This is a genomic window from Corallococcus silvisoli (genome assembly GCF_009909145.1).
GTDB classification, from domain to species: Bacteria; Myxococcota; Myxococcia; order Myxococcales; family Myxococcaceae; genus Corallococcus; species Corallococcus silvisoli.
In genome coordinates this window covers 169,905-226,797 of the sequence record NZ_JAAAPJ010000014.1, presented here as the reverse complement: position 1 = coordinate 226,797, position 56,893 = coordinate 169,905, and the positions used below count along the sequence as shown (strand labels likewise).

Annotated in this window: 47 protein-coding genes (1 of these 47 running past the window's edge); 24 read left to right on the top strand and 23 right to left on the bottom strand. The window is 70.5% G+C overall.

All coding sequences use genetic code 11. The features are described 5' to 3' along the window. From GTY96_RS27030 to GTY96_RS26990, 9 genes are all read right to left on the bottom strand, one after another. Window positions 1-179 carry the start of a hypothetical protein gene (locus tag GTY96_RS27030; protein ID WP_161666238.1) on the bottom strand. 1,138 nt of this gene lie to the left of the window's left edge, so 179 of the gene's 1,317 nt are visible here — the first part of the coding sequence; the start codon lies at window positions 177-179; its stop codon lies off the left edge, out of view. 35 nt (window positions 180-214) lie between these two features. Next, a complete protein-coding gene (locus GTY96_RS27025; RefSeq protein ID WP_161666237.1) occupies window positions 215-1,516 on the bottom strand; it encodes a hypothetical protein in 1,302 nt (433 codons plus the stop codon). Window positions 1,517-1,595: 79 nt separating this feature from the next. Continuing rightward, a complete protein-coding gene (locus GTY96_RS27020) occupies window positions 1,596-3,320 on the bottom strand; it encodes a caspase family protein (RefSeq protein WP_161666236.1) in 1,725 nt (574 codons plus the stop codon). Next, window positions 3,317-4,117 carry a hypothetical protein gene (locus GTY96_RS27015; protein ID WP_143902792.1) on the bottom strand — a complete coding sequence of 267 codons (801 nt, stop codon included), beginning with the start codon at window positions 4,115-4,117 and terminating at the stop codon, window positions 3,317-3,319. Before GTY96_RS27015 ends, GTY96_RS27020 begins: the two co-directional genes overlap by 4 nt. Continuing rightward, window positions 4,114-4,782 carry an RNA polymerase sigma factor gene (locus GTY96_RS27010; protein WP_235685892.1) on the bottom strand — a complete coding sequence of 223 codons (669 nt, stop codon included), beginning with the start codon at window positions 4,780-4,782 and terminating at the stop codon, window positions 4,114-4,116. The genes GTY96_RS27015 and GTY96_RS27010 overlap by 4 nt, the downstream gene beginning before the upstream one ends. A 207-nt stretch (window positions 4,783-4,989) precedes the next feature. Continuing rightward, complete coding sequence (locus GTY96_RS38610) at window positions 4,990-5,682, bottom strand: DUF3575 domain-containing protein (RefSeq protein ID WP_161666235.1); 693 nt, start codon at window positions 5,680-5,682, stop codon at window positions 4,990-4,992. Between the two features lie 336 nt (window positions 5,683-6,018). Beyond that, the gene (locus tag GTY96_RS27000) at window positions 6,019-7,962 is read right to left on the bottom strand and encodes a serine/threonine protein kinase (protein ID WP_161666234.1); all 1,944 of its coding nucleotides are present in this window, start codon (window positions 7,960-7,962) and stop codon (window positions 6,019-6,021) included. A gap of 33 nt (window positions 7,963-7,995) precedes the next feature. Continuing rightward, window positions 7,996-8,925, bottom strand: a complete 930-nt coding sequence (locus tag GTY96_RS26995) for a DUF2381 family protein (RefSeq protein ID WP_143902783.1) — start codon at window positions 8,923-8,925, stop codon at window positions 7,996-7,998. A 165-nt stretch (window positions 8,926-9,090) separates the two neighbouring features. Next, the gene (locus GTY96_RS26990) at window positions 9,091-9,768 is read right to left on the bottom strand and encodes a hypothetical protein (RefSeq protein ID WP_161666233.1); all 678 of its coding nucleotides are present in this window, start codon (window positions 9,766-9,768) and stop codon (window positions 9,091-9,093) included. Between the two features lie 220 nt (window positions 9,769-9,988). Between GTY96_RS26990 and GTY96_RS26985 the strand changes: the two genes are divergently transcribed. Further along, the gene (locus GTY96_RS26985; protein WP_161666232.1) at window positions 9,989-10,642 is read left to right on the top strand and encodes an outer membrane beta-barrel protein; all 654 of its coding nucleotides are present in this window, start codon (window positions 9,989-9,991) and stop codon (window positions 10,640-10,642) included. A 181-nt stretch (window positions 10,643-10,823) separates the two neighbouring features. On the opposite strand, the gene GTY96_RS26975 is transcribed toward GTY96_RS26985, so the two are convergent. After that, window positions 10,824-13,205: a lamin tail domain-containing protein gene (locus GTY96_RS26975; protein ID WP_235685891.1), complete on the bottom strand. Its 2,382-nt coding sequence runs from the start codon at window positions 13,203-13,205 to the stop codon at window positions 10,824-10,826. A 242-nt stretch (window positions 13,206-13,447) separates the two neighbouring features. On the opposite strand from GTY96_RS26975, the gene GTY96_RS26970 reads away from it, so the two are divergent. The 5 genes from GTY96_RS26970 to GTY96_RS26950 all read left to right on the top strand — a co-directional run bounded on the left by GTY96_RS26970 (window position 13,448) and on the right by GTY96_RS26950 (window position 18,673). Continuing rightward, a complete protein-coding gene (locus tag GTY96_RS26970) occupies window positions 13,448-13,942 on the top strand; it encodes a transcriptional regulator (RefSeq protein ID WP_143902779.1) in 495 nt (164 codons plus the stop codon). Window positions 13,943-14,049: 107 nt separating this feature from the next. Further along, window positions 14,050-14,883, top strand: coding sequence for a nucleotide exchange factor GrpE (gene grpE / locus GTY96_RS26965; RefSeq protein ID WP_255442277.1), 834 nt, complete (start codon window positions 14,050-14,052; stop codon window positions 14,881-14,883). Window positions 14,884-14,885: 2 nt separating this feature from the next. After that, complete coding sequence (dnaK, locus tag GTY96_RS26960) at window positions 14,886-16,715, top strand: molecular chaperone DnaK (protein ID WP_143902777.1); 1,830 nt, start codon at window positions 14,886-14,888, stop codon at window positions 16,713-16,715. 111 nt (window positions 16,716-16,826) lie between these two features. Beyond that, a complete protein-coding gene (locus tag GTY96_RS26955) occupies window positions 16,827-17,129 on the top strand; it encodes a hypothetical protein (RefSeq protein WP_143902775.1) in 303 nt (100 codons plus the stop codon). Between the two features lie 53 nt (window positions 17,130-17,182). Then, window positions 17,183-18,673: a serine/threonine-protein kinase gene (locus GTY96_RS26950; protein WP_143902773.1), complete on the top strand. Its 1,491-nt coding sequence runs from the start codon at window positions 17,183-17,185 to the stop codon at window positions 18,671-18,673. Between the two features lie 80 nt (window positions 18,674-18,753). Here the strand turns inward: GTY96_RS26950 and GTY96_RS26945 are convergent, their stop codons facing one another. Continuing rightward, the gene (locus GTY96_RS26945; protein ID WP_143902771.1) at window positions 18,754-19,602 is read right to left on the bottom strand and encodes a YsnF/AvaK domain-containing protein; all 849 of its coding nucleotides are present in this window, start codon (window positions 19,600-19,602) and stop codon (window positions 18,754-18,756) included. Between the two features lie 496 nt (window positions 19,603-20,098). On the opposite strand from GTY96_RS26945, the gene GTY96_RS26940 reads away from it, so the two are divergent. The 8 genes from GTY96_RS26940 to GTY96_RS26905 all read left to right on the top strand — a co-directional run bounded on the left by GTY96_RS26940 (window position 20,099) and on the right by GTY96_RS26905 (window position 28,886). Further along, the gene (locus GTY96_RS26940; RefSeq protein ID WP_143902769.1) at window positions 20,099-20,368 is read left to right on the top strand and encodes a hypothetical protein; all 270 of its coding nucleotides are present in this window, start codon (window positions 20,099-20,101) and stop codon (window positions 20,366-20,368) included. Window positions 20,369-20,520: 152 nt separating this feature from the next. Continuing rightward, complete coding sequence (locus GTY96_RS26935; RefSeq protein WP_143902767.1) at window positions 20,521-21,729, top strand: ABC transporter substrate-binding protein; 1,209 nt, start codon at window positions 20,521-20,523, stop codon at window positions 21,727-21,729. 18 nt (window positions 21,730-21,747) lie between these two features. After that, the gene (locus GTY96_RS26930) at window positions 21,748-22,668 is read left to right on the top strand and encodes a branched-chain amino acid ABC transporter permease (RefSeq protein WP_143902765.1); all 921 of its coding nucleotides are present in this window, start codon (window positions 21,748-21,750) and stop codon (window positions 22,666-22,668) included. Continuing rightward, on the top strand, window positions 22,668-23,738 hold the full coding sequence (locus GTY96_RS26925; protein ID WP_161666231.1) for a branched-chain amino acid ABC transporter permease: 1,071 nt from the start codon (window positions 22,668-22,670) through the stop codon (window positions 23,736-23,738). Before GTY96_RS26930 ends, GTY96_RS26925 begins: the two co-directional genes overlap by 1 nt. Continuing rightward, window positions 23,735-24,604, top strand: coding sequence for an ABC transporter ATP-binding protein (locus GTY96_RS26920; protein ID WP_143902761.1), 870 nt, complete (start codon window positions 23,735-23,737; stop codon window positions 24,602-24,604). The genes GTY96_RS26925 and GTY96_RS26920 overlap by 4 nt, the downstream gene beginning before the upstream one ends. Then, window positions 24,601-25,353, top strand: coding sequence for an ABC transporter ATP-binding protein (locus tag GTY96_RS26915; RefSeq protein ID WP_143902759.1), 753 nt, complete (start codon window positions 24,601-24,603; stop codon window positions 25,351-25,353). Before GTY96_RS26920 ends, GTY96_RS26915 begins: the two co-directional genes overlap by 4 nt. Window positions 25,354-25,528: 175 nt before the next feature. Beyond that, complete coding sequence (locus GTY96_RS26910) at window positions 25,529-26,296, top strand: hypothetical protein (RefSeq protein WP_201756405.1); 768 nt, start codon at window positions 25,529-25,531, stop codon at window positions 26,294-26,296. Window positions 26,297-26,498: 202 nt separating this feature from the next. Continuing rightward, a complete protein-coding gene (locus tag GTY96_RS26905) occupies window positions 26,499-28,886 on the top strand; it encodes a WD40/YVTN/BNR-like repeat-containing protein (protein WP_161666229.1) in 2,388 nt (795 codons plus the stop codon). A 52-nt stretch (window positions 28,887-28,938) separates the two neighbouring features. Here GTY96_RS26905 and GTY96_RS26900 read toward each other — a convergent pair whose 3' ends face one another. Together GTY96_RS26900 and GTY96_RS26895 are read right to left on the bottom strand one after the other, a co-directional pair. Further along, complete coding sequence (locus tag GTY96_RS26900) at window positions 28,939-31,086, bottom strand: putative metal-binding motif-containing protein (RefSeq protein WP_161666228.1); 2,148 nt, start codon at window positions 31,084-31,086, stop codon at window positions 28,939-28,941. Between the two features lie 88 nt (window positions 31,087-31,174). Then, window positions 31,175-31,828: a YiiX/YebB-like N1pC/P60 family cysteine hydrolase gene (locus tag GTY96_RS26895; RefSeq protein ID WP_161666227.1), complete on the bottom strand. Its 654-nt coding sequence runs from the start codon at window positions 31,826-31,828 to the stop codon at window positions 31,175-31,177. Window positions 31,829-32,091: 263 nt separating this feature from the next. Between GTY96_RS26895 and GTY96_RS26890 the strand changes: the two genes are divergently transcribed. Next, a complete protein-coding gene (locus GTY96_RS26890) occupies window positions 32,092-34,293 on the top strand; it encodes a PhnD/SsuA/transferrin family substrate-binding protein (protein ID WP_143902750.1) in 2,202 nt (733 codons plus the stop codon). A 6-nt stretch (window positions 34,294-34,299) separates the two neighbouring features. Here GTY96_RS26890 and thpR read toward each other — a convergent pair whose 3' ends face one another. Together thpR and GTY96_RS26880 are read right to left on the bottom strand one after the other, a co-directional pair. Beyond that, on the bottom strand, window positions 34,300-34,854 hold the full coding sequence (thpR, locus tag GTY96_RS26885) for an RNA 2',3'-cyclic phosphodiesterase (protein ID WP_143902748.1): 555 nt from the start codon (window positions 34,852-34,854) through the stop codon (window positions 34,300-34,302). Between the two features lie 332 nt (window positions 34,855-35,186). Next, window positions 35,187-35,747 (bottom strand): metal-dependent hydrolase, encoded by a 561-nt coding sequence (locus GTY96_RS26880; protein ID WP_161666226.1) that lies wholly within the window; start codon window positions 35,745-35,747, stop codon window positions 35,187-35,189. A 69-nt stretch (window positions 35,748-35,816) separates the two neighbouring features. Between GTY96_RS26880 and GTY96_RS26875 the strand changes: the two genes are divergently transcribed. Then, window positions 35,817-37,052, top strand: coding sequence for an adenylate/guanylate cyclase domain-containing protein (locus GTY96_RS26875; RefSeq protein ID WP_161666225.1), 1,236 nt, complete (start codon window positions 35,817-35,819; stop codon window positions 37,050-37,052). A gap of 61 nt (window positions 37,053-37,113) precedes the next feature. Here the strand turns inward: GTY96_RS26875 and proS are convergent, their stop codons facing one another. Continuing rightward, entirely contained in the window at window positions 37,114-38,547 is a 1,434-nt protein-coding gene (proS, locus tag GTY96_RS26870) for a proline--tRNA ligase (protein ID WP_143902742.1), read from the bottom strand. A gap of 309 nt (window positions 38,548-38,856) precedes the next feature. Here proS and GTY96_RS26865 point away from each other — a divergent pair, with 309 nt between their 5' ends. Then, window positions 38,857-39,480, top strand: coding sequence for an MXAN_6652 family MXYO-CTERM-anchored protein (locus GTY96_RS26865; protein WP_161666224.1), 624 nt, complete (start codon window positions 38,857-38,859; stop codon window positions 39,478-39,480). 78 nt (window positions 39,481-39,558) lie between these two features. Continuing rightward, entirely contained in the window at window positions 39,559-40,443 is an 885-nt protein-coding gene (locus GTY96_RS26860) for an endonuclease/exonuclease/phosphatase family protein (protein ID WP_161666223.1), read from the top strand. A 10-nt stretch (window positions 40,444-40,453) separates the two neighbouring features. Here the strand turns inward: GTY96_RS26860 and GTY96_RS26855 are convergent, their stop codons facing one another. Beyond that, window positions 40,454-41,011, bottom strand: a complete 558-nt coding sequence (locus GTY96_RS26855; protein ID WP_143902736.1) for a hypothetical protein — start codon at window positions 41,009-41,011, stop codon at window positions 40,454-40,456. A gap of 222 nt (window positions 41,012-41,233) precedes the next feature. On the opposite strand from GTY96_RS26855, the gene GTY96_RS26850 reads away from it, so the two are divergent. Further along, window positions 41,234-41,878 carry a YdcF family protein gene (locus GTY96_RS26850; RefSeq protein WP_161666222.1) on the top strand — a complete coding sequence of 215 codons (645 nt, stop codon included), beginning with the start codon at window positions 41,234-41,236 and terminating at the stop codon, window positions 41,876-41,878. A gap of 16 nt (window positions 41,879-41,894) precedes the next feature. On the opposite strand, the gene GTY96_RS26845 is transcribed toward GTY96_RS26850, so the two are convergent. Continuing rightward, a complete protein-coding gene (locus tag GTY96_RS26845) occupies window positions 41,895-42,323 on the bottom strand; it encodes a MarR family winged helix-turn-helix transcriptional regulator (protein WP_201756434.1) in 429 nt (142 codons plus the stop codon). 151 nt (window positions 42,324-42,474) lie between these two features. Here GTY96_RS26845 and modA point away from each other — a divergent pair, with 151 nt between their 5' ends. The 3 genes from modA (at window position 42,475) to modC (ending at window position 45,219) form a co-directional block, all read left to right on the top strand. Then, complete coding sequence (modA, locus tag GTY96_RS26840; RefSeq protein WP_143902730.1) at window positions 42,475-43,377, top strand: molybdate ABC transporter substrate-binding protein; 903 nt, start codon at window positions 42,475-42,477, stop codon at window positions 43,375-43,377. After that, window positions 43,377-44,054, top strand: coding sequence for a molybdate ABC transporter permease subunit (modB, locus tag GTY96_RS26835; protein ID WP_161666221.1), 678 nt, complete (start codon window positions 43,377-43,379; stop codon window positions 44,052-44,054). Before modA ends, modB begins: the two co-directional genes overlap by 1 nt. Before the next feature lie 106 nt (window positions 44,055-44,160). Beyond that, complete coding sequence (gene modC / locus GTY96_RS26830) at window positions 44,161-45,219, top strand: molybdenum ABC transporter ATP-binding protein (protein WP_161666269.1); 1,059 nt, start codon at window positions 44,161-44,163, stop codon at window positions 45,217-45,219. A gap of 7 nt (window positions 45,220-45,226) precedes the next feature. Here the strand turns inward: modC and GTY96_RS26825 are convergent, their stop codons facing one another. The 3 genes from GTY96_RS26825 to GTY96_RS26815 form a co-directional block, all read right to left on the bottom strand. Continuing rightward, window positions 45,227-46,030, bottom strand: coding sequence for a pentapeptide repeat-containing protein (locus tag GTY96_RS26825; protein WP_328701018.1), 804 nt, complete (start codon window positions 46,028-46,030; stop codon window positions 45,227-45,229). Window positions 46,031-46,032: 2 nt separating this feature from the next. Next, window positions 46,033-48,465 (bottom strand): isoamylase, encoded by a 2,433-nt coding sequence (locus GTY96_RS26820; protein WP_161666220.1) that lies wholly within the window; start codon window positions 48,463-48,465, stop codon window positions 46,033-46,035. 199 nt (window positions 48,466-48,664) lie between these two features. Further along, a complete protein-coding gene (locus tag GTY96_RS26815; protein ID WP_161666219.1) occupies window positions 48,665-49,012 on the bottom strand; it encodes a hypothetical protein in 348 nt (115 codons plus the stop codon). Window positions 49,013-49,402: 390 nt separating this feature from the next. On the opposite strand from GTY96_RS26815, the gene GTY96_RS26810 reads away from it, so the two are divergent. Beyond that, the gene (locus GTY96_RS26810; RefSeq protein ID WP_161666218.1) at window positions 49,403-51,079 is read left to right on the top strand and encodes a hypothetical protein; all 1,677 of its coding nucleotides are present in this window, start codon (window positions 49,403-49,405) and stop codon (window positions 51,077-51,079) included. Window positions 51,080-51,081: 2 nt separating this feature from the next. On the opposite strand, the gene GTY96_RS26805 is transcribed toward GTY96_RS26810, so the two are convergent. Beyond that, the gene (locus GTY96_RS26805; RefSeq protein ID WP_143902720.1) at window positions 51,082-51,777 is read right to left on the bottom strand and encodes a lysoplasmalogenase; all 696 of its coding nucleotides are present in this window, start codon (window positions 51,775-51,777) and stop codon (window positions 51,082-51,084) included. Window positions 51,778-51,962: 185 nt separating this feature from the next. Between GTY96_RS26805 and GTY96_RS26800 the strand changes: the two genes are divergently transcribed. Continuing rightward, window positions 51,963-55,343, top strand: coding sequence for a beta strand repeat-containing protein (locus GTY96_RS26800; RefSeq protein ID WP_161666217.1), 3,381 nt, complete (start codon window positions 51,963-51,965; stop codon window positions 55,341-55,343). A 72-nt stretch (window positions 55,344-55,415) separates the two neighbouring features. Here GTY96_RS26800 and GTY96_RS26795 read toward each other — a convergent pair whose 3' ends face one another. Continuing rightward, entirely contained in the window at window positions 55,416-56,582 is a 1,167-nt protein-coding gene (locus GTY96_RS26795) for an FAD-dependent monooxygenase (RefSeq protein ID WP_235685890.1), read from the bottom strand. Between the last annotated feature and the right edge of the window lie 311 nt (window positions 56,583-56,893).

Genomic DNA, 56,893 nt, shown 5'->3' with positions numbered 1-56,893 from the left:
CCTCCGGAGTCAGGGCTGGTCACCACGACCGCCACGCAGGTGCCGGACACGTTCTGGTACTCGCGGCCCGGTTCGGGTGGGGAGACCCCGTCCAGGCAGATGGGGTCGCAGCTGGCGAGCACCGCCGCGGCCAGGACGGCGCTCGACAACGCGGTGGGCAGGAGGAGCGAACGGGGCATGGGAAGAATCCGCCAGGGGCGCGGCGTGCGCGGGCCTATGGGCAGTAGCGCGCGTAGCGCAGGCCGCGTGTCATCTGGGGCAGGCCGCCGCCATCCGGGGAGGTGTAGTGGATGTAGAAGAGGCCTGCCTGCACCGCGTCCTGGGCGTCCACGTGCACCGCGGAGTCACCGAGGAGCGCGTTCCCGCCATCCCGCGTCTCCAGGAGCGCGGGCGGCGTCGTTCCGACGACGCTCGGGCCGTCCCATGTCTTCACGACCCACTGGCTGGGGCTTCCGCTCGAGTTCGCGTCCGGGGCCGCGTCATCCAGCAGGGCCACCCCCAGCCCCGAAGGGCTCTCCGTCAGCGAGGGGCCGCGGCTCAAGAGGCCCCCGAGCCTCTGCTGCTTCCAGCCGCTGCCATCCTTCACCCACAGAGACGCGCCCTGGCTGTCGGAGCCCAGAAGGGAAGGTTGCCCGGCCGCGTCCACCCGGAGCGCGATTCGAAAGCGTGGCGAGCCATTGGGAATCGTCCAGTCCAGCGGCTCCTCGGTCCAGGTTCCCGCCGCGTTGGTCGCGTACACGGCCTGGAAGCTCCCGCTGAGCGTGCGCACGAACACCGTGTGGAGGTGGCCCGCGGCATCCACCACCAGCCGCTCGCGATCGCCCGCGATGCCAAGCGCATTCAGCGGGGTCAGGCTCCAGGTTCCGTCTTCGGAGCGCGTCCCGTACAGATAGCCCATCAGCATGGAGGGCTGGCCAATGAAGAGGTGCGGCGCTCCCTGGGAGTCGAGCGCGATGGCGCCGATCCAGCCCTTTCCCAACAGCTCCGAATGCCAGACACCGCCGGTGTCGTGCGCGTAGCCGAAGGAATCACCTTGCTGGAACAGCACATGGTGCGTGCCGTCCGCGGCCACCGCCATGTTCACGTCGTAGGCCGTCGCAACGCCGCCGACCTGCATCGGAGCGTCCCCCGGCCGGGTCGTGCCCACGTACAGGTGTGAGTCCTTGGAATAGGCGTAGTGGCCCACGCCCCGCGCGTCGAAGACGAACGTCGCGCTGAGGCTGTCCAGGCCTTCATCCAGCACCTGGGTCGTCCAGCCCGACTTGCCGCAGGACTGCTCGCCCGGGCCGGCGTCGGGGTCTTCACCCGCGTCGCCCGCGTCCGTGCCGCCGTCGCTCCCGCCAGCGTCGGGGCTGGTCACCACGACCGCCACGCAGGCGCCGGACACGCTCTGGTACTCGCGGCCCGGTCCGGGCGGGGAGACCCCGTCCAGGCAGATGGGGTCGCAGCTGGCGAGCACCGCCGCGGCCAGGACGGCGCTCGACAACACGGTGGGCAGGAGGCGCGAACGGGGCATCGGAAGGATCCGCCAAGGGCTCGGGGTGGGCGCGGCGTGCGCGGGACAGGGCGCGGCCCACGGCTCCGGCCCGCGTCCGTTAGCGCCTCAGGGACACTTCCAGGCCGTACTGCGGATCCGTCCCGGTCTGGCCGTTGGCGGTGACTCGGTCCAGGCCCACCTGGGCCGACAGCCGCAACTTCATCCCCGCGAGCCGGCCCATCACGCCCGCGGCCACGTGGCCGGTGAGCAGCAGCGGGTCCGCCTGGCGGAAGCCCGGCGCCGTCAGGCCCAACAGGCCCCAGCCCACGCCCACCTCCGCGAACAGCGGCACGCGCGTGGGACTCTCCAACCCCACCAGCCCCTCCACGGTGAAGCGGTGCAGCCGGATGCCGTCCCGGCTCGCGAGCGGCGTCACGCCATACGCCCCGCGCGCGCCGTAGTAGAGCAGGTGCACCGAGGACGGCGTGCGCCACGACAGGCTGGGCCCGGTGGCGAACTTCGCCAGCCCCAGGGGCGAGCGCCCCGCGCCCAGGCCCAGCTCCAGCCCGGACGTCCAGCCAGACGGCGCCGCCGCCAGCGGGGACAGGGACCCGCCGATGACGGGCGTCTGGAGGCCGGTGAAGTCCACCGGCACCAGCCCCGCGGCGGCCACGTACTCCTCGTAGAAGGGGCGGTCCAACGGCACGGAGAACAGGCCGCGGCGGAGCGCCTCCTCCGCGGGGCCTCGCTCCTGCAACTCCCGGGGGCGCAGCTCGGGCGTGCCGGCGGACAGCTGCGCCAGCGTGAGCCGCGCCTCCGCGTTCGGCGCGCGCACCCAGTACACGTCGCGCGGGGGCAGGAGGATCCGCGTCCACTGCTGCTCCGAGCGCCGCACGTCCACCAGCCGCTGGCCGTCCGCGTCCTCCACGGAGATGCGCGCGTACGCGAAGCCCGCGGGGAAGGTGACGCGGGGCCCCTCCGGCGCGGGGCCCACCAGCGGGCGGCGGGGCGCGGCCGTGGGCGCGAAGGCGTTGACGGACAGGCGCGCGGGCAGGCCCTTCACGCCGTGCAGCGACGCGGCCACGAACGCGGCCAGCTCGCTGTACTCCACCTGCCCGTCGCCGTTGATGTCCGCGCCGCCCAGGAGGCCCGAACGCGCCACGTGGCTGAAGACGCCCGCGCGGATGCGCGACCACTCGTGCGTCTCCCCGTCCTCGCTCTCCGCGAAGAGGGCGCCCACGTTCGGCCGCGACGTCAGCTGCTCGCGCGCCAGCACCCCGCGCAGCTCCGCCAGCACCGCCGCGTCCGGCGTGCCCCCGCGACGGCCCACCACGCCCGACGCGCGGCAGGCATCCGCGATGACGTGGACGTAGTCCGCGCCCATCGGATCCACGACCTCCGCGTAGAGGCTGGTCCGGTCCAGGCGCGCGTCGGCGAGCGTGAAGTAGGCGCGGCCCGCGCTGTCCGTGTTGCCATGGCCCACGTAGACGATGAGCACGTCCGTCTGGCGCCCCGCCGCGCGGTCCGCGAGCGCCGCGGCCTGGAGCCGCTTCACCGCCTGCTCCACCGCGGCGCGCGTGGGAGGCTGCGCGGACTGGAGCATCAGGCTGCCGGCCTGGCGCGTGGAGTCGTCCGGATCCACCAGCAGCGTGGTCTCCACGCCCAGCCGCTTGAGCGTCTCCGCCCACAGCACGCCGTCGTCGTCCGCGTAGCGCAGGGGCGCGAGCGACGGGTCGTCACTGCCATTGTGGGCGATGACGAGCGCCCGTCGCACGGTCTCAGCGAATGCCTCGGGAGCCGCCATCAGCAGGGCCGCTCCCAGGAGCACTTCCAGCTTCTTCATGGAGAATCCTTTACCTGGACCTCCTGCCTGAGCACCACCACCCCCTCCGTTACTCCGCTCCGCAGGGCCGCCAGGGTGGCGTCCGGGTGCTCGGAGAACGTCGCGGTGATTTCGGCCATATCGGGGGTCGCGGGCAGGACGACCGTCAGGTCCAGGGGACCCTCTTCGCCTGCCTTGCCGCTGAGCGCGTAGGGGCCGTTGACCTCCTCATGGCCCCCGGCGCGCACCCGCACCGCCACGTGGGCGTAGGGCGTGCGGGCCCCGGCCGCGAACGCCAGCTTGGCCCCCGGCGCACAGGCGGTCCCGGAGTGCAGCTCGCGCATCCGCTCGCCTGGCGCCGAGCAGAAGATGCGCAGCACCGGCTGCGCCAGCGGGAGGAGGATGGGAGGGGCCGGGTCATGCACGGCCCCCCGCGGGCTGAACTCGGGTTCGGTGGGCGCGGCGATGGTGGGGCCGACGGACGTGGGCGTCACCATCACCGACAGGAAGAGGGCCGCGAGCGTCGCGCCGAGCACCGCCAGGGTGGGCCACCGGGCCGGGGTCGCGTCCGAGGGCACCGCGGCGCCGAGGGCGGCCTCCAGGCCCGCGGCGGTGAGCGCCTCCAGCTCCAGGGCGGTGGGGGTGTCCGTCTGGCCGGACTCGAAGACGCGGTGGGCGTGGGCCCACTTGTCATACCGGACGCCACAGCGGGCACAGGCGTGCGCGTGGCGCAGGAGCCGCGAGGATTCGGGAGCGGATAGCTCCCCCAGGGACCAGCGCGTCAGCCCCGCGTCCGCATGTCGTTCGTACCACTTCATGGGAGGCTCCCGGATGAGAGGGCGCACAGGGACAGGGTGGCCAGCAGGGCGCCCAGCTCCAGACGTCCCGGTGCGGCGTCACTGTCCAACCACCCCGAGTTCTTCAGGTGCTCGGTGAACTGCAGTCGCAGACGGCGCTCGCGCACCCGCACCTCTCCGCGGGTGAGCTTCAGCTGGTCCGCGGCGGACTCCTGCGACAGGCCGTCCATGAAGCGCAGCTGGGCCAGGGCGCGGCCTTCGGCGGGCAGGGCTTCCAGGAAGCGGCGCACCAGCGAGCGGATCTCGGCGCCCAGGGCCTCCTCCTCGGGGCTGCGCCCGTCGGTGGGGGCGTGCACGAGCTCCGGCGCGTCATCCAGCGGAATGGCTTCCCGGGCCACGCGGCCGGAGGCGCGCATCAAATCAATGGCGGTGGAGCGGGCGACGGTGAGCAGGAAGCCCAGGTAGGGCCGCACGCCGTCGTAGGCCTGGCGCATGTGGGGGCGGAAGGCCCGCACGAACGTCTCCTGATGGGCCGCGTCCAGGTCCAGGGGCGTGAGCGCCACGGAGCGCACGCCTGTCTCCGAGTGCACGGAGAACCTGCGCGACAGATAGCGCAGTACCTCTGTCGAATAGGTGCGGTACACCTGGGTGAGCACCGCGGTGTCGCCCCGGCGGAAGGCTTCCAAGACTGACCGCTCGGTTCCTGGAAGCACGTGGAAGGCTCCGTCCCGGGTGGGTGCCCGGCCGGGCACCGCGCCCAGCCCTCCCGGGCCCCTTCTGGAAATGAGATACGAAATGACCCTGAAAATCGGGTCGTGGCTACACGCACGGCGCGCTTTTTCTTGAGTCCGGCGCTCGGGGTGGTTGCGAACCCGGGGGTATCCAGAGGCCGCTCAGAATCGGTAGGCGGCCCCCACCCGGACGAGGGGCCTCACCCCCTCCTGCGTCTCCACACGCGTCTCGTGATGGGTCAGCAGACATGGCGTGAAGAGGACGCACACCGGGTCTGGCGGGACGACGGTCTCGCTGCGCGTCTGGCTGACATCGGCGCCCGCGCCGAGCGACATGGACCATCTGTTCCCGAGCACCTGGGAATAGCCCAGCAGCCCGCCGACTGACTTGCGGGTTCCGCTCACCGGCCCGGCTCCATCGAAGTAGGCGCCTTCCGCCTGGACCGACAGGAAGAATCCCTGGAAGGGCTGTCCGCCTGGATAGAGGCGTCCGCCGGCCTGGAGGCCCAGGGCGTTCATGTCCACGCCGAGCTGCAGGCCTCCGAACACCGTGAGGTATCTCATCACGGGATACTCGAAGTCCCCGGCGATGGTCGGAGCGTCGGGTGAGGCCGCCACGGAGAGCGAGTGGCCGCGAATGCCAATGGCGAGCGCGCCGCGTGAGCGAGCGGATTCGCCAGGGCGCGGAGCGCGAGCCGTCTCCTCCTGGGCGAGCGCCATGCCCGGAGCGGTGAAGAAGCCAGCGAGGACGCAGGAACGAGCGACGTGGCGGTTGATCATGGCCGCCACCCGTTCACCCTGCGTGCCACGCGCAAACACGCGGAAGGACGCCAGGGTGGCGTGCCGCGTGTGCACGGGGCTGCACACCTGCGTAGGCGGATTCTCCCCCAAGGGCCCGCGTGGAGAGGAACGACGGTGAGCCGGACAGCGCTGTTCATGGTTGGCTCGGCTCCGCTCCCACGAACCCGGCGCGCGGGAAACCCTCTCACGCCGGGCCCGTGGGCTCGTCCATCACTCGACCCGTCTTCCCTCCCGGTGGGTTCGCCATCCGGAAGGGGCGCTCGGCTTGCGTCCGCTCCAACGGGGCCCGTGCCTCCTCGAACGGCATGGGCGGAAGGGGAGCGTTGCGTTCTGGAGCGGAGGGCTCATCCCCGAGCGGGCCTCATCGGCGAGGCCCTGTCCGCGCGTGGCTCAGGGGAACGCGTCCACGACGGTGTAGCCCACGCGCCGGTCCACGATGGCGGCGCCGGGCTTGGAGCCCTTCTCCTTCCACCAGCCCTCGGGGTTCCCGAGGATGATGCAGACCGGATAGGTGCGGCCGTCGGGCGTCCGCGCCCGGGTGTAGCGGCCCACCACGCGCTCCCCGCCGGTCCACAGGTGTCCGTAGAGCAGGGTGCCTTCGGGAAGCCGGCCGTAGCCCTCCTCCTGGACGCTGATGATGTCGCCATCGGAGACGGTGAGGGTCTCGGCGTCCAGGCTCCAGGGATGACGTGCGTCGAGCGTGAGGGTCGCCTTCCCATCCCGCTCCAGGTTCAGTGCCTTCATCGCCTCCAGCGCCTCCTGGGGGCAGCGTTGGGGTTTGGGGACCAGGGGCGCGCCCGCGCAGGAGAGGAGGGTGGCCCCCGCGCCGACCGCGAGCGTGCAGCGTCGGGCAAGGGTGCGTGAGAGGGAACCAGGGGCCTGCTTCGTCGGTGAAACCTTCATGGCGCTCGTCTCCTGAGGGAGCGGCGCATGGGAAGGAGGGGCCGCCCCGGGCGCGGCAGCTTGGTCGGACCCCGACGGCCGCGCCATGGACGGTGACGCGGACCTCGCGGTGGGCGCGCTGACAGGGGCTGCATCCTCGGAGGCCCGCTTCCGCGGTGTCCCCAGGCCCCAGAGCAGCCCGACCGCCGCCAGGAGCAAGAGGGCTCCGGTGGCACTCCGACGCCAGAGGGCCCGCCGCACCCGTTCGCGGCGCCATGGAGCGGCGGCGCGGATGGCCCGCCCTTCCATGGCGGCGACCTGTGCCGGGCTCCGGCGACGCAGCTCCCGGGCGGCGCGCAGGCCTTGGAGCCGGTCCATGCGCTGGCGGCGCGCGTGCTGGAGCGCCGCTTCCTGGCCCGGCGCCACCGGGCCCGCCGCGAGGGGATCTCCTTGGGTGGTGCGGGATTGAGGGGAGGGGGGACAGGCCCAGTCGAACAAGGGCACGTCCCAGTCCAGAGGGGCATCCGCGAGGAGCCGCTGGACCTCGGAGGCCAGCGCGAGCGCATGCGGGGGACGCGCGTCGGGAGCGAAGGCGAGCAGCCGGGTGATGAGCGATGCCAGCGCCTCCGGTACACGCGGATTGAGCCGCGACACGGCGGAGGTCGCGGGGCCTCGAGGAGGGAGGGCGCCCGCTTCCATCATCGCGGGGGCGGGATAGGTCTCCGTCAGCAGCCGGTGGAAGGTGACGCCCACGGCGTACAACTCATCCGCGACCGAGTAGCTGGGACCCTCCAGCACCTGTCCTGAAAGGGCGCGGACGCGACGCAGGTGCAACTGGGGGCTGTAGTAGTGCGCTGTCCCCGGAGGAAGCTGGCCGGTGCCGGTGAGCGGGACGGCCTCCGGGTGCCAGCCCGCGCCCCAGTCCAGGAGCACGAGCTTCCCACCCGGCCGGATGCGGATGTTGTCGCCCTTGAAGTCACGGTGCAGGACGCCGCGCTGGTGCGCGAAGGCAAGCGCCTCCGCGGCCTGCGCGAGCAGAGCTCCCACGTCACGGGCCGTGGGGTTGCGAGCGCGGGACCAGGCGTAGAGCGATTCTCCCTCGACGTACTCCATCACCAGGAAGGGATGGCTCCCATCGCCGAGCCGCCATGCTCCGGTCGCCAGCAGTCGAGGCACCGCGGGATGGCGCAAGCGCGAGAGGATCTCGGCTTCGCGTGAGAACCAGGGCGTGTCCGACTGACGGGCCAGCTTCAATGCGGCCCATGGGGCGCGGACGCGGTCGCTCCGCCGCGCCACGTAGACGGTGCCATAGCCGCCAGCGGCCAGCCGTCGCAGGACCGTCCATGGGCCCACGAGGGTCCCAGGCGGGAGCGCCTCCACCGCCAACACCGTGGGGATGAAGGCGTCCCTCCCTTGGGGCGAGACGTCCCCGGAAGACCCCTCACCCTGCATGGCCTGCTCCGTTCAGCGGTCTGTCAGGGCCTGTCATGGAGACACCTGCTCCCAACGGACACCGCGCTTGCCCTCGCGATCCCAGAGCTCCAGCGTGAGGTGGGTGCCGGGAGGTGTTTCCAGCGGGGGTTGCCACTCCACGACCACGAAGGCCTGCGCACCGGCCTCCAATCGCTGTTCATGCATGAGCAGCGGCGGCTCCTGGAGCACCCGCGCCCTGCCGTCGGCCGTCTGCGCGATCACGCGCGCGAGCCCCGGGACCCAGGGGTCGCTCCCCGGGGGATTGAAGAGGCGCGTGGCGAGCGCTCGCGCCGTCCCGGAGCGGTAGAGCGCATGCGGCCCTCCCGCCCGCAGGCCCATGCTCTCGGAGGGGTTCGGCAGATACACCACGGCGACGCCTTTCCGGGTGATTGCTCCGGACAGCACCGCGCCGCCCAGTCCACTGAGCGCGCACCGGGCCCGCAGCGTCGCGATCCCCGCCTCGGTGACGGCGCACCGGGCCCGCAGGTCCGCGAGCTCCTTCCCCAGGTCCTGCGCGCTGCGCCCCTGCCGGAAGACCTCCACCTGCGAGTCCACCTCGGCCTCCACGGTGGAGAGCACGAAGGTCACCCGCTCCGGAGCCCCCGCGCCCGCGAAGCGCACGGTGAGCACCGGCTCCTTCCCAGCGGGGACGTCCATGGACGCCTTGAGCACGACGACGTCCTCATGCACCGCGACCCGCGAGAAGTAGGGCGCGAGCGCGGCCCGGTCCACGGACTCCGGTTCGATGGGGGCGTCGAACGTGAGGGTGGTTACCTCCGCCGCGGCGACATGCAGCGGATGCGGCACCGGAGGCTCCTCCACGCGCAGCGTGAGCTGCCGGGCCTTGCGCTCCCGAACCCCGGTGACACGTGGCTGTGCCACCGCCACCGCTCCCAACAGGATCCCCAGCACCACGGGAATGACCGAAACGAACCGCGACATCACAGGTCACCTCCATCCTTCAAACCTAACAGATAGGGGTGACACGAAACGGAGGTCCATGGCCTGGGAAGCCTGCATGCACATGCGCGGAAGATGGCAAACCCAGCCTACCTCAAGGATTCTGGAGGAGAAGCCATACCTTGAGGGACATCCACCCGCCGCGGACTACGACCGCCGGCCCGTCTTCCGGGCGAAGTAGGCGCGACTGAAGTTCGGCAGGCCCCACTGGCGCGGGTCGTCCGGGTGCTCCTCGCTGGCGAGTGAGAGGTCGCTGTGTCCCGCCAGCCAGCGGATGAAGTCCTCCCGAGTCGCGAAGGTCCTTCGGGGCCGCGAGTCGCCCTGGCTGAACCGGAGGCCCTGGGCATACGTGCCGTCCGCGGGCTTCCAAAGGGCCCGAGCCACGCCCTCGCGAGGGTCGACGGTGACGGACAGGTCCGCTCCCGCGTCCAGGAGCTCCACCACCCGCTGCGCCAGGGCACGCCCGTAGGGCCGCGCATCCAGGGTGGGAGTCTCCTGAGGTGGCTCCTTCGCGTCCTCCCGGCGTCGCGGGCCGTCCGTCAGCCGGATGCGCGGTGGGGACGAAGCGTCGCAGAGGATGGACAGCTCCACGTTTCCGCGAGTGGGGTGCTGATGCAGCAGCGCTTGGACCTGCACGCGCTGTGCTTCGGGCAGGGCGCTGGACGTCCGCGCGCCATCCGGGCCGGTGGCGCTCACCGTGTCGTCGTAGCGTGACTCTTGCGGCTTCCAGGTGGCGGACAGCTCGATGCGCGTCAGTCCGCGGGCCTCGCGTTCGGCGCGCAGCCAGCGGACGACGTCGGAGTCTTCGTTCAGGGAGGAGGACATGGCGGGGGCTCGGATTTCATCGGGACCCTTGCATGAAGTCCGGCCTCCGCGCGGGCCAGACTGACATTCCTGTCGCGCTTCGTTGTTCCTTCGCGGAAACAACGGGTGTGAAAACGGGACCGCTGCAAATCCGGTCCCATGGTCGCATGCTTGCCTTGCGATGCGTGGCGCCGCCGCACCTCCCACCGCCGTCCGACGACGGCCTTGCTCCCTGGACACCATGACTGCTCGACGCTTCATCCCATCCTTGATGCTGCTGCTCTGTCTGGGCGCGCTGCCGGCCGCGGCCCAGGAGCCCTCGGGCTCCGGCCTCGCGCTGGGGGTGCGCGCCGCCCTCGGCATTCCAGCGGGCGACGCCACCCAGGCGCAGTCGCTGAAGGACACGTTCGGGAGCTCGGTGGCGCCGCAGGTGGACCTCTCCTACTTCTTCAGCCGGCAGCTCTCGCTGGGCGCCTACTTCCAGTACGGAATCGCGTCGGGGCCCGACGACCAGTGCTCGAACGGGGGCTCCTGCTCGAGCAAGGTGCTGCGGTTCGGCATCGACCTGGACTACCACTTCCGGCCGGACGGGTTCATCGCGCCCTGGGTGGGCGTGGGCGTGGGCTATGAGATCGGGACGCTGGGGGTCGGCGAGGACGACAGCTTCCGGTTGAAGCTGCAGGGCTACGACCTGGGGCATGCCCACTTCGGCGTGGACCTTCAGCTCACCCGGTCCCTCGCGGTAGGCCCGTACATCTCCGCCTCGCTGGGGCAGTACTCGAAGAACTCGCTCCGGCTGGGGGGCGCCGCGGAGATCAGCGCGGACATCGCCAGCGACCAGAAGAAGCTCCACGTCTGGATCCAGCCCGGCGTGCGCGTGCAGTTCCGGCTGTAGTCCGTCCCGCTGCCCTCACGCCTCCCGCGAAGACGGCGTGGGGGCGGGGAGGGGATGGCGGTGGGCCATCGCCACACGGGCCGCTGGCAGCACACTCAGCGCTGCCTGCATCCTTCGGACCCGACAATCATCCTTCCACCCAAGCGGATCGCCGGGTGGAAGTCGTGTCACCCGTGGCCTGTCAGAACGCCGTGCCGTCCGCCCGGAGGCCCGGGGTCGCGTCGCGGGAGTAGAGGTTGTAGCAGAGGTCCCAGCCCCCACTGGCGCTCCTGTCCGGCGAGCGGTTGAACGAATAGCCCTGGTAGACGAGCACGCTCGGGTCCAGATACGAGTGGCTGTCCTGCACCGTGCCGTCCGGCCGCACCAGGTACACCACGTCGCCCGCGCCCCCCTGGTTGCGGCCACGGTCGAACCGGAGCCCCAGGCCGCCGTTGGAGACCGTCGCGTATGTCGCGCCTGTCGGCAGCGCCGTGGCCCCCGAGTACACGACGTAGCCTTTGCCCGCGGGCAGTATCGTGCCCGAAACGAACGTGTGCCGCGCCGTCGCCGTGCCCTGGTACGACGCCGCGTCGTGGATCTTCCAGCCACTCAGGTCCACTGAACCCGGCCCCGCGTTGTAGAGCTCCACGAACTGCTGATCGTAGTCCGGCGTCCCCGCCGCGCCGTTGTACGGCTGCGCCAGGTACTCGTTGATGAACACCTGCGGCGTGGGCCGCGTCATCGTGAACACCCCGTCGCTCACGTCCGCCACATCCGCGCGCGTCGTGTCCGTCACCCGCACGCGCGCCGTGGTGGAGGACTCGCTCGGCACCGTCCACGTGTAGCGGCCGCTCGCCGCCGCCACGTTCGTCGCCACCGCGCGCCACGTCGCACCGTCCAGCGAGTACTGGATGTCCACCGCCGCCACGTTGCTCGACACCCAGGTGATGCTGAACGTCTGGCCCGCCTGAAGCGTCTCTCCGCCGTTGGGCGCCGTGACCCTCACGCTGCGCGCCTGCGTGAGCGTGCCGAAGTCGAACCGGCTGAAGATGGGGTAGTGGTCCGACGTGCTGCTCTTGTAGTTGGCGATGTTGGGCTTGAGCACCTCCGTGGAGTTCGCCACGTGGTACGGCACCAGCTCGTTCGTCACCATCTGGTGGTCGATGAACTGGCTGTTGCTCACCGTCGAGCGCACCCCCGCCTCCGACAGCGGCAGGGTGAGGAACTTGTACCGGGCCGTGTCGCTCACCAGGTTCTGGAACGGCGACGCATACGGCGTGTAGATGGACACATCCACGTCGTCGTTCCAGTCCCCCATCACCATCACGTTCTGCGTCGGCAGGTTCGTGTCCAGGTAGTCCTTGAGGCACACCGAGGCGTTCTGGCGCCGCGTATAGGAATCCGAATCCGCGAACGCCTTCATGTGCAGCACCATCACCGTCAGGTCCACCTTGGTCGTGCCCCGCGTCACGCGCAGGTCCACGCGCAGCGGCGGGCGCCCGGCGAAGTCATATGAACAGGACGCGAGGACGACGTTCGCGCTCACCACCTCCACCACGTTCGTCTTGTAGAGCAGGCCCACCTTCTGGTCCGCCGCCCCGTAGTAGTAGGTCGCGCCGCCCACCCGCGTGGAGTCGTTGGCGAGCAGGCCCCCATAGCCGCTCAGCCCCGCCTTCAGCGCGTTGAAGGAATCCACGCCGACGATCTCCGCCACGCCCATCACGTCCGGCCCCGCGTCCGCGATCACCGCCGTCGCGTTGGCCAGCTGCAACGCCTCGTCGCTCGGGCCGTTGCCCGGCGTCGTGTCCCCGAACCACTCGATGTTCCAATTGCCCACCTTCAGCAGCGCGGGAGTCCCTCCCGTGCCGCCATCCGTGCCGCCATCGGTCCCCCCATCCGTCCCCCCATCGGTCCCTCCGTCCGTCTTGGTCCCGCCGTCCGTCACCGGACCGCCGTCGGGCAGCTCCCCGGACATGGTGAGCACGGGCAGCCGCAGGATGGTCTCGGCGCGCACGCCGTTGGCGTCCTCCAACCGCAGCGTGAACTCATACAGCGCGGGGCCCCGAGGCACGCCGGTCAGCACGCCGGCCGCGGACAACGCCAGGCCTTCCGGAATCGCGCCATCCGCCTGCGACCAGGTCAGCGGCGGCGTCCCGCCCGTGGCGGTGAAGGTGAAGGTGTAGGGGCTGCCCTCCGTCGCGTCCGGCAGCGGCGACGTGGTGGAGATGGCCGGCGCCGGCCACGCGCGCAACGAGTATCTCCGCGAGCTCGCGGCCCCCTTCGCGTCGCGCACGCCCACGACCATGCTCCACTCGCCGGGCGTCGTCGCGGGCCCCACCAGCCGGCCGGCGTTTCCATAGAAGGAGAAGCCCGGCGGCAGCTTGTCCACCGAGTACGTCAGGGGCGGCGTGCCCCCTGTCGCGGTCAGCACCTGCTCGTAGGCCCCGCCCACCGTCGCGGCGGGCAGCTCCGTTGAGGGCAGCGTCAGCCCCGTCGACTCCGGCTCCTCCGAGGAGCATGCCGCGAGCGTGACGAGGGAGGTAAGCAGGACGAGCGACGAAAGCGCCCGGATGGACCGCGACATAGAAGAACGCTCCAGCACCGGGAGCGCCCTCAGGGCGCCTTCCCGGAAGAGGGCACGCACTGTAACGTGTCTGACATCCAACTGTCGCGCGTCCCCCAGCTTGCGGCCCCAGGGGGCTTCTGACGCAACGCCACATGGCAATGGATGGCGCGCTCCGCCGTCCTGTCTGGACAGGGCGGAAGGCTTTGCGCTCCTGTCGGACGTGCTGTTGGATGGGGACGAGCAGACGGAGGAGACGCGTCATGGCCGAGAAGTGGGACAGGCAGTTGATGGACTTCCTCAAGCGCACCGGCGAGGACCTCAAGCGCACCACGGACGACCTGCGCGGCGAGGCTGAACGCCTGCTCAAGGAAGTGAAGGATCCGGAGAAGCAGGCCAAGGTGAAGGAGGGCCTCGTGCAACTGCGCACCTGGGCCACCGCCACCACCAAGACCGCCGCGGAGAAGATCGAGACCGCCGTGCGTCGCGTGGAGACCACCGTGGAGGAGGCCTTCAAGCCCGGCTCCAGCGCCTCCGCCACCCCGCCCGCCGCCTCCGAATCCGCCTCGGAGCCGCCCCCGGCGGAGCGCCCCGCCCGCGCCAAGGCCTCCAGCGCGACGAAGGCCGCGAACAAGTCCATTGGCCGCAAGAAGAAGACCGCAGGCGCTTCCGCCCCCGCGCCCAAGGGCGCCCGGGCCACGAAGAAATCGGCTTCCAAGAAAACGCTGGGCCGCAAGAAACCCGCGCCAGGAGCGTGAAGTTCCGTTGCGCATGAAGCCGGGCCTGCCCGCATGCCGGGCACGGACCCGCGTGCCCCCCTTGGGTCCTGTTGGATCGCTCCCCGGTGCGTGAGATAGTGCGCGCCGTGTCGGGTACCAATGACAAGGGCAGCATCCAGACGGACATCGGGCAGGACGTGATCGACGACGCGGTTCGCAGCGTCGAGCGTCGGCTGGACCATGACGGGGACAACGCGGGCGTGGAGGTGGAGCTGGACGTCTCCGCCCCGCCCGCCGACGACCCCGCCCCCACCCCCGAAGTCGCTCCCCCCACCGAGGACGCGGCCGCGCTCCGCCAGGAGGTGGAGTCGCTGCGCGCGCAGCTGGAGTTCAGCCAGGCGAAGGCCCGCGAGACGCTGGAGCGCCTGAAGGAGGCGCACGAGCGCGCCAAGGACTTCCAGGAGCGCGCGCTGCGGTCCGCCGCGGACCTGGAGAACTACCGCAAGCGCGCGCAGAAGGAGAAGGAGGACGTCCAGAAGTTCGGCGTGGAGAAGCTCCTCAAGGACCTGCTCCCCGTCGTGGACAACATGGACCGCGCGCTCGACGCCGCGGGCAAGTCCACCGACTTCGACAGCTTCCAGAAGGGCGTGGCCATGACGCGCAAGTCCTTCGAGGACGCGCTCGCCCGCCACGGCGTGAAGGGCTTCAGCGCCAAGGGGCTGCCCTTCGACCCGCGCCTGCACGAGGCCATCCAGCAGGTGGAGACCGCCGACGTCCCGGCGGGCCACGTCGTCTATGAAGTGACGCGCGGCTTCAACCTCAACGACCGGCTGGTGCGTCCCGCGATGGTCGTGGTCGCCCGTGCGCCGGAGGCCGCCGCGGCGCCCGCGCCCGCCGCGCCCGCGTCCACCGAAGCAGCGGTCGAGGGCGGCGGCGCGGCATCCGCGGATTCCGAGAGTTCCTCCGGGGGGAGTCAGTAGTCATGGCGAAGGTGATTGGAATCGACCTGGGCACCACCAACTCCTGCGTCGCCGTGATGGAAGGCGGCGAACCGGTGGTCATCCCCAACAGCGAAGGCAGCCGCACCACGCCCTCCATGGTGGGCTTCACCGACTCCGGTGAACGCCTGGTGGGGCAGATCGCCAAGCGGCAGGCCATCACCAACCCGGAGAACACGGTCTTCGCGGCCAAGCGCCTCATCGGCCGCAAGTACGACTCGCCAGAGGCGAGGAAGGCCATTGGCGTCTCCTCCTTCAAGGTGGCGCCCAGCCCCAACGGCGACGCGTGGGTGGAGATCCGCGGCAAGGGCTACAGCCCGCCGGAAGTCAGCGCCATCGTGCTGATGAAGATGAAGCAGACGGCGGAGGACTACCTGGGTGAGCCCGTCACCGAGGCCGTCATCACCGTCCCCGCGTACTTCAACGACAGCCAGCGCCAGGCCACCAAGGACGCGGGCCGCATCGCGGGCCTCAACGTCCTGCGCATCATCAACGAGCCCACGGCCGCGGCGCTCGCGTACGGCCTGGACAAGGTGAAGGACAGCGCCACGGAGCGCATCGCCGTCTACGACCTGGGCGGCGGCACGTTCGATATCTCCATCCTGGAGCTCAACGCCGGCGTCTTCGAGGTCAAGAGCACCAACGGCGACACGTTCCTGGGCGGCGAGGACTTCGACCAGCGCCTCATCGACTACCTGGCCAAGCGCTTCGCCGAGCAGAACAACGGCATGGACCTGCGCAAGGACCGCATGGCGCTCCAGCGCCTGAAGGAAGCGGCCGAGCGCGCCAAGCACGAGCTGTCCAGCGCGCCGGAGACGGAGGTCAACCTCCCGTTCATCACCGCGGACGCGTCCGGCCCCAAGCACCTCACGGAGACCGTCGACCGGTCCACCTTCGAGGCGCTCGTCGCGGACCTCATCGACCGCTCCATCGAGCCGTGCCGCATCGCGCTCAAGGACGCGGGCGTCACCGCGCAGGCCATCAACCAGGTCCTCCTGGTGGGCGGCATGACGCGCATGCCGCGCGTGCAGCAGAAGGTGAAGGAGTTCTTCGGCAAGGAGCCCCACAAGGGCATCAACCCGGACGAGGTCGTCGCCGTGGGCGCGGCCATCCAGGGCGGCGTGCTCAAGGGCGAGGTGAAGGACGTCCTCCTCCTGGACGTCACGCCCCTGTCGCTGGGCGTGGAGACCGCGGGCGGCGTCTTCACGAAGATCATCGACAAGAACACCACCATCCCCTGCAAGAAGGGCCAGGTGTTCTCCACCGCGGTGGACAACCAGCCGCTCGTGTCCGTGCACGTCCTCCAGGGCGAGCGCGAGATGGCGGCGGACAACAAGACGCTGGCGCGCTTCGAGCTGGTGGGCATCCCGCCCGCGCCCCGCGGCGTGCCGCAGATTGAAGTGTCCTTCGACATCGACGCGAACGGCATCGTGCACGTGAGCGCGCGCGACCTGGGCACCGGCAAGCAGCAGCAGGTGCGCGTGGTGGGCAACTCTGGCCTGTCGGAGGCGGAGATCCAGGCGATGATCTCCGACGCCCAGTCGCACTCCGCGGACGACAAGAAGAAGAAGGAGCTGGCGGAGCTGCGCAACAACGCGGACGGGCTCATCTACACCACGGAGAAGAGCCTGGAGGAGTACGCCAACCTCCTGTCGGAGAAGGACCGCGGCGAGATCCAGGCGGACCTGGAGCGCCTGCGCTCCGTGCTCAACACCTCCGACGTCGGCACCCTGCGCGAAGCCTTCCAGCGCCTGGAGGGCAGCGCCTACCGCATCGCGGACGCCATCTACACCGACCAGGCCAAGTCCGGCTGACGCCTCCGCCCCCCGGCGGGGGCGGCCGGTGCCGGGCGACGCAATCGTCCGGCCCCCATGCGCGTAGGCCTGGGGGACCCCACTTCTCTTCCGTCCCCCGGAGCCTCCGTCATGCAGACCCAAGAAGCCATCGTGACCATCCTCGTCACGGCCATGGTCGTCGGCATCCCATTCCTGGGCCTCACGCTGCGTTTCGCCCTCAAGCCCCTCGTGGACGCCTGGCTGCGCGTCCGCGAGGCCCAGGTCCACGGGGCCGCCTCCAGTGACCTGGAGGCGCTGCGCGCCCGGGTGGTGCACCTGGAGCACATGCTGGAGCTGCACGGCCTGCTGGAGCGCCCCAGCCTCGCCCGCTCCAGCTCCGAACTGCCGGAGCGCCTGCCCACCGTGGCGCGCATCGACCGCGAGCGCGTCTGACCCTGAACTTCGGGGCGCTTCATTGCGCTGGATTTTCGGGTATTGATGGGTGCGTGGCTTTCCAATCCCCGGAAGAAGAGCTCGCCTTCCTGCGCGGCCTGACGGCCGTGAACCGGATGGCCGATGACATCCTCGAGGACTGCCTGGAGCGGGGGCTGGACCTCGACACAGGGCTGGACGTGTTCCTCACGCAGTGCGCCCGGATGGTGCACGCGCGGGCGGGCTTCGTGTCCCTCCGGGGCACGCGCGGGCCGGTGCTGACGCGGGTGCTGGGGGAGCTGGGCGTGGACGTCTTCGAGGCGGCGCACTGGAGCGGCCCGAAGCGGTTGGGGGAGGGCCGGATGCTCTTCTGCCAGCAGCTCACCCTGGGGCGGCTGAACCTGGGCGGGCTGGGGCTGGTGGTGGAGGGCGCCTTCGAGGACGGCGGCGCGCGGGTGATGGGGCTGGTGGAGGCGATTGGCGAACAGCTGGACTCCGCGGTGCTGTCCTTCCTGGCGTTGACGGACGGGCGGGGGCCGCTGGAGCGGCTGGACGACCTGGACGTGGAGGGCACGCCCGTCCACCGCGGGCGCATTGGCCGCTACGAGGTCGTCAAACCCCTGGGCACGGGCGGCATGGCGCAGGTGCTCGTCGCGCGCACGCGCGGGCCGGAGGGGCTGGGGCGGCTGGTGGCGCTCAAGCGCATCCTGCCGCACCTGACGGCGCAGCCGGAGATGGTGCAGCAGTTCCTGGACGAGGCGCGCATCGGCCTGCGGCTGTCGCACCCCAACCTCGTGCACGTCTACGACTTCGGCGAGGCGCAGGGCGCGTACTACATGGCCATGGAGCTGGTGAACGGCGTGGACCTGGACCGGCTGCTGCGCGCGCTCAAGGGGCCGCTGGAGCCCGCGGTGGCGTCCGCCGTGGTGTCGCAGGCGCTGATGGGGCTGCACGCCGCGCACGCGCTCCGGGGGGAGGACGGCGCGCCCATGGACCTGGTGCACCGCGACCTGTCGCCGCACAACCTGATGGTGGCCTTCGACGGACAGGTGAAGGTGCTGGACTTCGGCGTGGCCAAGGTGCGCGCGCAGCGCACGGTGACGCTGCCGGGCATCGTGAAGGGCAAGCCGCTCTACATGTCCCCGGAGCAGGCGCTGGGCCAGCGGCTGGACGCGCGAAGCGACCTGTTCTCCATGGGGCTCATCCTCTACCAGGCCCTCACCGGCCGCAGGGCCTTCGAGCGCGAAGACGAGCTGGCCACGATGAAGGCCATCTGCCAGGAGAAGCTGATGCGGCCCGCCGAGGTGCCGGTGCCGCTGTGGAACGTGCTGTCGGTGGCGCTGTCCAAGGCCCCCGAGTCCCGCTTCGACAGCGCCCACGCCATGGCGGATCGCCTGACGGCCGCGTGTCCCCCCGCGCGCGACACGGCGCTGGCGGCCCTGACGGCCCGGCTCTTCCCGGAGCGGCTTCGCGAATCGCAGCGGCTGGAGACCGCCGTCGTGGACCGGGCGCGGGAGCTGCCCACCCGCGCGACGCCGGCCTCCCGCCAGAGAGGCGGGCGGTGAGCACCCCCCCCGCACACCGCGCGCGAAGAAAGCGCGGCATGCGGGGGCGGAGCACAAGGGGGGCCGTTCGTCGTCCGGCGCTAGGTGCGCTTGAGCGGATCGACCTCCGGGTTCGCGCTGTAGCCGGTGCGACGCGTCTCCTCGTCCAGGTCGGCCTCGGTGCGGACCACCTCCACGCCGCCCAGCTCCTCGTGGCGGACGCGGCCCTCCATGCGGCGGCGCTCCTCGATGGGGCGCTTGTGGATGGTGATCTCCTCGTCCGTGTACGCGCGCTTGGTGAGCTCCGCCTCCTCCGCGCTCAGGGGGATGCGGATGGTCTCCTCGCGGAACTCCGCCCGGTCGTCGGGCGTGCTGTCCTTCACCGCGCGGCGCACCACCTCCACCTCCTCGTGGCGCAGGGGGACCTCCACGGACTTCATCTCCTCCACGACGATCTTCCTCACCTGGGCCTCGCCCGCCCGGCGCTCACGCTTCTGGACGCCCAGCTCCTCGTGGTGGGTGCGCAGCGTGACGTCGTCGCTCGCGATGCGCTCGGTGCCTCGCACGTCGGTGCGCAGCTCGCGCTCCCGGAGGCCCACCTTCTCCGCGCCCGTCCGGGTGACCTCGACCGTCTTCTGGGCGCCTGTCTTCAGGCCCGCGCCAATGCCTCCCGCCGTCGCCGCCGTCGCGCCCAGGGCGCCGTTGCCCTGGCCCGCCAGCGTGCCGCCGTCCGCGAGCCCGCTCAGCGCCTCGCGGCCGTGGTTGAGGTAGATCTCCCCGTTGCGGATGTCGCTCACCTCCGCGTAGCGGACCAGGTAGTCCTTCGGGAAGAACATGCCCTTCTCGATGTGGAACTCGCCATCGCTCACGGCGAACACCTTGCCCAGCTTCTCGCCGTCGATGCTCTTGACCGTCATCCCTTCCTTGATGTCGCTGCGCTTGATCATCATGGACTTGGCTCCTTGTGCCTTCACGTCGGGTCGGATGTGGTCGGAAGCGGAGCGCCGCTGTCGTCCGTCGCGCTGAGTAGGGGCTCCTTGGGGGAAGGGACGCGAGGTGCCCGCCACGGCCATCACCAGGAAAGTGCGTCCAGTGATGGACATGGAAACCCCTGAGCCTGGATGATCCGGGGGCTCGGCACGCCGCACGCCGTTCTCAAGGCCCCTGGCCGCGCCTCCCCGCCTCCTGTCCGGACACCGAGCGTGCAGGGCCCGCGCGCCCCGCCCCCATGCTGGCCGTCAGGGCCCCCGCGCCCCACCGTGTGGGCGCGAGCCCGGATGTCCCGGCCCCGCGTGGAAGGAGCCCTCGATGCGCGGCACCAGTCCAGGCCCCGGGTGGCGGCGGAGGAGCGGCGCGCGCTGGCGCCGGAGGCACGCCCAGCGTGTCGCCAGGCGACGGAGCCCGGGCTGGGGACTCGGGTGGACGGCCGGCGTCGTGGGGATGCTGGTGGCCGGCAGGCTCCTGCTCCGCCGCGCCCCGGTCCACGTGGAGTCCGGTCCAACCCCCGCTCCCTGGCCGCCTCGCTCCTTCGACCTGGAGCCCGTCTGGTGGCCGGACGGCGAGGCGCCTTCGACCGCCGCGGAGCTCCTGACGCGCGAGGACGTGGCGTCCCAGCAGGAGGACGGGGAGCTGGACCGCGCCGCGCCGCGGATCCGCCGGGGCCCGTCGGGCCGGGAGCGCTTCTGGCTGGAGCCAGGGCCTTCCTCGCGGGGGTGAGCCCTCACACCGCGCGTGGGAACGGGTTCGCGACAGCGATGTTCCGGGGTGTTCGCGGGACTCGGGTGGCGAGCTGTGCGCTTGACCCATGGGGAGGGCTCCCCTAGAAAACCGGGGCTTTGCCCGTCATCTCCCCCGGAGGAAGCCCCCGCATGCGACGACTTGCCCCGATGCTCCTCGCCGCGCTCGCCGTCCTGGCGGCCGCTTGCGAGAAGAAGACGCAGCCCACGGGAGAGGCGGGAGGCCAGGCCCCGGCGCAGACGCAGGCCCCGGCCCAGGGCGGCACGCCCCCGGTGGGCGACGACGTCATCGTCCTGGGCGAAGTGGGCGCGCTGACGGGCGGCCAGGCCACCTTCGGCATCTCCACCCGCAACGGCGTGGCGCTGGCGGTCAAGGAGGCCAACGCGGAGGGCGGGGTGAAGGGCAAGAAGCTGGTCGTCCGCGTCTATGACGACCAGAGCAAGCCCGAGGAGGCGGCGCAGGCCGTCACCCGGCTCATCACCCAGGACAAGGTGGTGCTCATCCTGGGCGAGGTGGCCAGCTCCAGCTCGCTGGCCATGGCGGAGAAGGCGCAGGCGGCTGGCGTGCCCATGATCACCCCGTCGTCCACCAACCCCTCCGTGACGGCGAAGGGCGACAACATCTTCCGCGTCTGCTTCATCGACCCGTTCCAGGGCTTCGTGATGGCGAAGTTCGCGCGGGAGAACCTCAAGCTCAACAAGGTCGCGGTGCTCCAGGACAACAAGAGCGCCTACTCCATTGGCCTCACGGAGGTGTTCCGCCAGAAGTTCGCGGAGCTGGGCGGGAAGATCACCGTCACGGAGAGCTACAGCCAGGGCGACACGGACTACCGCGCGCAGCTGACCGCCATCAAGAAGACGCAGCCGGAGGGCATCTACGTGCCGGGCTACTACAGCGAGGTGGGCGTCATCGCCCGCCAGGCGCGCGAGCTGGGCCTGAAGGTGCCGCTGATGGGCGGCGACGGCTGGGATTCGGAGAAGCTGTTCGAGCTGGGCGGCAGCGCCATCGACGGCAGCTACTTCTCCAACCACTACTCGCCGGACAACCCGGATGCGCGCGTGAAGAAGTTCATCGCGGACTACAAGGCGGACTACAACGGCGCGGTGCCGGACGCGCTCGCGGCGCTGGGCTACGACGCCGCGCGCGTCGCCATCGACGCGCTGAAGCGCGCCCCGGACACCAGCGGCCCCGCGCTGCGGGCGGCCATCGCGCAGACGCGCGACTTCCCGGGCGTGGCGGGCACCATCACGCTGGACGCCCAGCGCAACGCCGTGAAGTCCGCCGTCGTCCTCAAGGTCGAGGACGGCAAGTCCACCTACGTCACCACCATCTCACCGTAAGTCAGGGCCTCCCCCGGCATGTCGCAGCTCCTCCAGCACCTCATCAACGGTCTGGCCGCCGGTACCATCTACGCCCTGGTCGCCCTGGGCTACACGATGGTGTACGGCGTCCTCAAGCTCATCAACTTCGCCCATGGCGACGTGATGATGGTCGGCGTCTACATGGGGTACGCGACCGCCTTCGCCCTCGGGCGAGAGGCGCAGCGGTCCTTGTGGGGCGTGGTCGTCATCTTCGCGGTGGCCATGGTGGGGTGCGCGCTGCTCGGCTTCCTCATCGAACGCTTCGCCTACCGCCCGCTGCGCGAGAAGCCGCGCCTCACCGCGCTCATCACCGCCATCGGCATCTCGTTCGCGCTGTCGTACGGCTTCCAGCTGGACATCGGGTTCCTGCCGGGCGCGTCCCCGCGCGCCTTCCCGGAGGTCATCGTCCCGAGCGAGTGGTTCATCGTGGGCGACCGCGACGTGGTGGTGTGGAACTGGCAGGTCATCAGCTTCCTCATCGCGGTGGGGCTGATGGCGGCGCTCCAGTTCCTCGTGTACCGGACGCGCTTCGGCAAGGCGATGCGCGCGGTGTCCTGGGACCACCGCACCGCGGCGCTGATGGGCATCCCCACCGACCGCATCATCGCGCTGACGTTCATGCTCTCCAGCGCGCTGGCGGCGGGCGCGGGCCTGCTCTACGCCATCAAGGACACGTCCGTGAGTCCCCTCATGGGCCTGTACGTGGGCCTCAAGGCCTTCGTGGCGGCGGTCATCGGCGGCATCGGCAACGTGCCGGGCGCCGTGGTGGGCGCGCTGCTGCTGGGGCTGGTGGAGGAGTTCGTCGTGGGCTACGCGGCCAGCACCTGGCGTGACGCGGTGGCCTTCGGCTTCCTCATCCTGGTGCTGCTGGTGAAGCCGGGCGGCCTCTTCGGCCGGGTCGCGGCGGAGAAGGTCTGATGGCGGCCCCTGGCGCGACGCTCCTCTCCGACGACACCACGGGCCCCATCCCCCCGGCCCTGCGCGGCATCCTGCCCGTGCTCCTCGCGCTGCCGGTGCTGGCGCTGGCCGAAGTGCTGTTGGGCGCCTCTCCCTTCGCCACGTACCTGCTGTCCGTGGTGGGGGTGAACATCATCCTCGCGGTGAGCCTCAACATCGTGAACGGCATGACGGGCCAGTTCTCCATTGGCCACGCGGGCTTCATGGCGGTGGGCGCGTACATCGCCGGCGTCACGTCGCTGTCGCTCAAGGAGGTGGCGCTGTCCTTCCTGCCGGTGGCCGCCAGCGACCAGGTGCTCTTCATCGTGGCGCTGCTCGCGGGCGGCGCCTGCGCGGCGCTGTGCGGCTTCCTGGTGGGCCTGCCTTCGCTGCGGCTGCGCGGGGACTACCTGGCCATCGTCACGCTGGGCTTCGGGGAGATCATCCGCGTGGTGGTGCAGAACACGGAGGCCTTCGGCCGCGCGCTGGGCCTGTCCGGCATCCCGCAGTACTCCAGCGTGGCCATGGTGTACTTCTGGGTCTTCCTGGTGGTGCTGGTGGCCCGGCGCATCGCGGGCTCCAGCCACGGCCGCAGCCTGTGGGCCATCCGCGAGGACGAGGTCGCCGCGGAGGCCATGGGCGTGGACACCACCGGCTACAAGGTCCGCGCGTTCGTCATCTCGTCGTTCTTCGCGGGCATCGCGGGCGGCCTGTTCGCCCACTTCGTGCCCATCATCAACCCGGGCTCGTTCACCTTCGTGAAGTCCATGGAGATCGTCGTCATGGTGGTGCTGGGCGGCCTGGGCTCCACCACGGGCGCCATCGTCGCGGCCATCTTCCTCACGCTGCTGCCGGAGGGCCTGCGCTCGCTGTTCGGCGCGCTGGGCGCGGAGGGCAGCCTGGCGCAGAAGGTGGATCAGATCCGCATGCCCGTGTACGGCATCCTGCTGGTGGTGCTGATGCTGCTGCGCCCGCAGGGCCTGTTCGGCACCAAGGAGCTCTGGGACGTGCTGCCCCGCTGGTTTTCGCGGAAGAAGAAGGGGCTGACATGAGCGCCGTCACGGCATCAGGAGACGCGCTGCTCCAGGCGTCCGGCGTGAGCATCCGCTTCGGGGGCCTCAAGGCCCTGACGGACTTCAACCTCACCGTGCGCCAGGGGGACCTCCTGGGCCTCATCGGGCCCAACGGCGCGGGCAAGTCCACCGCGTTCAACGTGCTGACCGGCGTGTACCCGCCCACCGAGGGCGAGGTGCGCGTGGCCGGGCAGCGGGTGAACGGCTGGGTGCCGCACCAAATCAACCACCTGGGGCTGGCGCGCACGTTCCAGAACATCCGCCTGTTCCGCGCGCTCACCGCGCTGGACAACGTGAAGGTGGCCTGCCGCGCGCAGGGGGCGCTGCACCCGGTGCGGCTGGGCCCCGTGGCGAAGGCGGGCACGGCGCTGCGCAACTACCGCGACTGGTGGCGCGCGCTGCTGCTCACCCCCGGCTTCCAGGCGGAGGAGCGCGAGCTGACGCGTCAGGCGGAGCACCTGCTGGAGGTGATGGGCCTGTCGCACCGCCGCGACGAGGAGGCGAAGAACCTGCCCTACGGCGAACAGCGCCGCCTGGAGATCGCCCGCGCGCTGGGGACGCGGCCCCGGGTGCTGCTGCTGGATGAGCCCGCGGCGGGCATGAACACCCGGGAGAAGGCGGACCTGATGGTGCTCATCCGCCGGCTGCGCGACGAGTTCTCGCTGGGGGTGCTGGTCATCGAGCACGACATGAAGCTGGTGATGGGCATCTGCGAGCACATCACCGTGCTGGACCACGGGGAGACCATCGCCCGCGGCGCCCCGGCCGAGGTGCGCAGCGACCGCAAGGTCATCGAGGCGTACCTGGGCGACAGCTACCTGGAATCCCACGGAGGCGCGGCGTGAGCGAGCCGGTGAAGGTGCTGGGCGAGCGGCGCGCGTTCGAGCCGCTGCTGCGGGTCGAAGGGCTCCAGGTGCGCTACGGCGCCATCCAGGCGCTCCGGGGCGTTTCACTCCAGGTGGGCCGGGGCGAGATGGTGGCCCTCATCGGCGCCAACGGCGCGGGCAAGACGAGCACCCTGCGCGCGGTGAGCGGCATGCTCAAGCCGTCCGCGGGGCGCATCACGCTGGCGGGCCAGGACATCACCGGCCTCAAGGCGCACCAGCTGGTGCCGCGCGGCATGGCGCACGCGCCGGAGGGGCGGGGCATCTTCCCCAACCTCACCGTCCAGGAGAACCTGGAGCTGGGCGCGTACCTGCGCAAGGACACCGCCCAGGTGCAGCAGGACATGGAGAAGGGCTTCGGCCTCTTCCCGGTGTTGAAGGAGCGTCAGCGGCAGCTGGCGGGCACGCTGTCCGGCGGTGAGCAGCAGATGCTGGCCATCGCCCGGGCGCTGCTGAGCAAGCCGCAGCTGCTGCTCCTGGACGAGCCGTCCCTGGGCCTGGCGCCGCAGGTGACGGAGACCATCTTCCGCACGCTGCGCGACGTGAACGCCACCGGCGTCAGCGTGCTGCTGGTGGAGCAGAACGCGCACCTGGCCCTCAACGCCGCGCACTACGGCTACGTGCTGGAGACGGGCGAGGTGGTGATGGCGGGCCCTGGCAAGGCGCTCCTGGAGAGCCCCGAAGTGAGGCGCGCGTACCTGGGTGAGTAGCCCCCGGGCCGATTTTCCGGCCCGGGCGCGGTGTCCGCCCCCGGACGCTTCCGGGCGCGGCGCGCGGCCAGTTCCTCGCGGCGCGTTGAAACTCGGGTAGTCAGCGGCGGAGCAATTCGTCTAGCGTCCGACAGGACATCCTGTTTCTTCCACTTCCCTTTCAGGAAGCGTGCCCATGCGTCCGTCGTCCCGCCTCCTCCTTACTTCGCTCACCACCCTCGCGCTCATCGCTGGCGCCTGCGCCAACCAGCAGAAGACCGACGAAGGCGCCGCCTCCTCCGGGGGCAATGGCCGGTCGGCGACGTCCACCATCGAAGACGTGCCCAACGAGCCTGTCCCGGGCTCCGAGGGCACCTCGGAGTCCGCCGCCGCGTTCAAGCCCTACGAGGCGCCGGAGGGCTTCGTCATCGGCATGCCCGGGGAGCCGCAGATTGCCCGCAAGCAGGTGCAGCTCGGCTCCGGCACCGTGAACACGGCGTCGTACTCGGCGCGCGACGGGGCGGTCCTCTACTCCGTCAGCATCGCGGACTACCCGGAGAAGCTGGTGGCGAGCCGTCCTCCGGAGGCCCTGTTGAACGAGGGCCGTGACGGGCTGGCCAAGGAGGTCCAGGGCACGCTCAAGGACGAGCAGGACATCACCCTGGATGGCTACCCCGGTAAGTCCTACACGGTCAGCTCGCCGATGGCCGGCGAAATCAAGGCGCGCAACTTCCTGGTGGGGCCGCGCCTCTACACGCTGCTGGTGCTCTTCAATCCGAACACCCCCGCGCCGACGGCGGACGCGTTCCTCACCTCGCTGAAGCTGGTGAACCCGCCCCCCGCCCTGACCTCGGCCACGCCGGCCGCGAGCGCGGACGCGGGCACGGTGGAGCCGGTCTCCGACGCGGGCACCGCCGTGCCGGACGCGGGCGCCCCCGCTCCGCGCCGCCGCAAGACGAAGTAGCCGCGAGGCAACGCCGTCACGAGGCATTGACGCGACGCTCCCACACGTCCTGGGGGCGTCGCGCGTCGTGGGTGTGTTCACCTGTCCGCGCGGGGAGTGTCGGGCCTTCGGGTCCACCCCCACCGGAGCCCGCCCACCGGATTGCCCACCGCACTCGCGTCCCTACCTTTCGGGAGGCGAGACGACAGGGGGGCGGAATCAGATGATGTCTTGGGTTGGTGCCCTGCTGGCCACGGTGGTGGCGGCGGGGGGAGTGCCCATGGTGCCGGTGGGCGGTGGCAACGCCCTGACGTTGCCGGCGCATCGGCATGCGGTGCGGGTTGAGACAGGCAATGGACATGCGCCCTCGTGGCTCCTGGCCATCCAGCAGCAGGGGTCGGGGGGGCAGGGGTTGAACCTGTTCCGCTCCGAGGATGGGTTCCGCAGCTTCGTGAAGCTCGCGGCCATCCAGCCGGACGCGACGCACCGGGACCGGGCGGAGCTGGTCGCGGTGGGGCGGGACGTGGCGCTCGTCTACGCGTACGAGGGCCCCACGCTGGAGGCGTCGGCGCGTCACGACGTCTGGTTCCAGTGGTGGCGCTACGACGAGGACGCGAACACCTGGACGCCGCGGCCGGCGGTGCGGGTGTTCGACGCGGACGCCACCACGGCGTATTCGCGGGCACTGCTGGCGCGAGACTCGCGCGGGCGGCTGTGGGTCCAGGCGTTTCGTCTGGAGTCGGACGGGGGCTCCACGGCGGTGGTGGCGGTGTCCACCGACGAGGGCGCGACCTTCCAGCGACAGCCGGACCTGGGGCGGGTGCGCAAGAGGGGGGGAGGGCGGCTGCTCAGCGTGGGGACGAAGCTCGTCTTCTTCTGGGCCATGCACGACGGCTACGAGCCCACGCGCCTGCGCGTGCGCGACGCGGCGGATCCGCTGGACCTCTGGGGGCCCACGCGGGACGCGTTCTCCGACGGCATCTACCATGGCGCGGCGCTGAGCGCGGTGGAGGACGGGAAGGGCGGCATCCACCTGGTCTACAAGGACGAGGCGGAGCGGCTGTATTACCGCCGCTTCGACGGGACATCCTTCGGCTCGCGCACCTTGGTGGAGGGGACGCCGGACTGGGCCCTGCAGCCCGCCATCACCCGCATCGGGGATGCGCTGTATGTCTTCTACAATCACATGAAGTCCGAGAAGGATTACGAAATCCGGGTGCGGGTGCTGCGCAACGGGACCTTCAGTGACCCGGTGACGCTGGATTCACGCCCGACCTTCAAGGGCTACCTGAACGCGCTGGACGTGCTGCCAGCCAGTGTCACGGAGGTGCCGTGCTTCTACGGCGACGCGCTGGATGCCAGCTCCAGCGGCACCGTGATGCGCGTGGCCCTGCCGCTGCTGCCGGGTGGGGGTGGCACTGGCCAGGATGGGGGGACTCCGGATGGTGGCGGCGTGCCGGATGGCGGCTCGGGGACTCCGGATGGTGGCGGCGTGCCGGATGGTGGCGGCGTGCCGGATGGCGGCTCGGGGACTCCGGATGGCGGCGGGGTGGATGCGGGGACGCCGCCCGCGGATGGCGGGGGGCCAGGGCCGGTGGTGCTGGAGCCGACGTTCACGAACACGACGCACGAGGTGCTGGCGGTGGACGCCGCGGGCACGGTGTACGGGCTGGCGCTGTCCGGCAACCGCTCCACGCTGTGGGCGAGCACGGACGGCGGGCGCACGTTCAGCGTGCGCGGGCAGGGGATGCGCGGGGCGTCGTTCTGGGTGATGGCGGTGCTCCAGGACGGGACGCTGCTGGCGCAGATGAGCCGCAGCGACGGCTACCACCTGGAGCGCTCCAGGGATGGCGGGCGCACGTGGACGGACGTGGTCGTGCTGGGGAATTACCGGGCGCTGTCCCCCGCGAGCTTCGCGCAGCTGGGCGGCACGGTGTTCTTCCTGGAGTACCAGACGGTCACGTCTGGAAGCACGCCCCTGCGGCTGTGGGCGAGCACCGACGGCGGGGCGACGTGGGCGGTGCGGGCCACGTTCCAGGGCCACCGGTATGGCCTGGCGCTGGTCGTGGACGCCGTGCGAGGCGCGCTGTGGGCCACGTTCGGGAGCACGGGCGAGCAGTCGGCGCTGTTGCGCTCCACGGACGGCGGGCGCAGTTGGTTGAAGGTGATGGGCGGCTATGCGGCCAACGCGGTGGCGGGCGCGGTGTTGTCGGGAGGGGAGCTGCTGCTGGGGCAGTCCACGCTCTACGAGCCGGAGCACCCGAAGCTGCTGCGCGTGTACGCCAGCGGGAGGGTGGACGCGCTCTGGACGCTGCCGGGGCCGGCGTACTCGCTGGAGGCGCTGCCGGGAGGCGGCTGGGTGCTGGGGACGGCGCGGGCGGATGTCGGTGACGTCCAGCCCGCGTCGGATGTGTACGCCCGGCTCTTCACCAGCACGAACGGCACGGCCTGGACCGAGGCCCGGCGCTACGAGCGGGCCTCGAGCACATCCCTGGCACGCGCGGATGTGTGGGGCGTGCTGCCCTCCGGCGAGCTGGTGGTGCGGGCGGAGAACCTGAAGGGCTTCGGCGCGGGCGGGAAGGGGTTTCAGGTCCTGCGCGTGAAGCGCTGAGGCGGTGATGCGGGCCGGACTTCCGTGGAGGAAGTCCGGCCCCGGGGTTCAGCTATTGGGGCCAGGCGGGATAGTGGTAGACGTTGCCAAAGCTGCCAATGGCCCAGATGTCATCCGGGCGGGTGCCGCTGATTCCGTATAGGGCGGTCCCAGGTGAAGGCGTGCTGTTCCATTGCCCGTCGTTGTAGCGATAGACCTTGCCGGCTTCCGATGCGACGTAGACGGAGTTCCATCCAAAGGCGATGACTCCCGTCAGCCGCTCAGTGGGTGAAGGGCTCGGCGCCGTCGCCCAGGCATTGCCGTCCCACTTCAGGAAGGCACCCACGTCGCCTACCGCGTAGGCGAGCTTCGGGTTGACGACCCAGACGGCATTGAGCCCCTTGACTCCAGGCGGCTCGACCGGGCCACTCCACGTGGAGGTCTGCGGCATGTAGCGGAAGATCTGCGCCCTGGCATTGCCATTCGCGGGGTTCTTGAAGGAGCCCACGGCGAACATCACCGCGGGAGAGATCCCGTGGATGCCCTGGAACGTGGTGTTGTTCAGTTTGACGACTGGCACCGAGACTACCTCTCCCGTCCAATTGTAGGTCGCGCCGTCGTCTCCATCGAGGGTGACACCGAAGAGCTGGACATCGTTCGGGTTTGACGTGCTGGCGAAACCAAACAAGTCCGTGGTGGTCATGTTTCCGCCCGCCCCAGTGCCCAGCTCCGGAAGACCCAAGGGCCCACAACTGATGCTTTCGGGCTCCTGGATGAGAAGGCTCTTCTTTGAGCCGCCAATGAATGCCTTGCCAGCGGAGTTAGACCAGACGCCATTGAATGTGAAGGGGCTACCAGTGCCCGTGCAGGTGCTGGCAAGCACATCGAAGCCCGTTGTCGTGGGGCGCTTCACTGCGCGCCCATCATTGCTGCCCACGATCCAGACGCCGCCGTCCCCATACACGGAGATGCCATACCAGGTGCGGCCCGTGTCCGTGCCTACGACCTGGGGTGCCCAGGTCGGAGAGCCCGCGGGACAAACATTGTTCTCGTCCGTCCCCCCAGTGCAGTTGTTGTCCTGGCCGTCACAGATTTCGGTCGCGTCCCTGTGGATGAAGGGATTGCCATCGTCGCAGTCCCCTGCGTCCAGGATGTAGCCAGCATCTGGCTGCGGGCAGGAGACGACGCCCGCGTCCTCACGGCCGTGGCTGTCGTTGTCCTCGTCGGGATACCAGGTGCCCGCGTCCGGAGACATGCAATACGTTCCATTTCCGAAGGCGTTGCACTGGATGGTGCTGTCCGCGCACTGCTTCTCATCCGTGCAGTGCTGCCCCAGGTTGGGGAAGCCTTCGTCCGTGACGCCATTGCAGTTGTTGTCCCGGCCGTCACAGATTTCGGGTGCGTTGGGATACACGTTGTTCAGCGTGTCATCGCAGTCATCGCGGTTGGTCGCGGTGGCCAGGACGTAACCTCCGTCGGTGGGGAGGGGGGCCGCCTCCGGGCAGAAGTAGGTGAAGGGGACATCCTTCGCGCCATGGCCGTCGTTGTCCTGGTCTCTCCAGTAGCGGTACGCATCCGGAAGCACGCAGCTGATGGTGGCGTCCGCGTTGCAGACGTTCTTGCCCGAACACCCCTTGTCGCCCGAGCAGGACTGGCCAATCCTCAGCTCCTCGGCCCCTGACACGCCGTTGCAGTTGTTATCGACCGCATTGCACTTCTCGGTGGCGTTCGGATTGATGTCCTTGCCGCCCCGAGCGGGATCGTCATTGCAATCCGAGCCGCCGGACCCGTCCGGATTCCGCACGACGTAGCCGTCTCCGTCCGCGTCCACCGCCGTCAGTCTCAGGGCGAGTTGCTGCGCGGTGCCTTTGCTCGCGCTCCCTTTCTGGATGACGATGCCCTCCGTGTGGGTGCTGACCAGCTTCCCGGTGCAGGCTTCTCCCTGAGGAGATCGCTCGAGCCCGTCCGCTGTCACCTTGAGCAGAGGACCCCATCCGTCCGGCACCAGGACGGCCACCACCACCTCCCCCTCGTCCTGCGTGTTGGTGCCACGGACCGTCACGTCCGTGGAGCGCGTTTCGCCGCTGTCTCCGTTCCTCGCGGTCACCCGGACGCAGTCCGGAACGAATTGCGTGTACGAGACGACGACCTTCACCCCGTCCTGGGGATCCTTACAGCCCGCGAGAGCGACCAGTGGCAGCAGCAGAAGAAGGCGTTTCATGCCGCCCATCCTACCGGCCCCGCTCCCCGCGTGTGAGTCCTTGCCACCCCTCTTGAAACCTCAAGGGGTGGGACGCTTCAGCTGGGCTTCAGCGCGCCTCCGGGAAGTCCGAATACACCACCGCCAGCCGGGCATCCGCCGCCAGGCTGGCGGGGGTCACCAGCTCCAGGTCCACTGGCACCGGGCCGCGGTAGCGCTCGGCGATCTCCCGCTTCAGGCCCGTGACATCCAGGTCACCCAGCCGCTCCATCGTCCCGTACGCCACCCCCGCGCCCGCCGCGTACGCCTTGCGCACCAGCTCCGAGCAGTACATCGCCTCGTCGCCCCACCCGAAGAGCGCGTCGTACGGCTTGCCCAGGTGCCGCTTCGCCTCCGCCACCGCCCGCGCCTTCGCCGCGTCATCCAGCCCCTCCGGGCGCAACACCAACAGCCGCCCCTTCACGCCTCGCTCCTTCCACTGCCTGAAGGGCGTGCGCTTCACCGGCTGGACCGCCTCCACCACGAACGTCCCCTCCTGCGTCACCTCCACCAGCCCCACGTGCGACAGCGGGCTGTGCGTGGCTTCCTGGATGGCCTTCGACTGGCGTGATCCCGACGTCTGGAACACCACGTCCCCTGTCCGCAGCATCGTCGCCACGCCCTGCGCCCCTCGCGGCGCCGCCTGCGCCCCGTGGGCCCCCAGCCACACCACCACCGCCATCGCGAGGGCACCTGCCCACACACCCTTCCAGCTCCAGCGCATCCTCAAGTCCTTTCCAGGGGTTGCATCCGTCCACCTCCCTGAATGCAGCCCCGGTGCCGCCCGGCCAGAGGACAGGAATTCACGCAGGAGCACTCCCGGTCCCTCACGACCCAGGGTCAGAACATGGTAAAACTGGTCTACCTGCCTATTGCAGTGATTCAAGAATAATGTGGCAATGTGGTAACGATTCAGATAGGGTGTTCGCACTCGTGAGCCGGGCATCCGGGCTTTCGGGAGAGGGGGCAACCGGAGGAGACCTCGCCGTGACCGCATCGACCGCGCCCATTCGTTGCCTGCTCTACCCGTCCCTGGGTGAGGTGCGGGAGCACGTCCGTGTGGAGCTGTTCGCTCGCGCGCTGTCGGAGCGGATGGGCCGCCCGGTGGTGATGTCCATGGCGCCCACCTACGAGATGCTGGAGGCGGAGCTCGCGGCCGGCCGGGTGGAGATGGCGTGGGGCACCGCCGAGCAGTGCAATGCCTTCGAGCCGCAGGCGCGCGCGGTGCTGCGCGCGGTGCGTTCGGGGAGCTGGCACTACCACTCCGCGCTGATCTGCCGCGCGGACGCGCCGCTGACGCTGGAGACGCTCGCGGGCAAGCGCGCGGCCTGGGTGGCGCCGCGCTCCACCGGCGGGCACCTGCTGCCGATGCGTCACCTGGAGTCGCTGGGCCTGCGCCCGGACACGCTCTTCTCCGAGCAGCGCTTCCTGGGCACCTACCGCAAGGCGCTGGACGCGGTGCTGCGGGGCGAGTCCGACGTGGCCGCCCTCTTCTCCAACCACACCGACGCGCACGCGATGCGCGCCACGCTGACGACGTACCTGGGCGCGGACGCGCCGCTGCTCACGCCCTTCCTCTTCACCATCTCCACGCTGGCGGACGGGCTCATCCTCACCCGGCGCTTGTCGGAGGAGGACACGGAGGCGCTGGCCTCCGTCCTCACCCGGATGAACACGGACGGCGCGGGCCTGGAGATGCTCATGGGCCCCTTCCGGGTGGAGGGCTTCGTCCGCTCGCCCGGTCCCGCCGCGCCCGTGTCCAGCCCGCGTCCTTCGTCGGGCGCCGAGTACCTGGCCGGCGAGCTGGACGCGGAGGGGCGCTGTCTCAAGCTGTGGTCGCCGTCCGGCCGGGCCTTTGGCCGCGATGTGCGCGGCGCGGAGGGGCGCAAGCTGGAGGAGACGCTGGGCACCGCCGCGAGCGAGCCCCTGATGTCCCTGGTCCGCGCCGTCCTCCGGGGTGGCTCCGACGGACGGCTGGAGTACCGGCTCACCGTGAACGGCGATGAGCGCGTGTACGCCGCGGAGGTGACGCCCTGCGCGCCTTCACCTGGGGACACGGTCGTGCGCCTGGGCCTGCTGGTGCGCGACGTCAGCGGGCTGCGCGCGCTGGAGGATCCGCTGTACCGGCTGGCGTCGTTCCCGCTGCTGCACCCGGAGCCGCTGCTGGAATTGGGCATGGATGGGCAGCTGCGGTACGCGAACCCGGCGACCCATGCGGCGTTCCAGGACCTGGTGGAGAAGGGCTCGCGACATCCGCTGGTGCACTCGGCGCTCACCTGGGCGTGGCGGGGCGCGTCCTCGGGGGAGTCCGCGCCCACGGTGCACCTGGACGGGCGCTATTGGGAGCTCACCGTCGCGCAGCTGTGGGATCCCCCGGGCCTGCGCGTGTTCGCGCGCGACGTGACGCTGCGCAAGCAGATGGAGGCACGGCTGTTCCAGGCGGACCGGCTGTCCGCGCTGGGGTCGCTCGCGGCGGCGGTGGGCCATGAGATGAACAACCCGCTGGCCTTCGTGCTGGCGAACCTCTCCTACGTCCGCGAGGAGCTGGACCGGCTGACGCAGCCGTTGCTGGAGGGCACCCCCGTGCCGCGCCCGGACCTGGACGGCATCCTGGAGGCGCTGGGCGAGACGGTGGAGGGCGCGACCCGGCTCAAGCACATCGTGCAGGACCTGCGCACGCTGTCGCGCAAGCCGCCCGAGCACCGCGCGCGCGTGGCCGTGCAGCCGGTGCTGGAGAACGCGCTGAAGCTCCTGCGCGGAGAACTCCAGCACCGCGCGCGGCTGGAGCGGGACTTCCACGACATGCCCACGGTGGACGCGGACGAGGCCCGCCTCACCCAGCTCTTCCTCAACCTGCTGCTCAATGCCTTGCACGCGATGGACCTGCAGGACGCCTCGCGCAACGTGCTGCGCGTCGCGGCCTACACCAGCGAGGATGGCGAGGTGGTGGTGGAGGTGCAGGACTCCGGCAAGGGGCTGGCCCCGGAGGTGCTGGCGCACATCTTCGAGCCGTTCGCCACCGCGCGCCCCAACAGCACGGGCCTGGGCCTGTCGGTGAGCCACACCATCGTCACCGACCTGGGCGGCACGCTGCGCGCGGAGAGCCGCGAGGGCCGGGGCACGCTGCTCACCGTCACGCTGCCCGCCGCCGTGCCCGTGTCGGAGCCGCGCTCGCTGCGCGCCGGGTAGCGCGCGTCACGCGTCGCGGCCCAGCGGGACCTCCAGCCGGGGCGCGTAGTGGCCGCCCGTGCTCTCGAACAGCACCAGCCGGTCCACGCGGCCCTCGCCCCACGAGGCGTCCCGCAGCTTCCGCGCGCACGCCGCCAGCGCCGCGTCCCCGTGCGGCCGCTTCGCCCGGGCGAGGGTCAGGTGCGCGGTGTACTCGGCGTACTCGGACGCGAAGCCCAGGGGCTCCAGGACGCGGGCCACGTCCGCCTGGAGTGACTTCAGCGCGGCGGTGTCCCCGCGCACGTCCGCCCAGAGCACGCGCGGGTGCTCCGGCGAGCCGAACGTCCCGCCCCCGCCCACCGACAGCACGAACGGTGCGTGGCGCGGCCCCACGGGCGTCAGCGCGTCGCGCAGCGCGGGCAGTCGGTCGGTCGAGACGTCCCCCAGGAAGACCAGCGTGAGGTGCACGCCCTCGGGCTTTACCCACCGGGCGTCGGGGGCGTGGGCGCGCAGGCGCTCGATGCCTCGCTCGGCTTCAGCGGTAAGGGCGTCTCCCAGCGTCACGGCGGTGAACAGGCGCATCGGGTGTTCCTCCATGCTTCCAAGGTCGACTCCAGGGACAGGACGCGAGGGCTCTCGGCTCCAACCGGGCGGCCCTCCATCGCGTCCGCCCGAGGGTTCGCGAGCGGACCTCGCGGGCCGTGCCCGCCTGACAGTGCCAGCACCGCGAGCTGGCTGAGCGCGTCCCCGCCGCGGTGGACCTCGCGGGCCGCGCTGCCGGACATCGCCGGCGACCTCACACGTCGCCTCTGGCGCGGTGGACCTCTCGCGAGCCGCGCCCACCTGACAGCGCCAGCGGCCTCACACATCGCCTCTGGCGCGGTCGGGCCGATTGGCTCGCGGCGCCCGCCTGCTCAGGCGCCGGGATGCAGGCCCTGCGCTGTGGCTCCTTCCGGTGGGGCCTTCCGCCGGGGCCACAGCGCGTAGATCCACGCGGGCAGGAACGCGAGGAACTCCACGCCGCTCACATACAGCCCGCGCGCGGACAGCATCCCCGCGCCAATGGGCGCCACCGGCAGGGGCCGCACCGGGGCGAAGACGCGCGCATGGGAGAACGGCCAGAAGAGCGCCGCGCCCAGCCCACCGTCGGTGAGCGTGTCCAGGATGCCGTGGCTGCCCACCGCCGCCAACGCCAGCCACCCCCACCTCGTCGCGGAGGCGCCCCGCCACCGCGCCAGCGCCGCCACGACGAGCGCCACGCCCACCGCGAAGACCCACGAGTGCGACGCGCCGCGGTGCCCCCACGTCGCCGCGTAGGGGATGCGCAAGGCGAACGCCACCACGTCCGCGTCCGGCAGCAGCGCCAGCAGCGACAGGAACCCCATCACCGCCACCCGCCGCCGCCACGGGACGCCGGTCCCCGTCTCGAAGCGCCCCAGTGCCATGCCCACCGCTACGTGCCCGATGCTCGCCATGCGCCGGACCCTAGCGCAGCGGGCCTCGCCTGGAGAGCGTCCCCGCGCCTGGAGTAGCCTCCGCGGCGCATGCGGTCCCTGCTCCCCCGCGCCGAGTCCACCCTGCAGCGCCGCCTGGATGAATGGCGCGCGGACGTCGGCTCGTGGCTCAACGTGATGCGCATCGGCGCGACGGCGGCGTGGCTGCTGCTGGGCGTGCTGGACGACTGGCGCGTGTCGCGCGCGGTGCTCGGCTGCTACGTCGTGCTGTCGGTCCTGCTGTGGGCGGGGGCTCGCCGGGTGCCGGACCTGCTCCGGCGGCCGGCGCTGGGCGTGGCGCTGCTGGACATGCCCCTCATCTATTTCCTCCAGGCGTGGTCCATCCAGGGCTCCGTCAACGGCGTGCCCACCGCGCTGCTCACCATGGGCGTCTACATGGTGCTGGTGGTGGTCGTGTCCATGGTGACGCTGTCGCGGTTCATCGTCGCGGCGGCCACGGCGCTGGGCATCCTCGCGGTGGCGCTCCTGACGCTGGGCGCGGGCCTGCCGGCGCCCGCGTTCCTCCCCGGCATGGTGCTGGTGATGGTGCTCGCGTCGTCGGTGGCCTTCTTCATCAGCCGCACGGTGCTGGGGCTGGTCACGGACGTGGTGCGCGAGGAGATGCAGCGCGAACGGCTGGGCCGCTTCTTCTCCCCGGAGGTCGCCCGGCGCATCTCCGAGCGCGGCACCGACGGCGAGGCCGGCGAACACCGCGAGGTGACGCTGCTGTTCTCGGACATCCGCGGCTTCACCGCGCTGTCGGACCGGCTGGAGAGCCCCCAGGTGGTGGCGCTGCTCAACGAATACCTCACGCGCATGGTGGAGGTGGTGTTCCGCCACGGCGGGACGCTCGACAAGTTCATCGGCGACGGCATCCTCGCGTACTTCGGCGCGCCGCTGGAGCAGCCCGGGCACCCGGCCGCCGCCGTGTCGTGCGCGCTGGCCATGCTGGAGGCGCTGGACGCCCTCAACCAGGAGCGCGCCGCCCGGGGCGAGCCCACGCTCGCCATCGGCGTGGGCGTGCACACCGGCCGCGTGGTGGTGGGGGCCGTGGGCAGCGACCAGCGCCGCGAGTACACCGTCATCGGCGACGCGGTGAACCTGGCCAGCCGCATCGAAGGGCTCACCAAGAAGGTGGGCGCCCCGGTGCTCGTGTCGAACGCCACGCGCGAGCGCTGCCTGGATGACTTCGACTTCGAGGCCGCCGCCCCGCTGCCCGTCGCGGGCAAGCCGGAGCCCGTGGCCACCTTCCTGCCCCGCAGGCGCGCGCCGCGCTCCGCGGGCTGAGAAACGCGAAGGGGCCGGGAGGAAGCCTCCCAGCCCCGCGGTGCCGTGGACGCGGCCGTGCTCAGTACGCCTTGGAGAACACGATGCGGCCCTGCGACGGCTCACCCGTCAGCACGCACTTGCCCGGCTCCTGCTTGAGGCTGAAGGGACGGCACCGGGTGGTGAGGCCCGTCTCCTCCTTGATGCGCGCCTCCGTCTTGGCGCTGCCATCCCAGTGCGCCAGCAGGAAGCCGTCGTCCGCGCGCGCCTTCAGCTCCTCGTAGGAGTTGACCTCGAAGGTGTTCGAGTCGCGGAAGGCCTTCGCCTTCTGGAACAGGTCCTTCTGCATCTGGTCCAGCATCGCCTGGGCCTTGGTGACGGCCTCCTCCAGCGACACGAACTCCTTCTGGCGCAGGTCGCGGCGCACCATCACGCAGGAGTTCTTCGCCAGGTCCTTGGGCCCCAGCTCGATGCGCAGGCAGGTGCCGATGAGCTCGTGCTCGTTGTACTTGAAGCCCGGGCCCTTGGACTCGTCGTCGTCCACCACCACGCCCAGGTCCGCCTTGCGCAGGTCCGCGGCCAGCGCGTGCGTGCGCTCCATCACCGCGGTCTTCTCCGCGTCGGTCGCCTTGCCCACGATGGGGATGATGACCACGTGCGTGGCCGCCATCCTCGGCGGCACGATGAGGCCGGAGTCATCCGAGTGCGTGAGGATGAGCCCGCCGATGAGCCGCGTGGACGTGCCCCACGACGTCTGCCACACGTGGTGCACGCGGCCGTCGCGGCCCTGGAACGTGGTGTCGAAGGCCTTGGCGAAGTTCTGGCCCAGGTTGTGGCTGGTGCCCGCCTGGAGCGCCTTCTTGTCCTGCATCATCGCCTCGATGCTGTACGTGCGCAGCGCGCCGGCGAACTTCTCCGACTCCGTCTTGCGCCCCGGCAACACGGGCATGGCCATGTAGTCCTCCGCGAACGAGCGGTAGACCTCCAGCATCTGGAGCGTGCGCTCCTCCGCGTCCGCCTCCGTCTCGTGGCAGGTGTGGCCCTCCTGCCAGAGGAACTCCGTGGTGCGCAGGAACAGGCGCGTGCGCATCTCCCAGCGCATCACGTTGGCCCACTGGTTCACCAGCAGCGGCAGGTCCCGGTAGCTCTGGATCCACTTGGAGAAGCTGCGGTTGATGATGGTCTCCGACGTGGGCCGGATGACCAGCGGCTCCTCCAGCTTCTGGCCGCCCGCGTGCGTGACGACCGCCAGCTGCGGGTTGAAGCCCTCCACGTGCTCGGCTTCCTTCTTGAGGTAGCTCTCCGGGATGAGCAGCGGGAAGTAGGCGTTCTTCACGCCCGTCTCCTTGAACTTCTTGTCCATCACCCGCTGGATGTTCTCCCACAGCGCGTAGCCGTTGGGACGGATGACCATGCAGCCCTTCACGTCCGAGTAGTCAGCGAGCTTCGCCTTCTGGACCAGGTCGACGTACCACTCGGAAAAGCCCTTCTCGCGGGGCGTGAGCTTATCGGCCATGTACTGGGCACCTTGCTAGGAGATGGAAAGAGGGGCGTTGCCTACGCTGGGATGTTCCGGAAATCAACGCTGGACCGTGGCCGGCCCCGTCCCCTGGGGGTCGCCCATGCTCGGCCTTCGCGCGGGCGGACGATCCGCCCACCAGATGGCGGACCGTGGGGGCGCTCGCCCGCCGCCTTCACCCGGCGGTGAGTCGCGCCGTGCCCCTCCCCGAGGTCACAGGAGAGTGTCGCCTGCTGCACTCCTCGCCGCGCTGCGCTAAAAGGGAGTCTCCTCGTCTTCCCTGATTTCCCCCAGGAGGTTCCTTCCATGCGGTCCTTTCTTCCGTCCGTGGGCGCGGTCGTGGTGTGCCTTGTCGCGGGCTCCGCGTTCGCCAACTCCACCGGCATCAACGGGCGCAGCGGCAAGCAGAGCGTGTCGTGCACCGCGTCCGGTTGCCACGGCGGCGGGACGAGCACCCCCACCGTGACGCTGGAAGGGCCCACGGCGCTGACCGCGGGCCAGACGGGCCAGTACTCGCTCATCATCACCGGAGGCCCGGGCGTGAAGGCGGGCATGAACGTGGCGACGGGCGGCGTGGACGGGGCGACGCTGACCGCGGGCGCGGGCACGAAGCTGATGAACGGGGAGCTGACCCACTCGCTGCCCAAGGCGTTCAACTCCGGCTCGGCGCGCTTCGACTTCTCGCTGGTGGCGCCCGCCACCAACGGCACGCTCAAGCTGTACGGCGCGGGCAACTCCGTGAACGGCGACAGCGCGGCCACGTTGGATGCGCACGCCAACTCCACGCTGGATGTCGTCATCACCGGCGGCACCGACGGCAAGCCCACGACCGAAGACGAGGGGGGCGGCTGCTCCGCGGCCACCACCGGCGCGCCCGCGGTGCTGATCGCCGTGTTCGCGGCCCTGGCCGCTCGCCGCCGGAAGGCCTGACGCCCGGCTGCCCTCCGGCCGTGCCTCGGAGGGTGGGACGACAGCGCGAGGGAGGGCGGCCTACCATCGCCCCCCTTGATGCGACCGAGCCCCCTCCTGACCGCGTTGTTCGTCGCGGGATCGCTGGCCTGTGCCTCCGGTCCCGCGGTGCGTCCCACCCTGTCCTCGGGCGCCACGCCCGTCGCCGTGGCCTCGGAGCCCGCGCGCGACGCGGGCGCCCTGCGGGTGATGACCTTCAACATCCAGTCCGGTCTGAGAGGCCTGGAGCAGGTGGCGGCCGTCATCCGCCAGGAGGAGCCGGACCTCGTCGCGCTGCAGGAGGTGGACGTGGGCTCCACCCGGGCGGGCGGGCAGGACCAGGTGGAGCGGCTGTCGGCGCTCACCGGCCTGAAGTACCGCGCGCACTTCGGCACCACGACGCTGTACGGCGGTGCCTATGGCATCGCGCTCCTGTCGCGCTACCCGCTGGAGTCCCTGGAGCAGTACCCGCTGCCCACGCCGAAGGGCGCGGAGCCGCGCACGGTGGCGCACGCGGTGGTGGACGTGGACGGACGCGAGGTGAGCGTCTACGCCACGCACCTCATCCGCCGGCCCTTCAACGGCGCGGCGCGCGTGCGCCAGAGCGCCTTCATCTCCCAGCTGATGGCGAAGGACCCCCGCCCCCGGCTGTTGATGGGCGACCTGAACGATGATCCGGACTCGCGCCCGGTGCGCCTCCTGCGCCGCCAGCTCCAGGACGTGGCGCGCGTCACCCACGCGGACCGCACGGGCACCTACCCGATGCCGCTGTTCCTGCGGTCGCTGCGCATCGACTACGTGATGGCCTGTGGCGCCTTCACGCCGGTGTCCACCCGCGTGCTGCGCGTGGGCGCGTCCGACCACTACCCGGTGGTGGCGGACCTGCGGCTCCAGCCCGCGAAGGCGCCCCAGGCGGCGGAGGCCACGGCCGCCGCCGCGCCCTGACCGCGCGGCCTCAGGTGGGCAGGGTGAAGCGATAGAGGACCTCCAGGTCCCCCTTGCTGAAGCCCTTGAGGACCTCGTGGTGGATCTCCTGCCGGCCGCTCAGGTACGCGAGCCCTCCGGCGGCGAAGCCCATCACGGCGAGCTCGAAGTAGATGTGCGGCCGGGGCACGCCGGTGATGCGCAGCTCCACGGAGTCGCCCTGGAGCTGCGCCGTCAGGTCGCCCTCGGTGAAGTAGCCCTTCCAGATGCCGGGCGTGAACAGGGCGAAGCGGCGGAAGTCGTCCTTGCCGAACATCGTCTTGAGCTGGCCCTGGCCGAGCGCGTACTCGGCGGACTTCACGCCGTATTGCCAGTAGGCCTTGGTGTCGCCGCCGTAGAAGCGCTGGGTGAAGGCTTCGTTGAGGCGCAGGAAGGCATCCGCGGGGATGCGCGTCACCGGCATGATGGGTTGGCTGAAGACCGGATCCCGCTTCGCCTGCTCCGCGAGGAACGTCTTCCACGCCGGCTCGCCGAAGGCCTGCACCGCCAGGGTCTGCCGTGCCAGGAATGCGACGCCTTTGACATCCATCCGTATGCCTCCGCCTGCCTGGCCGCTCCGGGTTCATCACGGACCCCGGCCGGGTCATGGCGCATTGTGTCTCCGGGACCACCTCCTGGGCGATACGCATCGCGACAATTCACCGGGTCGTGTGAGTCATGACCCGAGGGGACCTGTCCTCACGGGCACGGTGCTTCACGGGCGGTGCATCCCGGGGCGCGCACGGTCCGGGATGCGACTAGGGTTCCCGAGGTGCGACCTCTTGCCTTGCTCCCCAGGCCCGGACGCGTGCGCCGGGCCGTGCTCCTGGCGGCGGGCGCGCTGACGGGCGGCGTGTTCGGGCTCGCCTTCTGGGTGGACCGCTTCGGCCGGCGCGAGCACCTGGGCGGAGCGGACGCGCTGGTGGTGTTGGGAGCGCGGGTGCTGCCAGGGGGCATGCCCTCGGGCGCGCTGGTGGCGCGCGTGGGGCAGGCGGCGGCGCTGTATCACCGGGGCACGGCGCCCTGGCTGGTGGTGTCCGGGGGCGTGGGCGTCCATCCACCCTCCGAAGCGCGCGTCATGCGCGGCCTGCTGGAGGAGGCGGGCGTGCCCTCCTCCTCTTGCATGCTGGAGGAGGACAGCCACTCCACGCGCGACAACGCGCGGTTCAGCGCGAGCCTGCTGCGGGCGCGGGGGGCGCGGCGGGTGGTCGTGGTCTCCGACCCGTATCACCTGCTGCGCGCGCGGCAGTGCTTCCGGCTGGAGGGGCTGGAGGTGGCCACGAGCCCCGCTCCCATCGCCGGGAGGATGCGAGCGTGGGACCGGGCCTACTGGACGGTGCGAGAGGCGTTCGCGCTGCTGCTGCATCCGCGCCTGCTGCTGGCGCGGGCACCCGGTGGGAGCGCGGGCGGACGCTGAAAGGGCCCGCGCGGCCTCAGGTTCCGGAGGGCTCTGGCGTGTCCAGCTTGAGGAGGACCTTCTCCAGGACGCGGAAGAGGGCCTGGCGGTCCTCGGGGTCGAGCATGCCCAGCACCACGCCCATCGAGCGGTGCATGGAGCGGTCGAGCTTGGTGAACGTCTGCCGTCCCTTGTCGGTCAGGCGGCAGCGGACGACGCGCCGGTCGGCTTCTCCGCGCTCGCGCTGGAGGTGGCCTTCACGCTCCAGGCGGTCCACCACGCCGGTGACGGTCTTCTCGGTGACGCCCAGTCGCTTGGCCAGCTCGCCCATGGTGAGCGAACCGTCCAGGCCCAGCCACAGCAGGGCGTGCACCTGGGGCGGCGTGAACTGGAGCTGTTCGCAGGTGCTCGCGATGGGGTCACGGAGTGAACGGCGACGGCCCAGCGAGAACATCAACTCCTGCATGCGGTCGACGTCCTTCGCGAGCGCTTCATCCTCTTTATGGATATTCCGCGACACAGAGTATTCATTAGCGGCGGGGGGCGTGTGGGTCAACTTGTAGGCTGCGATGGATGCATTCGGGCTTTCCGGGTGCCGGCTTCCGGAGGTGTGGAAGATGCGACTGACAGGGTGGGGACTGCTGCTGGCGCTGGTGGCGGTGACGGCGCGGGCGGAGGACGAGGTGTTGGTCTTCGCGGCGGCGAGCACGACGGATGCGCTCCAGGCGCTCGCCCCCGCGTTCCAGAAGGCATCGGGGCACCCGGTGCGGTTCGCCTTCGGGGCGTCGAGTGACCTGGCACGTCAGGTGGTGGCGGGGGCTCCGGCGGACGCCTTCCTCTCCGCGGACGAGGCGAAGCTGGACACGGTGGAGCGGGCCGGGCTGGTGCAGCCGGGCACTCGGGTGGACCTGCTGTCCAACCGGCTGGTGGTCATCGTCCCGGCGGGCTCCCAGGTGAAGGTGGGCGGGGCGGCGGACTTGAAGGGCCTCCGGCGGGTGGTCCTGGCGGAGCCGGCGGCGGTGCCCGCGGGGGTGTACGCGAAGGCGTGGCTGACGAAGATGGGCGTATGGGCGGACGTGGCGCCGCGGGTGGTGCCCGCGGTGGACGTGCGGGCCGCGCTGGCGGCGGTGGAGGCGGGGCGGGCGGACGCGGGCGTGGTGTACGCGACGGACGCGGTGCACTCGAAGAAGGTGCGGGTGGTGTTCACGGTGCCGGAGGCGGATGTGCCGCGAATCGTGTACCCGGCGGCGGCGCTGACGCAGGGCAAGGCGCCCGAGGGAGGGTTGGCGTTCGTGCGCTTCCTCCAGACGGCGGAGGCGCGGAAGGAGTTCCACAAGCTGGGCTTCCTGGACGCGAGCGCCGCGAAGGCGGTGCCGGAGGGGGCCGGTGGCCAGGTGGCGCCGGATGCGGGGCCGAGTGCGCCGTCGGCGGGACCGCCGGATGCGGGCGCGCGGCGGACCGCGCCCGCTGGCACGCGGGGCGTGGCGCCGGATGCGGGCAGGGGGCAGTTGTCGCCGTGATGGATGAAGGGCTCACAGGGCTGGTCCTGTTCACGGTGGCGGTGGCGGCCCTGTCCACGGCGCTCATCCTGGTGCCGGGCGTCGCGGCGGCGTACGCGCTGTCGCGCTGGAGGGGGCCGGGGCGGGGCGTGATGGAGACGGTGCTGGCCCTGCCGCTCGTGCTGCCGCCGACGGCGGTGGGGCTGGTGCTGCTGGAGCTGCTGGCGCGGGACTCGGTGTTGGGGCGGTTCCTGGACGCGGTGGGCGTGGAGGTGGTGTTCACGCCGAAGGCGGTGGTGCTGGCGAGCGCGGTGATGTCCTTCCCGCTGCTGGTGCGCGCCGCGCGCACGGGGTTCGAGGAGGTGGATCCCCGGCTGGTGGCGGTGGCGCGCACGCTGGGGGACACGCGCACGCGGGCCTTCTTCCGCGTGTCCCTGCCGCTGGCCTGGCGCGGCGTGCTGACGGGCGCGCTGCTCGCGTTCTCCCGGGCGCTGGGCGAGTTCGGCGCCACGGTGCTGGTGGCGGGCAACATCCCGGGGCTGACACAGACGCTGTCCCTGGCCATCTTCCAGCGCACGCAGACCGGGCAGGACGCGGCGGCGCTGAGGCTCGCGGGGGTGTCGGTGGTGCTCGCGTTCGGGGCCATGTACGTGACGGAAGTGGTGACGCGGCGGCGCGGAGCCCGGGGGCTCGCGTGAGTCACGCGCTCCCAGGGCGGGCGCTCGTGGAGCCCGTCTGTTTTCACGCTGGGCCGCGCCGGCGGGTGCTCGTGGCATCGGGAATGGCGGGAGGAGCACGTCCGTGATGGAGCTGTCCCTGCGCCTGCCCCTGGCGCGCTTCACGCTGGAGGTCGAGGCGCGCTTCGCGTCCGCGTCGGTGGCGGTCCTGGGGCGCTCGGGTTCCGGCAAGACCTCGCTGTTGGAAGTGCTCGCGGGCCTGCGGCGGGGCGCGAGCGGGCGCGTGGCGGTGGAGGGGCGCGTGCTGCTCGACACGGCTTCGCGCGTGGACGTCCCGCCGGAGGCGCGGCGCATGGGCTACGTGCCCCAGGACGCGCTGCTCTTCCCGCACCTCACCGCCGGACAGAACGTGCGCTTCGGCGTGCGCGCCGGGCGGCCGTCGCGCGTGGACGAAGCGGTGCATTTGCTGGAGCTGGAGCCGCTGCTGCACCGCTACCCCGTCACCCTGTCGGGAGGCGAGAAGCAGCGGGTCGCGCTGGCGCGAGCGCTGGCCACGGATCCCGCGCTGCTGCTGCTGGACGAACCCCTGGCCGCGCTGGACGTCGCGTTGAAGGAGCGCGTGCTGCCCTACCTCTTGCGCGTGCGCGACGAGGCGCGAGTCCCCCTGCTGTACGTGACCCACCAGCTCGGCGAGGCGCGAGCCCTGGCCCGGGAGGCGCTGCTGCTGGACGGCGGCGCGGTGAAGGCCGTGGGGCCCGCGGACACGGTGCTGGGCACGGTCGCGCGAGGGCTGCTCACCGGCGAGCCCGAGGAGAACATCCTGGAGGGCACGCTGGAGCATCCCGACGTTGGAGGCACGCGGCTGCGCATCGCGGAGGGGCTGTCGCTCTGGGTTCCGGACGTGCCCGCGTTGCCGGGGGGCACGCGAGCCACCTACGCCGTGCCCGCCGAGGACATCCTCCTGTCCACCGGCCCGCTGACCGGCGTCTCCGCGCGCAACGTGCTGGAGGGCGCGGTGGTGAAGCTGGAGGACGCGGGTTCGGGAGAGCTCGCGACCCACGTCGACGTCGCGGGTGTGCGCTGGGTGGTGCGGCTCACGCAGGCCGCCGTGCGCGAGCTGTCCGTCGCACCGGGGCTGCGGGTGTTCCTCGCGGTGAAGTCCTCCGCCTGCCGCCGCCTGACCTAGACGCTCGTCAGCGCTTCGTCCCCGCCTTCTTCCCCCCGCCGCGCCCCGCAGGCTTCGCGTGGTAGCCCTCCACCAACATCCCGAGCGCGTGGACCACGGACATCGCCGTCTCCGACGGGATGCGCGTGTCCTTCAGCTTGTTGCGCGCGGGGTCGAGCAAGAGCCCCGTGGCCCCGGAGAAGTCCGTCCGCGTGAGCGTGCAGCCGCGGAAGTTGCTGCCGGCGAGGTCCGCGCCCGTGAAGTCCGCGTCCGTCAGGTCCATGTCGAAGAAGTTCGCCTCCCGCACCACGCACCGCACGAAGGCGGTCTTGTGGAGGCTCAGGCCCACGAACGAGCTGTACGGCATGCCGCAGTCCTCGAAGGCCACCTCGGGGTTCGAGGCCACCCCCGTCCAGTCGATGCCCATCAGCTTCGAGCCCTCGAAGCGCACGTCCCGCAACCGGAGGGCGATGACGTTCGCGCGGGTCAGGTTGCAGCCCTGGAACACGCACGACTCCAGCAGCGTGTCCTTCCAGCGGCCTTGCTGCAATTCACAGTTCACGAAGGTGCACCGGTAGAACTCCTTGTCCACCAGGTGGATGCCCTGGAGGTCCAGGCCTTCGAACGTCTCGTTCTCGAAGGAGTCCTCTTGCTGAAGTCGCTTCAGCAGGGCGGTGGAGGGACCTTCTTCCTGGGACACGGCGCACGTTCCTTTCTGGAGGAGGGAGGCCGCCGTTATACCGGGGCGCTCCGACTCCAGGACATCCAGGATGCGCGCCACCGCGAGGACCCGGGCCCGCTGGGAGGGAGCACCGGGTCCCACACGGCTCACCGCTACTTCGCCACCAGCACCAGCACGCCCCGGCCGCACAGGCCGTAGTTGGCGTTCTCTCCGCCAATCAGGTCCGTGCTGCCCGGGTTGAGGGTCACCTGGTCCGCGCCCCGGGCTTCAATCCATGAGCAGGTGTCCGTCACGCGGTACCACTGCTTGCCCGTGCCCGGCCACGGCAGCGTGAAGTTCACGTTGGCGGACCAGCCGTTGTAGGCCACGTAGATGGCGCTCACCGTCTCACCCGAGAACTCCGTCGCGTCGATGCGGTACGCCAGCGCGTGGTTGTTCGTGTCATCGAAGTAGGCCGTGTTGGCCACCGCGCCGTCCGGCTTGAACCAGCGCAGCTGCTCCATCACGTTCCCGTTGGTGTCCGTCGGGAGGTAGAACTCCGCCGGCCGCAGCGCGGGGTGCGCCTTGCGGAACGCGATGAGGTTCTTGGCGAACAGGCGGAAGTTGGACTGCTCCGTGCTCCACGCGTAGTTCAGCCAGTTCCCGCTCGAGTCCAGGTTGTAGGCGTTGTTGTTGCAGTTCTGCGAACGCAGGAACTCATCGCCGCCCGTCATCATGGGCACGCCCGCGCTCAACATCAGGAACGCCAGGCCGTTGCGCGCGGCCTGTCGCTGGAGCAACGCACTGCCGCCCTGGTCCCAGCTGTGGTTGCTGTCATCGCCACCGTCGGACGGGCCGTAGGGCCAGGCCTGGCCGTTGTTCTTGCCGTTGCACGAGTACAGGTCCTTCAGGGTGAAGCCGTCGTGGGCCACCATGAAGTTCACGGACGCGGCCGGCTTGCGGCCGTCATCCCCATACAGGTCCGACGAGCCCGCGAAGCGCGTGGCCAGGTCCCCCGGCTTCACCGCCGTCACGCCCAGCTCGTTCTGGTCCTTGCGGAAGGTGTCGCGGAACGCGCCGTTCCATTCCCGCCACTTCGCCGGGAAGTTGCCCACCTGGTACGAGTTGCCGCCAATGGCCCAGGGCTCCGCGATGTAGTCCGTGCCCGCCCCGCCGCCCTCCGGGCGCGGCTCCAGCTGCGCGGTGATGCGGTTGAGCGCCGTGTTCAGGTTGTCGCGCTCGTACAGGTAGCCGGAGTGCTCGTTCGTCTCGTGCTCGTAGACGTTGCCCAGCACCGACGCCAGGTCGAAGCGGAAGCCGTCCACGCCCAGCGTGTCCTTCCAGTACGACAGCGAATGGAGGATGACGTTCTGGGCCGTGGGGTTGAAGGTGTTGAAGTTGCCGCCCACGCCGGTGTTGTCCCAGTTGAACTTCATGTCCTTCGTGAGGCTGTAGTACGTGGGGTTGTCCAGGCCCCGGTACGACATGACGTTGTACGTGCTGGGATCGCCGCTCACCCAGCCGCCGCCCTCGCCCGTGTGGTTGTAGACCACGTCCACCAGCACCTTGATGCCGGCGTCGTGGAACGCCTTCACCATGGCCTTGAACTCACGCGTGGGGCCCCCCGCGGTCTGGTCGCACGCGTAGCGGCGATCCGGCGCGAAGTAGCTGAGGTTCATGTAGCCCCAGTAGTTGTCGCCCGCGGTGCTGACCACCGTGTCGTTGTTGCCGTTGTCCGTCTCGTGCAACGGCAGGAACTCCACCGCCGTGATGCCCAGCGCCGCCAGCTGCGCGGCCTTCTGGCCCGCGGTCTTGTAGGTCCCCAGGCAGGTGGAATCGAGCCCGGAGCCCGTGTCCTGCTTCGTCAGGCCGCGCAGGTGCACTTCATAGATGATGTCGTCCTTGAAGGCGCGCGTGGGCTTGGTGCCGGTGGCCGTGGTGTCCGGGAGCAGCACGATGCCCTTGGGTGCGTACGGGCCGCTGTCCTTGTAGCGGTGCGTGGGGCCGGACGCGAACACCGTCGCGTCCTGGTTGGAGGGGTTCACCGGATCGTGGCTGAGCTCCAGCGCGTATGGGTCCCACAGCAGCTTGTTCGGATTGAAGCGGTTGCCCGCCGTGTCCACGTCGGAGCCGAAGCCCACCGTGTTGTTCGTCTTGCTCCAGCTGGAGCTCCACGTCCAGTTGGGGCCCCAGGCGCGGTAGCCGTAATAGACGGTGCCGGTGAGGCCGTAGCTGGTCTTCAGCGTGTTGACGGAGACGGACTTGCTCCAGACATTGTCCGAGCCCTTCGACATCACATAGCTCACGACCTCCTGCGCGCCCTGAGCCGTCTTGTAGATCCACACCTCGATGCGCGTGGCGCGCGAGGAATACACGCGGAAGTCGATGTTGGCCTGCGTGGCGTCGTACTTCGCGCCCAGCGTCCAGGTGAGCGTCACCGGCTGCCGCACGGTGTCCGTCACGGCGGGGGCCTCCGGTGCCGGGGCGGTGTCAGGTGCATCCGAGGCGGCGCAGGAGACCAGCGCCGAGGCGAGGCCCATGGCGACGAGGGGCTGCCACCGCGTGAGCCAGGGGCTCCGGCGGTGACGACGGGAAGAGGGCATCATGGATGGGGCTCCAGCCGCGGCAGGCGAGGGGCAAGCCTTCCGGACCCGCGATTGTCCGGGTGTTCCGGTTCAGCACCGGAGTGATGGTGAAGTCAACCGCGCGCGCCCTCGCGAGGCATCGCCGGCCCTGCCCCACGAACGTCAGGGCATGGCCGGATGCGTCAAGGCCCCGGGTGGAGCCCCACCGTCGGCCGCGGCGCTAACAAATCTTCTTGATGAGCGCCTCGCAGTTCTTGATGGCCTGGCTGATGGTGCAGTTGGTGGCCGTACAGTAGGGCCGCCCCGTCTGTGGGTGTTTGCAGTAGTTGAGCACGACCCAGCAGGACGCGGCGGAGGCCGTCACGTCGGCGCTGGGCTCGACGGACATGTTCGCCACGTCCTCCGAGGGCGGCGCCTCGGTCGGAGCCTCGCGCTGCTCGATGACCATCTGGAGACCGGCCTCCGATGAATACAGCTGGCCCTTCTGCGCCGGGGCCGTCTCATCGCCCGCGCCACAGCCAACGAGCGGAATCACAGCCAGCACCATTCCCAGGAACAGTCTCTTCACGGTGGATCCTTTCAGTCATGGGCGCCGGGGAGCGCCACCGGACACGCGATGCCCGGTTGATATGGATTTGCGATTGATTGTCTTTTTAGTCAAGTCTTACTCGTTTTTGGTGGGTGGGTGACTGTTTCCATGCCCTTGGGACTGTTCTGCGGGTGTATGAAATTGTTGCATGGGGTGCCATGTCGGGAGGCGGAGGATGTTTTCCCTGTCTTTTCAGTGGATTGGACTTCATCCAGGAGGGGCGGACCTCATCGCTCGAGCAAGGTTTTTGTCAGTCTGTTTTTATTTGAGAAAGACTGGCGGGGCGACGCGGGCCTGGACGAGGGATGAAGGCGCATCGCCTTGACACCCTGAGTGGCACGCACGTCTGCTGGGGTCATGAACTGCCGCATGTGTCCCAGCGTCGCGACCCGCTTCGAGCCCTCGTCCATCTTCCCGAAGCTGATGCTGGGCTACTGCGAGGCACACGCCCCTGTCTCCACGCCGCCGCCCATGAGCGGGGAAGCGCTCCAGGACACATCGACGGCGCCCAGAGGGGGGTGGGGCGAGGTCTCGAGCGAGTCGCTTCCACCGGACTGGCACGTCGAGGACATGCTCTATCCCGGGCACACGGTGCTGGTGATGGCGCCCGACGGGGACCTCACGAAGATGGCCATCACGGCGCTGGAGGACACCCCGGTCCCGGTGTGCCCGCTCAAGCTCGCCGAGCAGGGCTGGAACCGGGACCCCGTGCTGCGGACCCTGGACGGCCCATCGCTCTATCGAGCGCGTCAGGGTGTGACGACGATGGGGGCGCGCGCCGTCCTCAGGGCCAACGCCCGTTCCCAGCGCTCCGAGCTGGTCGCCAGTGACATGTTCGACGGCATCAAGGTGCTCAACCCGGAAGCGAACGCGCGCCTGTCGGAGCGGGGCGGCTTTGGCTTCCACGACATCCCGGTCGCGGGCGGGAACATCATCGCGGCACGCGACGCGAAGGGCCTCCTGCGGTTCGTCGTGGGAGAGCTGGGGCTGTACGGCGTCTGGCACGCGGAGACGTTTGGCCGGAAGCTGGCGGTCCAGGGGACGGACATGGAGCTGGAGCAGCTGACCCGGCGCGCCGCGAGGGCCGGGTACGATCCCGAGCAGTACCTGCTGTGGAAGAACGCCAAGACGCGCATCCGCCAGACGCTGCTGGGGGAGCTGGCTGAAGCGGAGGACCACTCCTCGAAGACGAAGCGCGTCCTGTTCGTGCCGCAGTGGGCCTACCACATCGACATGCAGATGCTCTACCTGGGGCAGGGACGGTTCGCGCTCCACAGCTTCACGGAGCAGCGCAGGCTGGTGGAGAGCTTCAGCGAGAGCGAGCTGCCCGTGCGCGAGGCGCTGCTCAAGGACATCAACGTGCTCCTGGAGAAGTACGGGGAGGTGAACGCGCGGACGAAGGCCCTGCTCGAAAAACACGCCTTCAAGGTCGTGGACGTGGTGGGGACCTTCCCGCTCAAGGTGAGGAACGCGCACGTGGACCGCTTCCACCCCTCCCAGAGCGCGAACTACTTCTGCTTCGTGAATGGGATGGCCCTGGCTTCGGGCCAGGTGCTCGTCGTCCACGACATGAAGACCCGGAACAAGCTGGCGGCGCGGGCCTTCGAGTGGTTCCAGAAGGCGCTGTCCGAGGTGGAGATCACGCCCATCCCCATGGCCAGGAGCTCCTTCGACGCGAGCGACTACATGCTCAAGCAGGAGGGCGGCTTCCGGTGCCGGAGCACCACCTTCCCCGTGCAGTGGCTCAAGAGTCTGGAGTCCATCGCCGAGGACGACCGGCGCATCGCGCTCGAAGCGGAGACCGTGAGGAAGAGGATCCAGGAGCAGGAGAGCCTGGCCCGGGAGCAGGAGCGGGCGAGGACGGGTGAGGCCGCCCTCCAGCGACTGCGGGACGCGGGGGTGTACTACGAGGGCATCTACCAGAGCTCCGTGAAGACCCTGGCCGCCAGGGGCCGGCTGGATGCGCTCATCCTCGCGCTCAAGGACATGCCGGATGCAGACGTGCTGGATAAGAACGGCGTCTTGAGCGACATGCTCGATGACTGAGGTCAGCCCGCGGGCTGGCTGGACGCCGCGGGCACCGTGAGCGGCGCGGCGGTGGGACGCGTGGAGACGGCGATGCAGAGCTGCGCGGCCCAGTACAGCAGCATCACGGCGTAGCCCATTCCGGGCAGGGGCTTCACGAAGAGCCGGATGGAGAGCAGGCCGTCGCTGAGGGTGAACAGCAGCGCGCCCACGAATGCCAGCCATTGCTCACGCGGGGCGAGTCCCGGGCCGCCCAGCATCGCCGCCGCGCGCCAGCCCATCGCGCAGATGACGGTGACATAGGCGGCCACGGGCAGCGCCAGGTCACCCAGGCCCGGCCACAGGGCCACGCTCGCGCCCACGCCCAGCAGCAAGAAGGGCAGGGCCCGCGCCAGTCCCGGGCGCCGGGTCACGCTGAGGTACGCGGCCGCGTAGCTGACGTGCGCGAGCAGGAACGCGCCCAGGCCGGGGAGGAACAGGTGCGGCCCGACTTCCAACAGCACGTCGCCAAGCAGTGACAGCCCCAGCCCGGCGAAGATCCACCGGGAATAGCGCTCGCGGGGAGGCCACAGCCACGCGAGCAGGCCCACCATGGGCAGCGCCTTGGTGACGAGCCGGACCTCCCGGGGGCCCAAGTCCAGCGCGAGGAGGAAGCCGACTCCCCCGGCGATGCCCACGGCCGCGAGGAGCTTCGTCCCACCTGTCCATCCACGGGTCATGGGGCACACCTTACCTCGACCCCTTGCGGCAATCCCTGACGGCGATTTGCTCCTCCGCATTGTCAGGGAAATGTTTCCAATGCCTGCTTCCATTGCACAGCCTCACTGAAGCATACGGACGTCCGGCGGCCCGGACTGAAGTGTTTCCAGCGGGCCGCTGTTCCAGAGCCAAGGGAGAAGGTTCCATGCGTCTGCCATTCGCAGGTCCGCGAGCCGGTTGGCTCGTGCTCGCCGCGTTGATCAGCTGCTCACCCCCACCGCAGGAGGATGGTGATTCGGTGGCGCGCCGCGTCCCCGTGCACGCGGACTCCCGTCTGACATCGCCGGAGCCGCAACTGCTTGCATCCGCGGTGAACGCGCCCTCGGATGGGTTGGCCTTCGTGACCCTCACCATCACGCCGCGCGACGCGAGCGGGGCGCCCCTGGGGACGGGGCTTCACGTGGAGGTGCTCAGCAGTGACGCGTCCGTGACCCTGGGCGGAACGGGCACCTCCGCCTGCACCGTCAACGCGCCCTCCGCGACGTGCCTGACGGCGGTGGACTCCGGCGCCGGCAGCTACGTCGTCACCGCGCGCAGCTCCACGGCGCTGGCCGTGCCGACGACCTTCTCCGCCACCGTCACCGATGCGAGCGGCACCACGACACTGCCCGACACCGCGGACGTCACGTTCGACTCGGCCCTGTTCCTGGGCGGCGCCAGCTGCGCCGGCGCGTGCGGCACCACCGTCACCACGGGCACCGTGACCCTCACCAGCGCCAACGCCGGGGGCCGCAACCTCTACATCACGGGCGGCACGGTGACGTTCGATGCCAGCACCGTGGGACAGACCTTCGGTGACGTCTTCATCACCGGCGGCACGGTGACGCACCTCCAGGCCACCAACGCCGCCATGTTCAAGCTCGACATCCTCACGGGCTCCTGGAACCTGCTGGGCGGCTCGGTCAACGTCACCAGCAAGGGCTATGGGATGACCTGCAATCCCAATGGCTCCTGCAGCGGCAATGGGCTGGTCAGCTTCAGCGCCAATGGCGTGCCGTCGTCCCTGCTCGCGGGGCCCAGCCAGCTCTACGGCGCCAGCCACGGTGGCATGGGGTCCGGCAACTACCGCATCAACATGACCGGGGCCAGCAACGCCCACTCGGGCAACGCGGGCACCACGTACGGCGACTACCGAGACCCCAAGTTCCCGGGCGCCACCAACAGCACCTACTCCGGCTTCCACGGGGGAGGCGTCGTGCGCATCACCTCCTCGGGGACCTGCGTGCTCGCCGGCGCCTCCACCCTCGTGGCGACGTCTCCAGCCAATGGCGCGGGCGGCTCCATCAACCTCCGGTGCCGGGGCATCACCTCCACGGGTTGGACGGGGAGCATCAACGCGGACGGAGGGCCCGGCGCGGGGAACTCCTCCATTCCGCTGGGCGCGGGCGGTGGTGGCCGCATCGCGCTGGTCAGCACCGGCGATGCCGCGACCCTGACCGGCGCGGTGAGCTACCCGCCGGTGAACCTCACCGCCCGGGTCCATGCCTTCGGTGGCACGCCGGCCAACTCCAGCTACGTGGTGGGCGCTGGAGGCGCGGGCACCCTCTACCTCAAGCACAGCGGCCTGACGTACGGCGACCTCATCATCGCGAACAACGCGCCCCCGCATTACCAGAACGAGGGCACCACCCGGCTGCCCGCCATCGCCGGCACCATCACCGCGAATGTCAGCCCGGGCGCCACGTCGCTCCCCGTCACGGTGTCCAGCACGGGCCTCAACGCGACCTACTATGAGAACGCTGGCGCGCCGCTGAACACGAACCCCGCGCTCACCCAGAACACGTCCCCGTCGTCCACGGTGGCCTACAACGGCGTGTTCGCGGGCGGCTGGCTGCGGCCCGACATCACCGCGGCGGGCGGTGCGCTGTTCGACCCGTCGAACCTGGTGGGCGTCACCACCAACGCGGTGGGAGCCCTGACGACGACCGCCGTGCCCTCCAGCGTCCCGGCGGGCGCGTACTTCCGGACCGTGGACGTGCTGGACCACCTGGACGTGCTGGGCAACGCGCTGCTCGAGACCAACGGCGACATCTACGTCCTGTCGGGCAACACGACGAGCTCCGGGGCCAGCACGATGACCGTGAACGGGCTGGTGCTCTTCGACACGACGGCCGGGAGGACCGGCCGCATCGAGTACGCCAGCGGCGCGGTGAACGTCGTGCAGGGCAGTCAGGTGATGCCCCCGGTGGCGGGCGCCACGCTCGTCGCGGACAACGTGACCGTCTCCACGGGAGGCGCGCTCACCGTGCCCGCCATCGTCGCGTCCCGGGACGTGGTCGTGGCGGGCGGCACGCTCACCACCAACTCCATCACCGCGGCCCGCTATTCGCAGTCCGGGGGCGTCCTCAAGCACTACCTGCCGCTGTACAAGACCTCTCCGGCCGCCGCGGTGGTGTACGGGCTGGACCTCACGCTCGCGGATGCCTTCACCCTGACAGGGGGCTCCGTCGACGTCGCGGGGCTGGGCTATCCGACGTCCTGTGATCCGCAGGGTGCGCCGTTGACTGTCTATGGCTTTGGCGTGACGGGGCCCTCGGCCACGACCGGCGTGGCGGGTGGCTATGGCGCGGGCCATGGCGGCGTCGGCGGGGGGTACACGGCCGGGGCGGTTCGCGGCATGGTCTACGACGACTATCGCGACCCTCGCTACCCTGGTGGTGGCGGCACGACCGTCGGTGGCTCGCCGTCGTACCTCGGGTACCGGAGCCCTGGAGGCGGTGTCTTCCGAGTCACCGCCGCGGGGACCTGCACGCTGGGCGGAAGCTCGCTCGTCAAGGCCAGCGCGGTGACCACCGGCGGTCAGTACGGCGCCGCGGGAGGCTCCGTCTCCTTGCGCTGCGGTGGCTTCGACACCACGGGCTGGAACGGCTCCATCACCGCCAACGGGGCGCCCGCCTATACGCAGGCGACCCTTGGCTCCACGCGCGCGGGCGGAGGGGGACGGGTCGCGCTGGTCAGCACGGGCGGGGCCTCCAGCTTCGTCGGGGCCCTGACCTATCCCCTGCCGACGGGCACCGCGCAGGTCCAGGCGCGCGGCGGCACCGGCGTCAGCGCCACGTACACCGACGGTGGCGCGGGCACGGTGTTCCTCAAGCACGGCGGGGTCCGCTACGGCCAGCTGCTCATCCACAACAACAACCAGACGCACTACGCCGCGGGCGGTTACACCCCGTTCATCTCCATCGCGGGGACGGTCAGCAGCGCGGTCGCCGCTGGGGACACCACCCTTGGCGTGTCCATCACCAGCACGCCGCTCCACAACTCGGCGGCGTTCAACCAGCTGCTCTCCGGCATGTGGCTGCGGCCTGACACCAGCGTGAACAGCGGCAACCTGCCCGCGGACAACCTGGTCATGGTCTCCGGCAACACCTTCGTCAGCGCCTCGCTGAGCCAGCTCACCACGTCCCCGGCCCTGGCCGCGGTACCGGCGGGGGCGAGCTTCAAGAGCGCGGACCTCTTCGACGTCTACGACGTCCTGGGCGGCGCCATCACGCAGACGAACGGCGACCTCTACATCGTCCCGTAGCAGCGCCTCCGCGCCCACCCGGTTCGCCGCATGCGCCGCGCGGCGGGCCGGGTGGACCGGTCCCTGACGCCGCTACATCATCCTGGCGGCCTCGCGGTCCCGCCGCTGCGCGCGGATCCACTGCCGGGAGGAGTGGAGCGTGCGCAGCGCGCCGCGCAGGGCGGGCCGCTGGCTGGCCATCAGCAGCAGGTAGCTCCACACGGAGCTGCCCCGGCGATTCAACAGCGCGTAGGCGAACCGCGTCGCGTCCGGGTCGATGTAGCTGGGGACGTTCTCGAACCACTGGGCGCTGCTGTGCGCCGCGAGCTGGATCGCCATCAGGGCGGCACGCCGCTCCTCTTCGTACGCGTCGAGCGCGGTGGGCAGGTGGTCGTGGGCCCGCAGCTTCTGGGCGAGCGAGATGGCATCCTGGATGGCCAGCTTCGTCCCCGAGCCAATGGAGAAGTGGGTGGTGTGGGCGGCGTCGCCCATGAGCACGACGTTGTCGTGGTACCAGCGCTCGTTGGTGATGCGCTGGAAGTGGAGCCACGGCGCCTTGCCCAGGCCGCGCGGCTGATGGAAGAGCGCATGGCCCTTCAGCTGGCCCTGGAAGATCGCCTCCAGCCGCCGGAGCGTCTCCCCGGGTCCCAGGGTGTCGAAGCCGAGGGCCTCCCATGTCTCCTGCTGGCACTCGATGACGCAGGTGCTGGTGTCGCGGTCGAAGCGATAGCCGTGGAACCAGATCCATCCGGCGGGCGTCTCCTCGAAGGCGAACGTGAAGGCGTCGAACACCTGGTTCGTTCCCAGCCAGATGAACTTGTTCCGTCCCTCCTCGACCTGTGTCTGGAAATGGTTGGCGTGCCGCTGGCGGAGCCGGCTGTTGGCGCCATCGCAGGCGACAATCAGCTCCGCGTCCGTGAACGCGGAGGCGTCCGCGACGTCGTACTGGTAGCGGATGTCCACCCCGAGCCCCCGCGCCCGCCGGGCCAGGATGTCCAACAGCCGCTCGCGGCCCAGCGCGAACCCAGGGCCGCCCAGGTGGGGCGCGGATTCGCTCCGCAGGTGCACCTCCTGCGTGTCCCAGCGCGTCGCGTTCTTCTCGATCCACCGCGCGCTCACCGGGTCGTTCCGGTAGAGGTCGTCCAGCAGGTCATCCCAGAACACGACGCCCCAGCCTTGCGTCACCCCGGCGGGGTTGCGTTCGACGACGGTGACGTCGTGTCGCGCGTTGGACCGCTTCGCCAGGATCGCGAAGTACAACCCCGCTGGACCCCCGCCCACACAGACAATCCGCATCGCATCCCCCTGCTCCCGAGCGGCCCGATGCTAGCGAGCCCTCCCTGGAACCGACGCTGGTCGGGAGCGCTGTCTGGCGTCGCGGGAAGGACAGACGCGGGCCACGAAGCGCCGCCGCCCGCCTGACGTGGAGGGTGGCGCGTTGCCCGGCGCTGCCTTGATGGGGCCTTCGCGACAGGAGACCGCAAGGAGCGCCGCGCCAGGAGTGCGCGAGGGCGTCGCGTGCGCAACAATGCGTGGGGGGCGGGGTTCAGGTGCGTGCAGGCCTGTCGATA

Excerpts from the sequence above, each read along its gene's own strand:
- GTY96_RS27025 (WP_161666237.1), bottom strand. The coding sequence starts at position 1,516 with ATGCCCCGTTCGCGCCTCCTGCCCACCGTGTTGTCGAGCGCCGTCCTG.
- GTY96_RS27020 (WP_161666236.1), bottom strand. The coding sequence starts at position 3,320 with ATGAAGAAGCTGGAAGTGCTCCTGGGAGCGGCCCTGCTGATGGCGGCT.
- GTY96_RS27015 (WP_143902792.1), bottom strand. The coding sequence starts at position 4,117 with ATGAAGTGGTACGAACGACATGCGGACGCGGGGCTGACGCGCTGGTCC.
- GTY96_RS27000 (WP_161666234.1), bottom strand. The coding sequence starts at position 7,962 with ATGCAGGGTGAGGGGTCTTCCGGGGACGTCTCGCCCCAAGGGAGGGAC.
- GTY96_RS26995 (WP_143902783.1), bottom strand. The coding sequence starts at position 8,925 with ATGTCGCGGTTCGTTTCGGTCATTCCCGTGGTGCTGGGGATCCTGTTG.
- GTY96_RS26990 (WP_161666233.1), bottom strand. The coding sequence starts at position 9,768 with ATGTCCTCCTCCCTGAACGAAGACTCCGACGTCGTCCGCTGGCTGCGC.
- GTY96_RS26985 (WP_161666232.1), top strand. The coding sequence starts at position 9,989 with ATGACTGCTCGACGCTTCATCCCATCCTTGATGCTGCTGCTCTGTCTG.
- GTY96_RS26975 (WP_235685891.1), bottom strand. The coding sequence starts at position 13,205 with ATGTCGCGGTCCATCCGGGCGCTTTCGTCGCTCGTCCTGCTTACCTCC.
- GTY96_RS26970 (WP_143902779.1), top strand. The coding sequence starts at position 13,448 with ATGGCCGAGAAGTGGGACAGGCAGTTGATGGACTTCCTCAAGCGCACC.
- dnaK (WP_143902777.1), top strand. The coding sequence starts at position 14,886 with ATGGCGAAGGTGATTGGAATCGACCTGGGCACCACCAACTCCTGCGTC.
- GTY96_RS26955 (WP_143902775.1), top strand. The coding sequence starts at position 16,827 with ATGCAGACCCAAGAAGCCATCGTGACCATCCTCGTCACGGCCATGGTC.
- GTY96_RS26945 (WP_143902771.1), bottom strand. The coding sequence starts at position 19,602 with ATGATGATCAAGCGCAGCGACATCAAGGAAGGGATGACGGTCAAGAGC.
- GTY96_RS26935 (WP_143902767.1), top strand. The coding sequence starts at position 20,521 with ATGCGACGACTTGCCCCGATGCTCCTCGCCGCGCTCGCCGTCCTGGCG.
- GTY96_RS26930 (WP_143902765.1), top strand. The coding sequence starts at position 21,748 with ATGTCGCAGCTCCTCCAGCACCTCATCAACGGTCTGGCCGCCGGTACC.
- GTY96_RS26925 (WP_161666231.1), top strand. The coding sequence starts at position 22,668 with ATGGCGGCCCCTGGCGCGACGCTCCTCTCCGACGACACCACGGGCCCC.
- GTY96_RS26920 (WP_143902761.1), top strand. The coding sequence starts at position 23,735 with ATGAGCGCCGTCACGGCATCAGGAGACGCGCTGCTCCAGGCGTCCGGC.
- GTY96_RS26910 (WP_201756405.1), top strand. The coding sequence starts at position 25,529 with ATGCGTCCGTCGTCCCGCCTCCTCCTTACTTCGCTCACCACCCTCGCG.
- GTY96_RS26905 (WP_161666229.1), top strand. The coding sequence starts at position 26,499 with ATGATGTCTTGGGTTGGTGCCCTGCTGGCCACGGTGGTGGCGGCGGGG.
- GTY96_RS26900 (WP_161666228.1), bottom strand. The coding sequence starts at position 31,086 with ATGAAACGCCTTCTTCTGCTGCTGCCACTGGTCGCTCTCGCGGGCTGT.
- GTY96_RS26895 (WP_161666227.1), bottom strand. The coding sequence starts at position 31,828 with ATGCGCTGGAGCTGGAAGGGTGTGTGGGCAGGTGCCCTCGCGATGGCG.
- thpR (WP_143902748.1), bottom strand. The coding sequence starts at position 34,854 with ATGCGCCTGTTCACCGCCGTGACGCTGGGAGACGCCCTTACCGCTGAA.
- GTY96_RS26880 (WP_161666226.1), bottom strand. The coding sequence starts at position 35,747 with ATGGCGAGCATCGGGCACGTAGCGGTGGGCATGGCACTGGGGCGCTTC.
- GTY96_RS26875 (WP_161666225.1), top strand. The coding sequence starts at position 35,817 with ATGCGGTCCCTGCTCCCCCGCGCCGAGTCCACCCTGCAGCGCCGCCTG.
- proS (WP_143902742.1), bottom strand. The coding sequence starts at position 38,547 with ATGGCCGATAAGCTCACGCCCCGCGAGAAGGGCTTTTCCGAGTGGTAC.
- GTY96_RS26865 (WP_161666224.1), top strand. The coding sequence starts at position 38,857 with ATGCGGTCCTTTCTTCCGTCCGTGGGCGCGGTCGTGGTGTGCCTTGTC.
- GTY96_RS26860 (WP_161666223.1), top strand. The coding sequence starts at position 39,559 with ATGCGACCGAGCCCCCTCCTGACCGCGTTGTTCGTCGCGGGATCGCTG.
- GTY96_RS26855 (WP_143902736.1), bottom strand. The coding sequence starts at position 41,011 with ATGGATGTCAAAGGCGTCGCATTCCTGGCACGGCAGACCCTGGCGGTG.
- GTY96_RS26845 (WP_201756434.1), bottom strand. The coding sequence starts at position 42,323 with ATGCAGGAGTTGATGTTCTCGCTGGGCCGTCGCCGTTCACTCCGTGAC.
- modA (WP_143902730.1), top strand. The coding sequence starts at position 42,475 with ATGCGACTGACAGGGTGGGGACTGCTGCTGGCGCTGGTGGCGGTGACG.
- modB (WP_161666221.1), top strand. The coding sequence starts at position 43,377 with ATGGATGAAGGGCTCACAGGGCTGGTCCTGTTCACGGTGGCGGTGGCG.
- modC (WP_161666269.1), top strand. The coding sequence starts at position 44,161 with ATGGAGCTGTCCCTGCGCCTGCCCCTGGCGCGCTTCACGCTGGAGGTC.
- GTY96_RS26820 (WP_161666220.1), bottom strand. The coding sequence starts at position 48,465 with ATGATGCCCTCTTCCCGTCGTCACCGCCGGAGCCCCTGGCTCACGCGG.
- GTY96_RS26810 (WP_161666218.1), top strand. The coding sequence starts at position 49,403 with ATGTGTCCCAGCGTCGCGACCCGCTTCGAGCCCTCGTCCATCTTCCCG.
- GTY96_RS26805 (WP_143902720.1), bottom strand. The coding sequence starts at position 51,777 with ATGACCCGTGGATGGACAGGTGGGACGAAGCTCCTCGCGGCCGTGGGC.
- GTY96_RS26800 (WP_161666217.1), top strand. The coding sequence starts at position 51,963 with ATGCGTCTGCCATTCGCAGGTCCGCGAGCCGGTTGGCTCGTGCTCGCC.